The organism is Halomonas nitroreducens, from assembly GCF_003966155.1.
Taxonomy (GTDB): Bacteria; Pseudomonadota; Gammaproteobacteria; order Pseudomonadales; family Halomonadaceae; genus Halomonas; species Halomonas nitroreducens.
This window is the reverse complement of record NZ_RXNS01000022.1, coordinates 1-55,229: the sequence shown is the minus strand read 5'-3', so window position 1 is coordinate 55,229 and position 55,229 is coordinate 1. Positions and strand designations below refer to the sequence as shown.

The following is a 55,229-nucleotide window of genomic DNA, read 5'->3' as shown; positions in this document are numbered from 1 at the left end:
TTCGGCCAGGGGTCGGTGACCCTGGAGGAGTGGCAATGGCACCTGGCCGGCGCCGCCTGGCTGCTGGGCCTCGCCTACACCCTGACCACCGACGACCACGTGCGCGTCGATGTCATCCACGAGCGGCTGAGTCTGCGGGCCCAGGCCTGGATCGAGCTGCTCGGCATCCTGCTGCTGCTGCTGCCCTTCCTCGGCATCGCCCTCTACGAGATGGTGCCCTACGCCATGAGTTCCTTCGCCCAGGGCGAGACCAGCCCGGCGCCGGCCGGGCTGTCGCACCGCTGGGTGCTCAAGGCCGTGGTGGCACTGTCCTTCGCCCTGCTGATCCTGGCGGCCCTGTCGCGCCTGCTGCGCGTCACCGCCCTGCTGTTCGGCTTCCCCAAGCCCATCGCCTCCGATAACGCCAAGGGAGACGCGTCCTGATGTCACTCGAAGCCATCTACGTCATTGGCATGTTCGCCACCTTCGGCGCGCTGCTGATGACCGGTTTTCCCGTCGCCTGGGTGCTCGGCGGCACGGCCTTCGTCTGGACCGTGATCGGCGTGGTCGCCGTCGAGAGCTTCGGCGCCGACCTCTGGTTCGATTACAGCTCCTCGATGGGGCTGATCCCCGAGCGGGTGTGGGGGCTCGTCGAAAGCGAGACCCTGGTGGCCCTGCCCATGTTCATCTTCATGGGCATCATGCTGGACCAGTCCGGCATCGCCGAGCGGCTGATGAACAACATGGTCAAGCTGTTCGGCGCGATTCGCGGCGGCTATGCGGTGACGGTGATCGTCATCGGCGTGCTGCTGGCCGCCACCACCGGCATCATCGGCGCCTCGGTGGTGCTGCTCGGCATGCTGTCGCTGCCGGTGATGATGGAGAACAAGTACGACAAGGGCTTCGCCGTGGGCACCGCCTGCGCCACCGGGACCCTGGGCATCCTGATTCCGCCCTCCATCATGCTGGTGCTGATGGCCGACCGCCTGGCGGTGCCCGAGGCCTCGGTGGGGGATCTCTTCATGGGCGCCTTCTTTCCGGGGCTGCTGCTCGGCGCCATGTACGTGATCTATGCCATCGGTCGGCCGCTGCTCCAGCCGCATGTTGCGCCGGTGCCGGACGACCTGCCCGAGATCGGCCCGCGGGTGATCTGGGACGTGATCGTCGCCGTGATTCCCACCGCGGCGTTGATTCTCGGCGTGCTGGGCTCGATCTTCGCCGGGGTGGCCACGCCCACCGAGGCCTCCGGTGTCGGCGCCCTGGGCGCGCTGCTGCTGGCGCTGCTGTCCGGGCGGCTGACCCTGCCGGTGATGCGCGAGTCGCTCTTCCAGACCACCCGCACCTCGGCGTTCATCTTCGCCATCTTCCTGGGCGCGACCGCCTTCTCGGTGGTGTTGCGCGGCCTGGGCGGCGACCAGGTCATCGAGGATGCGCTGCTCGGCCTGCCCTTCGGCCCCACCGGCATCATCATCACCATCCTGTTCGCGGTCTTCCTGCTGGGCTTCTTCCTGGACTGGGTCGAGATCACCCTGATCATCCTGCCGCTGGTGGCGCCGGTGGTGGAGGGGCTCGGCTTCGACCTGGTGTGGTTCACCATCCTCTTCGCCATGTGCCTGCAGACCTCCTTCCTGACGCCGCCGGTGGGCTTCGCGCTCTTTTACATCAAGGGCGTGGCGCCGCCGGAGATCACCGCCACCGACATCTATCGCGGGGTGGTGCCCTTCATCATCATCCAGCTGGTGGCCCTGGCGCTGGTCTTCACCCTGCCGGCCATCGCCACCTGGTTGCCCAGCGTGGCCTATGGCTGAGATCCTTTGACGACATCCTGACGTCGAGGGCATGCGCCTTGGCCTCCCGACCACCTGAAGCCGTCCCCGGGGCGGCTTCAGGCCGTTCCGACACCGATCCCGACGCCATCGCCCGGCTGCTGGCCGCGGCGGACGCACTCGCGCGTCGCCGTCACCGCGCACTGCTGTGGGTGCCGGCCGCCGCCGGGCAGGCGCTGGCCCGGGGCCTGGCCCTGTGGCACGCCCGGCCCTGGGTGGCCCCCCTGTGGCTGGGGCCGGCACTGGCGCCGCTGGCAGCGGACGACGTCTGTCCGCTGCCAGCGGCCAAGGCGCGGACCCGACTCGGCGGCGAGCACGACCTGGTCATCGTCGATGCGGTCTCCCCGGAGGCGGGCTTCGATCCCGATGCCTTCGGGGCGCTGTCCGGCACTCTGCGCGCCGGGGGACTGCTGGTGCTGCTCACGCCCGACGACTGGGGCGCTCGCCCCGACGCGGACTATGCCCGCCTGGCCGAGCACCCCTGGCGAGCCGAGCAGCTGGAGGCCCGTTACCTCGCGCGCCTGGCCCGGCTGCTGGTAGCGGCGCCCGAGGCCATGCGCTGGCCCGCCGGCGGGTCGCCCGTGCTCCCGGTCTGGCCGCCGGCGCCGGCCTCCCTGCCAGTGCCGACGGATCCCGACTGCCTGACCGGCGACCAGGCCGAGGCCGTGGCGCGGCTGGTGCGGCTGCGCCGTCGCCGACCGCTGGTGCTCACCGCCGACCGGGGACGCGGCAAGACCGCCGCCCTGGGGATCGCCTGTGCCCGGCTGCTGGCCCGGGGCGAGTCGGAGCTGCTGGTCACGGCGCCACGTCCTGCAGCGGTGGCCGGGCTCTTCGAGCGGCTGGTCGCGCTCTGTCCGGGAGGGCGTCGCGAGGGCCATTGCTTTCGGGCCGGCACCGCGACGCTGACCTTCCTGGCCCCCGACGAGCTCAGTGCCCGGGTCGAGCGCGGCGACGCCGGCGGCCCGGGGACCCGCCTGCTGGTCGACGAGGCCGCGGCGATCCCCGCCGGGTTGCTTGGCCAGTGGCTGGAAGCCTTTCCGCGGATCGCCTTTTCCACCACGGTGCATGGCTACGAGGGGGCGGGGCGCGGCTTCGCACTGCGCTTCCGCGAGCGGCTGGAGCGGCTGACACCGGAATGGCGCGAGTGGCGGCTCGAGGCACCGATTCGCTGGGCCGAGCAGGATCCCCTCGAGGCGTTGACCGCGCGGCTGCTGATGCTGGATGCCGAACCCGTGGCCCCTGGCGGCGGGGCGTTACGCTGGCAGCTGGCCGACCGCGATGCCCTGGCCCGTGACGAGTCGCGCCTGCGGGCCCTGTTCGGCCTGCTGGTACAAGCCCACTACCGCACCACGCCGAGTGACCTGCGGCGCCTGCTGGACGCCCCCGGCGCGCGCATCACCACTCTCGAGGACGATCGGGGGCCCCAGGGCGTGGCGGTAACCGGTGACGAGGGGGGCTTCGAGGCGGGACTCGCCGAGCGGGTGGCGCGAGGTGAGCGCCGCCCTCGCGGTCACCTGCTGGCCCAGTCGCTGGCCGCCCATGCCGGTGAACGGGCGGCCCTGACCGGCCGGCTGCGCCGGGTGCTGCGCATCGCCGTGCATCCGGCGGCCCGCCGGCAGGGGCTGGGGGCACGACTGCTCGAGGTCGAGCGACAGCGGGCCCGGGCGGAGGGCATCGACCTGCTGGGAGCGAGCTTCGGCGCCGAGCCGGGACTGCTGGCCTTCTGGCAGGCCCAGGGCTTTTGGGCCGTGCGCCTCGGCCTGAGCCGGGAGGCTGCCACTGGCGAGCACGCCCTGATGGTGGTTCAGGCCACCAGCGTGGAGGGCGAGGGCCTGGCCCTGCGCCTGGTGAGGCGATTTCATCGGCAGCTGCCGGCCCTGCTGGCCTTCGAGCTGGCCGACCTCGATCCGGGCGTGGTTCTCGCCTTGCTGGCCGAGGGGGACGCCGAGCCGCTTTCCGACGAGGACCGCGCCGACCTGGAGGACGTGGCCCATGGCCACCGCGAGCCCGCCCTGGCACGCCCGGCGTTGCAGGCGCTGATCCGCCGGGCGGCCCCCCTCGCCGGCGGCGCCCCCGAGCTTGGCCTGCTGGCGGCCTGGGCCTTTCAGGGCCGCGACGAGACCTGGCTGGCGAACCGGCTGGGCCTGACCGGCGCTCGCCAGGTCGCGGCCTGGCGGCGGCGCACCGTGGGCGCCTGGCTGAGCGTGCCGAGGCTTTCCACAGACGAGGCCGGCCGGTAGAGTTTCCGGGTCAACCCCGATACAGAAGCGCCATGAACGCACATCTCGAGCAGCTCTCGCCACGCCCGCTATGGCGGCATTTCCGCACCCTGTGCAACACGCCGCGGCCCTCGGGGCACGAGGCGACGCTGGTGGCCAAGCTGCAGGCCTGGGCCGACGCCCGCGGCCTGGCCCACGACCGCGACGCGGCGGGCAACCTGCGCATCCGCAAGCCGGCGACGCCCGGCCACGAGGCCGCGCCCGGCCTGGTCCTGCAGGGCCACCTGGACATGGTGGCCCAGGCCAACGCCGACCATCCCCATGACTTCACCCGGGATCCCCTCGAGACCTACGTCGAGGACGGCTGGCTGCATGCTCGCCATACCACCCTGGGCGCCGATAACGGCCTCGGCGTGGCGGCGGCCCTGGCGGTGCTCGAGGCTGACGATCTGGTCCATGGGCCCCTCGAGGGCCTGTTCACCCTGGAGGAGGAATCCTCCATGGGCGGCGCCCTGAATCTCGCCGAGGACTGGCTCGGGGGACGGCTGCTGCTCAACCTCGACTCGGAGGACCGCGGCCAGGTGTATATCGGCTGCGCCGGCGGTGCCGACGTGGTGGTCGACGCCCAGCTGCCCACCGCCGTGCTCGCCGAGGACGAGAGCGCCCTGCTTCTGTCGGTGACCGGGCTGGTCGGTGGCCACTCGGGCATCGATATCCACAAGGGGCGCGGCAACGCCAATCGCCTGCTGGTGCGGGTGCTGCGCGCCCTGGAGGCTCTCGACGCGCGGCTGGTGGACTATCAGGGCGGCACCCTGCGCAATGCCCTGCCCCGGGAGGCCTTCGCCACTCTGGCCCTGCCGGCGGTGGAGGTCGAGGCCGCCCGCGAACGCCTGATGGCGCTCGAGATCGAGCTGCGCGACGAACTGGCCGGGGCCGACGATGAGCTGCAGCTGGCGTTGACCGCCGTCGGGACGCGACCCGCCGAGGCCCTGACCCGGGACGCCAGCCGGCTGCTGATCGCGGCCCTGCATGCCGCTCCCTGCGGAGTCGAGCGCATGAGCGTCGATGTGCCCGGCGTGGTCGAGACCTCAAACAACCTGGGGGTGGTCAGCCTGACGGAGGGCCGCTTCCATCTCTGCGCGCTGGTGCGCTCGCTGCGTGACAGCGCCACCGCCGACATCGCCGACCGCTTGCGGGCCCTGTTCGAGCTGATCGGGGCGCGGACCCGGGTCGAAAACGCCTATCCGGGCTGGACCCCTGACCCGGAGAGTCCGTTACTGGCGCGATTCTGCGCGCTGCATCGGGCCCGGCTGGGCGTCGACCCGGAGATCAAGGTGATCCATGCCGGCCTCGAGTGCGGGATCCTCGGCGCCAAGTACCCCGACATGGAGATGATCTCCTTCGGCCCGCTGATCCGCGGCGCCCACTCCCCGGACGAGCGGGTCGAGATCGCCTCGGTGGAGGAGTTCTGGGGCGTGCTGTGCAGCCTGATCGAGGACCTGGCGCGCCCGGCGTCCTGAGGCGGCCGGATGCGCGTCCTCAGTGATTCACCCGGATGCGCAGCAGCGGAAAATCGTCCACGGTGACCAGCGGGATGTCGCTGTGGTGGCGGTGGCCACCATGGCGATGCCGGAAGTGCCGGTGGCGCTTATGGCGGTGGCGGGGCGTCACGAAGAATACCTGGCGCTCCACCCGGTGCGAGCGGTGTCCGTAGCGCAGCGCTGCCGGGTGGTGGCGCTGTTGGTGGGCGCTCTGGCCGAAGCGGGCCGGATGATGGAAGTCGCTGCCGAAGCGGCCGGGAGAATGATGGCCGCGGTCGGCCATGGCCGGCAGGCACAGGGCCAGGATCAGGGCCGCCAGGCAGGCGGCCAGCAGGTGTCGGTTCATGGTGGGTACCTCGGAAGTCTTGACGAGCGATCGACGCCTTCACTCCTTCGTTCCCTGGCCTTGAGTATAGTGCTCCCCCGCGGCGGGGTGTTCACGCTTTCCTGATATGAGAGGGGGGGCCATATGCCTTCACAATTCACCGACTCACCGCGGAGATGACCATGCTCGACTGGCAGGAAGGGGTGCGGCAGGGCTGGCCATGGCTGGTCGGCCTGGGGGCCCTGGCCCTGCTGGCCCTCGGCTGGGGGATCGCCCAGCGACGGCGGCTGGCGGCGGCGGGGGCTCGCCTGGCCGAGCGCGAAGCCGCCGCGGTGCGCCTCGAGCAGGAGCTGACCCAGAGCGACGCCCAGCTGGATGGCTGCCGGGAGCGCCTGGCCGCTGTGGAAGCCGAGCTCCTCCAGGTCCGCGACCGGCTGGCCGAGCAGCGCGAGCGGGCGGCCCGGCTGGAGACCGAGCGGGAACAGGCGGCGCTGCGCCACCGCGAGCAGTTGGCCCTGCTCGAGGAAGCCCGCGAGCGGCTCAAGGAGGAATTCCACCAGCTCGCCAGCCGCGTCTTCGAGGAGCGCCAGCAGGCCTACAGCGCCCAGAGTCGCGAGAGCCTCGAGGCGCTGCTCAAGCCGTTTCGCGAGCAGGTCGAGCAGTTCCGTCAGCGGGTGGAGCATCTCCACGGCCAGGAACAGCGTGAGCGGGGCTCGCTGAAGGCCCAGCTCGACCAGCTGGCCGGCCTCAATGCGCGCCTCGGCGACGAGGCGGCGGGCCTGGCCAGGGCGCTGAAGGGCGACCAGAAGGCCCAGGGCAACTGGGGCGAGTTGATCCTGGAGACGGTGCTCGAGCGCAGTGGCCTGCGCCGCGACATCGAGTACCGCCGCGAGGTGTCGCTATCCGGCGAGCAGGGACGTCAGCGCCCGGATGCGATCATCTACCTGCCCGAGGACCGTCATCTGATCGTCGACGCCAAGGTGTCGCTCAGCGCCTGGACCCGGGTGGTCAATGCCGAGCAGGATGCCGAGCGCGAGTCGGCGATGCAGGCCCATCTGCAGTCGCTGCGCAGCCACGTCCAGGGGCTCTCCGCCAAGGACTACCCCGGGCTGCCGGGGTTGCGGGCGCCGGACTTCGTGTTCCTTTTCGTGCCGGTGGAGCCGGCTTTCGCCGCCGCCTTCGAGCGGGACCCGACGCTCTTCCAGGAGGCCTTCGACCGCCAGGTGGTGATGGTCACCCCGACCACCCTGCTGGCGAGCCTGCGCACGGTGGCCGGCCTGTGGAGCCTCGAGCGGCAGAACGAGAACGCCCGCCTGATCGGCGCGCGGGCCGAGCGGCTGCTGACCAAGTTCAGCGGCTTCGTCGAGAGCCTCGAGGAGGTCGGCCGTCACCTGGAGCGAGCCGGCGACAGCCATCGCCGGGCCATGAACCGGCTCGCCGAGGGCCAGGGCAGCCTGGTGGCCCAGGCCACGGCCCTCGAGCGCCTGGGAGTGCGCATGAAGAAACCGTTGCCCGTCGAGCTGGTGCGTGCCGCCGAGGGGGAGCGGGCAGGCGCTGACGAGGAGGGCGGGCGGCCATGAAAAACGCCGCCCGAGGGCGGCGTCGACATACGCTAGCGTGCCGGGTGTCAGCCCAGGTAGGCATTGAGCATCCAGACGGTCTTTTCCTGCTCGCGGATGTAGTCGCCGACCTGGGCGGCGGTGCCCTCGTCGTCGGCATCCGAGGCCAGCGAGAGGATCTCGCGCTGCAACTCGATCAGCGACTGGTAGCCCTGCAGGACGCCGCGCACGCAGGCCTCCCCGTCGTGGACGTCCTTGTCTTCCTGGATGCTGGCGATGCGGAAGTAGTCACTGTAGGCGTGCACCGGCTTGTGGCCGAGGGTGAGGACGCGCTCGGCCACCTCGTCGACCTTCATCAGCAGGTCGGTGTAGAACTCCTCGAACTTGGTGTGCAGCTGGAAGAAGTCGTGCCCCTTCACGTTCCAGTGATAGCCGCGCACGTTCATGTAGAAGATCTGGTAGTTGGCCAGCAGGACATTGAGCCGCTCGGCAAGCTGGCTGGCGCTGGACTCGTGCAGGCCGATGCTGTTGGTGTCGCTCATGCGAATGCCTCCTTGATCGCGTTGGATGCCAGTGTAGGCAGCGGGATGGCGCTGGGGTAAGCGAATTCCGTGCATCGCCATCATAGGCTCGTTGCATGACGTGCGGGCGAAGGCACGGCGCTTCAAGGGCTTGGGCGGATCCTGGCTCACTGACCTAGACTCACGAGAGGCCATGGGGGAGTGGGGCGATGCAGCGAGCGTGGTGGGCATGTCTGCTGGTGGTCCTGGCTGGCTGTCAGGCTGGGCCCGCGAGCCTGCCCGTGGCCGAGCCGCCACCCGACCCGGCCTGTCACTGGCCGGTCGATGCCGACACCCCGCCGACGACCCTGCCGCGGGTCGTCGCGGCCCTCGAGGACGAGGATTTCCTGGTGCGTCACACCGCGGTCGAGCTGGGCCTGGTCAGCGCCGAGCGCGCCAAGCGGACCATCTACCATAACGCCGTCGACCCTGGTCCCCGACTGGGTGGCTTCGTGGTGGGTGGCAGCGGGGGGCGCGTCGCCTCCGGCGTGGTGCTGGGCATGGGGGTGGGGTATGCCGCGATCGACGAGGAGGCCACCGAGATCGAGCGCGTCTCGGCGGTGGTGGGGCCGGAGCGGGTCCGGGTGACCCGGGACTACCGGTTGTTCGACTGGCGCGGCGCGATGCGGGAGTCGCGCACCGCCAGCGACGCGGCCTTCTGTCGAAAGCTGCGCCTGGCGATCCGGCGTCAGCCGGCGGAGGCGACGCCATGAGGGCCGGGGTGATGGCGCTGGGCCTGGTGGTCTGGCTGGCGGGCTGTGCGACCCCCCCGCCGCCGGCCACGCCGGCGGTGCGGGAGCTGTCGGTACCGCCCAGGACGGTGCTGGTGGAGAGCCTCGATCTGCTGATGGCGCGGGGCTACGTGATCCGCCACGCCGATGCGGCGCTGGGGCGACTGGAGGCGGTGATCGCCCGCTGGCCGGGCTACCGGGTGAAGCTGGAGGTGGCGGACAGCGGCACGGCGACCCGCATCGCCATGACGGCTTATCGGGGCAACCGCCCCCTGCCGCCGTCGCTGGTCGAGCCGCTGCTCACCGAGCTGAACTCCCGCCTCGAGATGGCCCGCTGAGCGCCCTCAGGCCTCCCGGGACCAGTCGATCCCCTCGACCTGGGCGAGCAGCCGGTCGCGCATGTCGGCCAGGGCGTCCAGGTCGTAGGCCTCGGCCTGGCCATGTCCCCAGACCGGCCCCGGCCAGGCGGCATCATTCTGACGTCGCAGGATCACGTGCAGGTGCAACTGGGGCACCATGTTGCCCAGGGTGGCGATATTGAGCTTGTCGCCGCCGAACCCTTCCTTGAGGGCCCGCCCGATCAGGGTGGCCTCGCGCCACAGCTGGCGCTGCTCGGCCTCGCCCAGCTCGAAGACCTCACTGACGCCGGTGCGACGCGGTATCAGCAGCAGCCAGGGAAAGCGGGCATCATTCATCAGCCGCAACTGGCAGAACGGCAGCTCGGTGACGGGATAGCTGTCCTCCACCAGACGGGCATCCGGCTCGAAATCCGACATGGGGCTCTCCTTCGTTTCGCAGGCTGATCCTGCCGCTATCATGGCACAGCGGGCGACGTCCCGGGAGCGAATCGCTATGCTGAACGGCCATTGCGTGTCAGGCAGCAAAGGATTCCGCCATGCCCCTTCTCGAGGCTCTGGCCCTGCTCGGTATCGGCACCCTGGCCGGGTTCATCAATGTCCTCTCGGCGGGTGGCTCGATGCTTACCCTGCCGATGCTGATGTTCCTGGGGCTGCCACCCCAGGCCGCCAACGGCACCAACCGGGTCTCCATCGCCTTGCAGAGCGTCTCGGCGGTGGTCAGCTTCCTGCGTGCCGGCGCCCGTCACATCGGTCTGAGCCTGCGCCTCGCGGTGCCGGCGGTGCTCGGCTCCCTGCTCGGCGCCTGGCTGGCCCTGCGGGTGAGCGATGCGCTGTTCGAGGCGATCCTGATCGTCGTGATGGCCGTGGCTGCAGTGCTGATGCTGCTCCCCCAGCCGCGCCTGGAGACCCGCCCGCTGACCCCCGAGCGTCTGACGCCGGCGGTCTACCTGGCGATGTTCATCATCGGTCTCTACGGCGGCTTCATCCAGGTCGGGGTGGGGATCCTGTTTATCGTGGTGCTCTACCGCCTGCTGCGCATCGATCTGGCCCAGGTGAACGTCTTCAAGGTGCTGATCGTGCTCGTCTATACCCTGCCGGCCCTGGGCATGTTCCTGTTCCAGGGGCAGGTCCGCTGGGGCTACGGACTGGTCCTGGCCGCCGGCAGCATGTCCGGGGCCTGGCTGGCGGTCCAGGTCAACATGAGCCCGCGCGGCGCGCTGTGGGTGAAATGGCTGACCATCGCCGTGATCGTCGCCATCATCCTGCGGCTGCTGCTCGCCTGAGGCGGTCCTCGCCGGTAGCGGGGGATGCCTGCTAGATTGAATAAGCTATCGCTGGTTGCTTGTTCACCGACACCAGGAGGTCGCCATGAAACGCACGCTGTTACTGGGACTGGTCGCCCTGTTCACCCTGTCGCTGCTCGCCGGCTGCAACACCATGCGCGGCATGGGGCAGGACATCGAGGAAGGCGGCGAGGCCATCCAGGAGGAGTCAACCTGAGGTCCTAAGGGGTGCCGTGCTCGAACTGGGTGCGGCGCTCTTCCTCTTCGGCCTGCTTGCGTAGCTTCTTGCGCAGGGCCGCCTTCTCGAAGCGCAGCTTCTGGAGGCGAGTCTCCAGCTTGAGCGCGGGGACCCGGGCCGGCTGGCCGTCACCGTCGACGGCGACCATGGTCAGGTAACAGCTGTTGGTGTGGCGGATCAGCTTGTTCTGGATGTCCTCGGCCACCACCTTGATGCCGATCTCCATGGAGGAGCGGCCCACGTGGTTCACGCTGGCCAGGAAGGTGACCAGCTCGCCGACGTGGATGGGCTGCTTGAACAGCACCTGGTCCACCGAGAGGGTCACCACATAGTGGCCGGCATAGCGGCTGGCGCAGGCGTAGGCCACCTCGTCGAGCTTCTTGAGGATGGCGCCGCCGTGCACCTTGCCGCTGAAGTTGGCCATGTCGGGGGTCATCAGCACGGTCATGGTGAGCTCGTGCTGGCCGGGAAGGGCTTGTTCGTCCATCGAGGGGAGATCCTTGGGTCTATGGTCCCCTCAGCATAACGCCTCGACCCCGCCGAGGGCACAAGGCGTTGTCAGACGTACAATCGATTGAAAAGCGCTGATTCATGTCGCGAGCACCGCTGGCGGGCAGGATGGCGAGGTTCGTTGCCGACGAACCCACGCACTTCCCACTTCCCTGTGGGGCGTCGAGCGCAGCAGTCAATCCGTGTGTTTAGAGCCAGGTGAGGCCGGCGGCGATGATCAGGCCGGTCAGCAGCAGCTGGACCAGGCAGAAGCCCATGATGTCCTTGGCCTTGAGCCCGGCGATGCCGAGCACCGGCAGGGCCCAGAACGGCTGTAGCAGGTTGGTCCAGGCATCGCCCCAGGCCACGGCCATGGCCACCCTGGGGACGTCCACGCCGAGGGCCTCGGCGGCCGGCAGCATCACCGGCGCCTGCACGGCCCACTGGCCACCCCCGGAGGGCACGAAGATATTGACGATGCCGGCACTGAGGAAGGTCCAGACCGGCAGGGTGGTCTCGGTGGCCAGCGAGATGAGCGCCTCCGAGAGTGTCTCGGCCAGGCCCGACTGGACCATGATCGCCATGATGCCGGCGTAGAAGGGGAACTGGATGACGATGCCGGCGCCGCCCTTGATGGCCTCGTGGAGGCTCTCGAGCAGGCTGCGGGGGGTGCGGTGCAGCACGATGGCCAGGAACAGGAACAGGAAGTTGACCACATTGAGGTTGAGGCCGCCGCCCTGCAGCACGAAGTGGTCGAGCAGAAACAGCAGCCCCGGGATGCCCACCAGCCAGGCCAGGGTCATGCTGTTCTCCAGGCGCTCGGCGGGGCGGGTGATGCGCACGCGCTGTTCCTCGCCGTCGTCGAGCAGGCTGGGGTCGACGAAGACGCTGTCCTTCTCGTCGGGCAGCATCAGGCGGTTGAACAGCGGCATCGCCACGAACAGCGCCAGCACGATGACCAGGTTGAACAGCGAGAAGATGGTCTCGCCGGTGCCGATCACGCCGATCTGCTCGGCGGTGAAGTGGCCCTCGGTGGCGATGGTCAGCGGTACCGAGCCGGCCAGGCCGCCGTGCCAGACGATGAAGCCCGAGTAGGCGCTGGCCACCAGCAGGCGATAGTCCACACGGATCTGCCGGGCGAGCTCCTTGGCGAACAGTGCCCCTACCACCAGCCCGAAGCCCCAGTTGATCCAGCTGGCGGCCAGTGATACCAGGGTCACCAGCACGATGGCGGCCCCGGCATTGTTGGCCAGGCCGGCCAGGCGCTGCAGCAGGCGCTTGACGGGGGGCGAGCTGGCCAGCATGAAGCCGGTGACCAGCACCAGCAGCATCTGCATGGAGAACGACAGCAGGTTCCAGAACCCGTCGCCCCAGAAGCGCAACACTGCCAGCGGCGTCTGGCGCTCCACGGCGATCGCCGCGGCCGCGGCGATCACCGTCAGCAGCAGCACGAAGATATAGGGGTCGGGAAGGTAGCGCTCGACCATCTTGACGGCCGGTCGTGACAGCAGCTTCAGCATGGAGATGTCCCTTTTCCGTTGAGGGCGCCTGTGGATCCACGGCCGGTTCTCGGCCAGCAGGCTGGGCAGTCACGTTGCCGCGGGGGCAAAATGTTGTCAAAGGCGACGAATGTCTAGGTTTGGGCGTTCGTCCAGCGTGTTCGTCGGTAGTGACGGTAGTAGGCGACCAGCACCGTCGAACGCACGGCGGTGAAGACGAGAAAGGCCAGCCACAGGCCGTGATTGCCCAGTCCCTGGGTGAGCCACCAGACCGGCAGGTAGACCGCCAGGCCGGCAAAGATGCTGTTGCGCATCTCGCGGATCGCCGTGGCGCCGATGAAGACGCCGTCCAGCAGGTAGCTCCACACCGCGATCAGCGGCATGACGACCATCCAGGGCAGGTACCGGCCGGCGGTGTCGCGCACGTCCGGCAGGCCGGTGAGCAGGGTGATCAACCACTCGCCGCCCAGGGCGAAGGCCAGGGCGGCCCCCCCGGCAGTGGCCAGCGAGAAGCGGGCGGCCGCGCGTACCGCGGCGGCGAACTCGTCCCAGCGCCGGCGTCCCACCGAGCGGCCGGTCAGGGCCTCGGCCGCGTGGGCGAAGCCGTCGAGGCCATAGGATGTCAGCATGATGAACTGCAGCAGCACGGCGTTGGCGGCCAGCACGGTGTCGCCCTGGGCGGCGCCCCGGGAGGTGAAGAAGGCCATGGCGAACAGCAGGCCCAGCGTGCGCACGAAGAGGTTGGCGTTGACCTGGAAGAGCTCCCGATAGGCGGCCAACCGGTACAGTCGACTGCGGCGAAACCGGCCCGCCAGGCCCCTGAGCTGGCGCGACACCAGCCACAGGCCGAAGGCCAGGGCGCTGTAGTCGGCAATCACCGTGGCCCAGGCCACGCCATCGCTGGTCATGCCGAGGCCGACCACGAACACCAGGTCGAGAACGATGTTGACGCCATTGGTCAGCACCAGCAGCCACAGCGTGACCCGGGCGTTCTGCTGACCCAGGAACCAGCCGAGGATGGCGTAGTTGGCCAGCACCGCCGGGGCCGAGAGCAGGCGGATCCGCGCATAGTCTGCGGCCAGCGCGGTGGCCTGGTCACTGCCGTCCAGCAGCCACAGCCCGAAATCCACCAGCGGGCCGCCGGCCAGCACCAGCAGGCCGCCGATGCCGCCGGCCAGCAGCAGCGACTGCCCCAGCAGGTTTTTGACCGCCTCATCGTCCTCGCGGCCGACCGCCTGGGACGTCAGGCCGGTGGTGCCCATGCGCAGGAAGCCGAATCCCCAGTAGAGGAAGCCGAACAACGTGGCGCCCAGGGTCACGGCGGCCAGGTAGCGGGAATCCGGCAGGTGGCCGACCACGGCGGTATCGACCAGGCCCAGCAACGGCACGGTGATGTTCGAGAGGATGATCGGCCAGGCCAGGGCCCAGATGCGCTGGGGGGGCTGGGCGGTGGCGGCGGTCGCGGACGAGGTCACGGTGGCTCCGGTCGGCGGACGAGCCCGGCAGCATGGCCGTTGCCGAGAGGCCCTGCAAGCATCCGGGACCAAAAGCCGTCTACGCTTGGAAGAAGGGAGAGCCTGCCTGGGGTTGGGCCATGAATGCAACTGGGGTGCGAGGAGAGCGCGATATGAGACGTATCGGTGGAGGCTGGGCAGGTGCCGCCTTGGTGATGGCGATGACGGTGGGCAGTCTGCCGGCCATGGCCCAGGACGACTACGAGCATGACGCCGCCCGGCCGAGTGGCGGGGCGATGGTGGCAGACGCACTGCTGGCCCGGCCGTTGCTGGCCGCGGCCACGGTCGGTGGCACAGCGGTCTTCCTGGTCTCGCTACCGTTCAGTGCCCTGGGGGGCAACGTGGACGCCGCCGCCGAGACCCTGATCAAGGCCCCCGCCGAGGCGACCTTCCGGCGCTGCCTGGGCTGTGAAGTCAGCCGTCGCGCCGACGAGATGTAGGCGCGTCTTTCGGCCTCACCAACGCCAGCGCCCCGCTCATCGAGCGGGGCGCTGGCGTTGGGCATCGCGGTTGGCAGTTCAGGCGGCGGTGATGGTCCGGTACTTCTCCATCAGCTCGTCACGGCCCTCCCGGCGCTCCGGGTCCAGCGGGATGCAGTCCACCGGACACACCTGCTGGCACTGGGGCTCATCGTAGTGGCCGACACACTCGGTGCACAGGCTGGGGTCGATGACATAGATCTCTTCCCCCGGCGAGATGGCGCCGTTGGGACATTCGGGTTCGCAGACGTCGCAGTTGATGCACTCGTCGGTGATCATCAGGGCCATGGGGTACCTCACGGAAGTCGCGGCCGGTCCATGCCGGCCCTTGCCCTTGGAGCAGTCGATCTCGGGCGCGAGATGCCCGAGTGCCATGGTCAGGTATTGTAATGGCTCTTCAGCGCCGCGGCGACCTCGGGATGCACGTGCTTCGACACGTCGCCGCCGAGACGGGCGATCTCGCGGACCAGGGTGGAGGAGATATAGGAGTTCTCCACCTCCGGCGTCAGGAACACCGTCTCGAGCTCCGGCATCTGGGCGCGGTTCATGTTGGCCAGCTGCAGTTCGTACTCGAAGTCCGATACCGCCCGCAGCCCGCGCAGCAGCACGCGGGCATGCTGCTGCTTCATGAACTCGGTCATCAGACCCGAGAAACCCACCACTTCGACGTTGTCGAGGCCGGCCACCACCTCCCGCGCCAGGCCGATCCGGGTGTCGAGGTCCAGCGCCGGCCCCTTGCCGGGGCTCGTGGCGATGGCCACGACCACCTTGTCGAAGAGCCGCGCAGCACGCTCGATCAGGTCGAAGTGGCCGTTGGTGATGGGGTCGAAGGTGCCGGGGTAGACGGCGACGTTCATGAGTCCTCCGTGTCGTCGAGGCGACCGAAGGGATTGTCGGCGACCAGTGAGACCGGTCGCGCATAGCCGGGAATGCGGATGGCCGCGTCGCTCACCTCGAGCTCGGGCCCCTCCAGCACTCCCTCGCCGAAACGGTAGCGGGGATGGAAGCGGCCTGAGTCGGCGTCTCGGCGGTAGCCGGCGGCGGCCTCGCGGGTCGCCTCGCGACGCGCCTGCCAGGCGGCCACCGCGGTCTCGCCGTGGCGAGCCACCAGCAGGCGCTCGGTCACCGCGGGGGAGAGCACCACGCCGGTGGCGTTGTTGCCGCCGAAACCCTTGGCGTTGATGAAGGCCGCGTCGGCCTGGAAGCGTTGCGGATCCCGGAACAGGCGCAGCCGCTCGGCGTGGACGTCATCGGCCACGGCCTCCAGGGTCGGGATGCCCGGCAGCAGTCCATGGGCGAAGCTGCCCAGGGCGCTGGCCAGCTGATCGCCGGCGGCACTGCCCTGGGAATGGCCGACGAAGGCCTTCACTGCCACCACCGGCCAGGCCTCGATGCCATGGGCCTGGGCGACCAGGTCGAAGACATGGGACTCGGTGACGCGGTTCTTGGGGGTGCTGGTGCCATGGGCATGCAAGATGGTGCGCTCGCGCAGGGCCTGGCTGCCGAGCATGTCGCGAACCAGGGCGGCCGCCTTGCCCAGGGTGATGTAGTTGCCGATGCCCGGGGCCGAGATCGAGCGCTTCCAGCCGTCGGCATTGACGAAGACGTCGGGGACGCTGCCGAGCACCTCGGCACCGACCTCCAGGGCCAGCGCATCGTCCATCAGCATCAGGAACTGGCTCGACTCGCCCATGGTGAAGCCGCAGTTACGGGCGAAGGGGCGGCAGGCGCGCTGGTAGTCGATGTCGGTGAGCAGCTCCAGGGCGTCCAGGGCCTTGAGGCTGTCGTCGTCGGCCAGGGCGCCCATGGCCCGGAACCCCTCGACGATCTCCGGGGTGATCGGGGCGTCGGCGGTGCCGACCATTACCACCCGGCGCCGTCCGGCGCGAATGTCGTCCACGCCCAGGCGCAGGTTGTAGAGGAAACTGGCGCAGGCGCCGAGCGCCGCCCCGGTGCCGCCCACGCTGCCCAGCACGTAGGCATTGAGGAAGTCGGCGGGCATCTGGCCATAGCCCAGCGGCATCTGCTTGGAGGTGGCGCGCTTGCCGGAGACGAAGCTCTTGAGCAGGCCGCCCCAGCCCTCGTCGTCGAGCTGGCCGATGGAGTTGCCGGCGTAGACCGCGACCTGGTCGGGGTCCAGGCGGTCGCGCAGGTCGTCCCAGCCCAGGCCGCTGTCGCCGAGGCAGTCACTGGCGGCGAAGATTGCCATGGACAGGCCGCGGGGGTGGTGGACGCTGCGGTACAGCCGGCTGGGCTCGAAGCCCGAGGGCAGCTGCCCGGCGGCCCGCACCTGGGCGGGACGCGTCTCGGGCAGCATCACGTCCATCTCGCCGGCGGGCACCGTCACCTCCAGGGTGCGGCGGTCGAGCTCGCGGACCTGCCAGGTGGGCGGCAGGGTCTCGGGCAGCTGGCGGCGGCGCACGCGGAAGGTCATCGGTGCCTCGAGGGCCAGGCTCGCACGACGATTGGCGGGCAGGCCCTCGGCATTGAAGCGGGGATCCTCGATGCGCCGGATCAGGGTGTGGTCCAGCACCCGCTGACGGGTCTGCTCCACGATGGCGGCGGCGTCGAGGGGCTGGCCATCGGCGTCGTGCCAGGTGTCGTCCGCCTGGGCATGGGCCAGGCGCATCATCGCCGCCAGGCCAAGCAGGGTCTGGGCCTGGTCGTCAGCGGGCAGGGCGTCGAGCACGGTGCGGCGAAACGCCTGATGGCCCGAGGTTCGGCCGGCGGGATTCACGCCGCCCATGCCCACGATCACCGGTAAATGTGACAAGCCGGGTTCCTCGTTGTGCGGTTGATGTCTGGGCTTCATTGCCGCTGTTTGGGCAAGGATCATAGCACCCGGCCCGCCACGCCGTCATGCCGGGGCATGACGGCTCTCGGCCTGCGCGGGCTGGCCGCCAGCTGCTAGAATGTCGGCCCCCGTCGTCCTCCAGCGGTTCCCGTCATGCCAGAGCGCTCGCGCAACGTCACCTCCAACCAGCCCGGTCCCCATCAGGACCTGTCGCGCCGCGTCGCCCGGGCCCTGACCCATCCACTGCGCAAGCCGCTGGCCGAGCACACCCGCGAGACCTTTGCCGCGGCTGACGCCTGGCGGGTCGAGCGCGGTGATCGGCCGCTGATCCTGGATGCCGGCTGTGGCGTGGGCCTGTCGACGCGGCAGCTGGCCGAGCGGCATCCCGAGAGCACGGTGCTGGGCATCGACCGCAGTGCGGACCGGCTGTCGCGGGATCACGGCCCGTTGCCCGACAATGCTCGGCTGGTGCGTGCCGACCTGGTGGACTTCTGGCGGCTGGCGCTGGCCGGGGGCTGGCGTCCCGTGCGCCACTACCTGCTCTATCCCAACCCCTACCCCAAGTCGGCGCATCTCAAGATGCGCTGGCAGGGCCACCCGGTGTTTCCGGTCATCCTGGCGCTCGGCGGACGCCTGGAGCTGCGTTCCAACTGGCGCCTCTACGTCGAGGAGTTCGCCCTGGCGGTCGAGCAGGTGACCGGGGACCGGGCGCCGGTGACGGGCTTCGAGCCCGGCGGCGATTTCCTCACGCCCTTCGAGCGCAAGTACCACCACAGCGGCCAGCTGCTGTGGCGGCTGGGGGTCGAGCTGCCGCATCGTCCCGATCTGGTGCCCGATGCCTGAAGGCTTGCCGGTTTCAGATCACGCAGTGTTTGCCTAGCGTTGGCGGCGGTCGCGAAAGCGCTCCCCCAGGGTCTGGCGCAGCCAGCGGGCGATCGGGCCCTGGGCGGCGTCGCGCCGCGAGACCGTCTCCACCTCGATGACCGGCGGACGGCCCAGGGCCTCGCCGGCCAGCTCGACGAGGTCCTCCCGGAAGGGCGGATACTGGGCGATGTGCTGGGGCACCAGGGCCCAGCCGAGTCCGCGGGTGGCCAGCTCGCCCATCGAGTAGAAGCTGTTGAGGCACCAGAACTGGGCGCTGAGCGTCGCCCCGGCGTCGACCTCGGTGCGCGAGGCGATCAGCAGCTGGCGGTGGTCGGCCAGGTCGCCGGCGGTGGGGGCGGGGTGCCCGGCCAGGGGGTGGTCGCGCCCCACCACCAGCACCTGTTGCAGGTGGGCGATGCGGATGCCTTCGAGCACCGGGCCCTGGCCCTGCTGGCGCAGCAGGATGCCCAGGTCGGCGGTGCGGTCCTCCACCCAGCCGGCGATGTCCCCCTGGGCGCCATAGAGCAGGGTGAGTTGCAGGGCCGGGTAGTGCCGGGCCAGAGCCTCCAGGGTCTCGTCCACCGGCGGCATCTCCACCAGGGCCTCGTCGATGGCCAGCACCAGCTGGGCCTCTTCGCCCAGGGCGATGGCCCGGGCGCGGGACTCCAGCCGTTGGCACTGGCGGATCACCGCACGGGCCTCGTGGAGCAGGGCCTTGCCCTCCTCGGTCAGCCGGGGCAGCCGGCCGGTGCGGTCGAACAGCAGGCAGCCGAGGTCGGCCTCCAGGTGGGCGATGGCGGTGCTGACGGCCGACTGCGCCCGGCCGAGGTGACGGGCCGCCGAGGAGAAGGAGCCGCGCTCGGCACAGGCGATAAGCACTTCCAGCTGGTCGAGGCTCCAGCGCATGGTCTTGACCTATCTGATTTGCTGATGGGATCCAACTCGTATCCATCGCTATCATGTCGAGAATAGGAGGCGACGTCGAGGCCATCCCGGTCCCGGCGAGCGACCGGAGGGGAGATCGACATGCGCTCCTGGAAGGAACGGCTGAGCCATACCCTGCTCTTCGAGACCGGCGGCCTGATCATGGTCACGCCCCTGGCCAGCTGGGTCAGTGGACACGGGTTCGGCGAGGTCGGCGTGCTGGCCCTGGGGCTCGCGACCATCGCCATGCTGTGGAACCTGGTCTGGAACCGACTCTTCGATGCCTGGGTGCCGACCCGGCGGCGCAGCCTGGTCCAGCGCCTCGGCCAGGCCCTGGGCTTCGAGCTGGGACTGCTGGTGACGACGTTGCCGGTGGTGGCCTGGTGGCTGTCCATCGGCCTGGTCGAGGCCTTCTGGCTCGACCTCGGCTTCATGCTGTTCTTCCTGGCCTATGCGCTGGTGTTCAATACTCTCTTCGATCACGTGATGCGCCGCTATCTGGCGTGGGGAGGTGTCTGATGGCCTATGTCTACCTGGCCCTGGCGATCATCGCCGAAGTGGTGGCCACCAGCTCCCTCAAGGCGTCCCAGGAGTTCACCCGCTTCTGGCCGAGCATGGTGGTGGTGGTCGGTTACGGCCTGGCCTTCTACACGCTCACCCTGGCCCTGCGAAGCCTACCGGTGGGCATCGCCTATGCGTTCTGGGCGGGGCTGGGCATCGTGCTGGTGACCCTGATCGGCTTCCTGGTCTACGGGGAGCGCCCCGACCTGCCCGCCGTGCTGGGCCTGGCGATGATCGTGGGGGGCGTGGTCGTCATCCAGGCCTTCTCGAGCGTAGCGGCGCACTGAGGCGGGGCCGGTCGAATCCCCGTCGGTGGGCGGGTAGACTGCGGGCTGCCGGCGCCCGGGTCGTGGCGTCGTCGTCTCACGCTGCCTGGACGCCGCTCATGCCGTACCGCCTGCTCTCGCTCTGTCTGCTCCTGATGATGCCGCTGGCTGCCCTCGGGGAGGGCTTCCCCCGCCTCTCGACCCTCGCCGATGACGGTTTCGTGATCGGCGCCGAGGCCCGGCTGCTGGGCAACGGCGAGCCGGGGGAGACCCTGGGCAGCATTGCCCCGCGGGAGAGCCTGTCGCCGGCCTCGGTGACCAAGGTCTACCTGGCCGCGGCGGCCCTCGACCGCTTCGGTCCCCAGCACCGCTTCGCCACCCGCCTGGTCAGCACCGCCGAGCCGGATGCCCAGGGTGTGCTGCACGGCGACCTGGTGCTCGAGGGGGGCGGCGATCCGGCGCTGACCACCGAGGACCTGTGGCGGCTGGTGCAGCGCCTCCATCAGGCGGGGGTGAGCGAGGTGAGCGGACGCCTGGTGGTCAGCCAGTGGCGCTTCGGCCCGGTGACCTGCATCACCACCGACCGCTGCGAGGGCGAGCGACGGGTGGACAATGCCTACAGTGCCCTGCTGTCGTCGGCCGCGGTCAACTACGGCAACTGGTGCGTGACCATCGCCCCGGCACGTACGCCCGGCGAGCCGGCGGATGTCACCAGCTGCGACAGCCAAGCGCGCCTGCCCCGCATCGACAACCGGGTGAAAACCCGGCCGGATGATAGCGGCACCGAGCTCACGGCGGAGCGCCTGACCGACGACGACGGCGATGTCATGCGGGTCAGCGGCCAGATCTCCACCAACGCCCGGCCGCGCGAGGTCTACCGCACCAGTGCCGATCCCGCCGAGCAATCCGCCGACATCCTGATGGCCATGCTCGACCAGGCCGGTATTGCGGTGCAGGGCGGGCATGCCACCAGCACCGCCCCGCCGCCGGCCTCGGCGCAGCGACTCGCCGCGGTGGATAGCGAGCCGCTGCAGGAACTGCTGCTGCGCACCCTGAACTACTCCAACAACTTCATGGCCGACACCCTGGCCCTCGACCTGGCCGAGGGCCCCCGGCCGTCGCTGTCCCAGGCGGGTGATGCCCTCGAGGCCTTCGCCGGCGCCATCCCGGGCCACGGCTCCGCCACCCTGGCGAGCGGCAGCGGCCTGACCCCGGAGAACCGGACCTCCGCGGCCGGCGTGAACGCCCTGCTCGAGCACATGTTCCGCCGCCCGTCGCTGTTCCCGAGCTTCGTTGCGGCCCTGCAGTCGCCCGGCAATGGCGTGATGCGCTTCATCCGGCGGGGCTCCGACACCTTCCAGCACCACGTCATGCTCAAGACCGGTACCCTCAACCAGCCGGTGACGGTGCGCGCCGTCACCGGCTACTTCCGCACCCTGTCGGGGCGCTGGGGGGTGTTCACGGTGCTGGTCAACGGCACCGCCGCGACCCCCTACCTGAGCTGGTCGACGGTGCTGGATCACCTCTCGCAGGACCTCGACGCGATGATCCAGGCGCACTGAGTCGCGACCCTGGCCCGGCCGGCCCGGTGTCGGCGGCGCGCCGACCGGCCGGCTCTGCTACCATCGCCGCTTACGCCGACGACTGATCGATGGACGCTCGCAGATGAAACCCGGACACACCGGCTGGCGCCACCTGGTGCACTCCACCCGCTACTCCCTCAAGGGCCTCAAGGCCGCCTTTCGCCACGAGGCGGCCTTCCGCCAGGAGCTGGGTATCTGTGTGGTCCTGTTGCCGCTGGCCGCCTGGATCGGTCGCGAGCCGGTGGAATGGATCCTGCTGGTCGGCAGCTGCCTGCTGGTGCTGATCGTCGAGTTGCTCAACAGCGCCATCGAGAGCGTGGTGGATCGCATCGGTCCCGACCGCCACGAGCTCTCCGGCCGGGCCAAGGACATTGGCTCGGCGGCGGTGATGCTGTCGCTGGTCCTCGTCGGGCTCACCTGGGGCCTGCTGGCCTGGCAGCGCTTCCTGGTCTGAATCCCGGCGCTCATCGCTCGCCCCGGCGTCAGACCGACAGGTGCCTAGTGCCGGGCGCCCCGGCTTGGGTATGCTGAAGGTATTCATCAACCGGATGCGAGATGCTCATGGCCCTGCCCGACGACTTCCTGCCGCTGGATGCCATACCCGAGCCGTTGGTGGCGCCGTTGCGACACACCTGGGAGCGCCTCGGGGCGTCCCTCGCGCAGGCCGACAATCTGGCATCGATGCAGGATCAGGAAGGCCCCGGCGAGGCCTGGTCGGCACTCTCGGCGAGGCGCCGCGAGGAGCTGGCCCGGGTGCTCGCCGTCTCCGACTTCGTCGCCGAAACGCTGATCCGCCATCCTGACTGGCTCGTCCACCTGGATGCCGCCGGCGAACTCGAGACCGCGCCGACCCCGGAGGCCCTGCGCGAGACCCTCGCCGAACGCCTGGAGGCCACCGAGGACGAGGCGGCCATGCAGGCCGCCATCCGCCGCTTTCGCCGGGCGCGCATGCTGGGCATCGTGTGGCGGGACCTGACGCGCCCGCCGGGCATCGATATGTGGGCCACGGCGGCGGCCGTCACCCAGCTGGCGGAGACCAGCCTGGAACTGGCCCTGGGCTGGCTCGAGTCCCACTTCGCGCCCCGCTGGGGGCGCCCCGCGCCCCGCGCCGATGGCAGCGAGCAGCGTCTGGTGGTGCTCGGCATGGGCAAGCTGGGGGCCGGCGAGCTGAACCTGTCCTCCGATATCGACCTGATCTTCGCCTTCCCCGAGAAGGGGGAGACCGAGGGCGGGCGCAAGTCCCTCGAACACCAGGAGTACTTCACCAAGCTGGGCCAGAAGCTGATCGCCGCCCTGGACGCGGTGACCGCCGACGGCTTCGCCTTCCGCGTCGACATGCGCCTGCGCCCGCTGGGCGACGGCGGGCCGCTGGTCGGCAGCTTTGCGTCCCTGGCCGGCTACTACCAGGATCAGGGGCGCGAATGGGAGCGCTATGCGCTGCTCAAGGCGCGGCCGGTGGCCGGCGACCTGGGGGCAGGTGCCGAGCTGCTGGCGAGCCTGCGGCCCTTCGTCTACCGCAAGTACCTCGACTTCGGGGCCATCGAGTCGCTGCGCGAGCTCAAGGCGATGATCAACCGCGAGGTGCGCCGTCGTGGCATGCAGGGCAACATCAAGCTCGGCCCGGGGGGCATCCGCGAAGTGGAGTTCGTGGTCCAGGCCTTCCAGCTGATTCGCGGCGGGCGCGATACCGAGCTGCAGGTGACTTCCCTGAAGACCGCCCTGGAGCGCCTGCCGGCGCTGGGGCTGCTGCCCGAGGAGGTGGTCGACGAGCTGACCCCCGACTACGTCTTCCTGCGCGATATCGAGCATATCCTCCAGGCCCTGGAGGACCGCCAGACCCAGAGTCTGCCGGCCGAGGAGGTGGACCGCGAGCGGGTCGCCCTGGCCCTGGACATGGAGGACTGGCCCGCGGTCATGGCGCGGCTCGACGAGGTGCGCGCCCGGGTGCGGCGCCACTTCGACGCGGTGATCGCCGAGCCCGAGGAGGAGGCCGAGGAGGCGGCCGCGTCCGCCGAGGCGGGGGAGGTCGACCTGGAGGAGTGGCGGGCCCTGTGGCGCGACGAGATTCCCGAGGAGGAGGCCGAGTCGCGGCTGGAGGAGGCCGGGTTTGACGATGCCGCGGCTAGCCGTCGCCGCCTGCGGGCCCTGCGCCACTCCCGCCAGGTGCAGGCCATGCAGCGCATCGGCTTCGAGCGGCTCGAGGCGCTGATGCCACTGCTGCTCGATGCCGCGGCGGCCAGCGAGGCGCCGGACACCGCCCTGGAGCGGGTCCTGCCGCTGGTCGAGGCCGTGCTGCGGCGGACCGCCTACCTGGCCCTGCTGCGCGAGAACCCCGATGCGCTGGAGCACCTGATGCGGCTGTGCAGTGCCAGTCCCTGGATCGCCGAGCAGCTGGCCCGCCATCCCATCCTGCTCGACGAGCTGCTGACCCCGGAGACCCTCTACACGCCGGCGGACAAGGCACGGCTGGCCGACGAGCTGCGCCAGGCCCTGGGGCGCATCCCCGAGGACGACGAGGAGGCTCAACTCGAGGCGCTGCGGGTGTTCAAGCATGCCCAGGTGCTGCACGTGGCCGCCTCCGACATCGCCGGCACCCGCCACCTGATGAAGGTCAGTGACTACCTGACCTATATCGCCGAGGTGATCCTCGAGACGGTGCTGGTCATGGCCTGGAAGCACCTCACCCGCAAGCATGGCGTCCCCGAGCGGCGCGACGGCGGCCGCTGCGGCCAGGCGCCGGAGTTTTTGATCATCGGCTATGGCAAGCTCGGCGGCATCGAGCTGGGCTACGGCTCCGACCTGGACCTGGTGTTCCTCCACGACGGCGCGGGCCAGGGCAGTACCGACGGGGCGCGGCCCATCGACAACGCGGTCTTCTTTACCCGGCTCGGCCAGCGCATCATCCACCTGCTTACCGCCGTGACCCCCGCGGGCAGCCTCTACGAGGTGGACATGCGCCTGCGCCCGTCCGGCAATGCGGGCCTGCTGGTCTCGAGCCTGGATGCCTTCGCCGACTACCAGCGCCGCGAGGCCTGGACCTGGGAGCACCAGGCGCTGGTGCGAGCCCGGGTGGTGGCGGGTCACGAGCCGCTGGCGGAGCGCTTCGCGGCCGTACGGCGCGAGATCCTCGGCCGGCAGCGCGATCTCGGGGCGCTGCGCGACGAGGTGGTGGCGATGCGCCACAAGATGCGCGACCACCTGGCCGGCAACGGCGGGGGGGATGACTTCGACCTCAAGCATGACCCCGGGGGCATGGTCGACATCGAGTTCCTGTGCCAGTTCGCGGTGCTCTCGATGGGACACGAGACCCCGGAGTTGCTGACCTACAGCGACAACATGCGCATCCTCGAGACCCTGGAGGCCAGCGGGCGCCTGCCGGCCGACGACTGCCGCCGGCTGCGCGAGGCCTATCTCGCCTGTCGCACCGCCGCCCATCGGGCGTCCCTGACCCGACAGCCCGCCCGCGGCCGCAACGCCGACTTCCGGGCCCATCGCCAGGCGGTCATCGACGTCTGGCAGCGCCTGCTCGAGCCCTCTGGCCACTGAGACGGGCGGGCCCGAAGCCCGTCCATCCCCCCCTGCAGCCCGCGCCCCGCCGCTCATCGACCGGCGGGGCGCGGCGCGTCTGGGGCGTGGTGCCTGCCTGATGACGCCGTCCTGGCAGCGCTCAGCTGCCCGAGGCAGAGCGAGGCAGAGCGAGGCAAGGAGAGGCCGGGGGAGGAGCCGTCGTGGCAGCACGGCCCCACCGAGGTGGCTGATCCTCCTGTCGCCTCTGGGGGAGGCAAAATAACCAGATTGGTCATTTCTCACCTGTGGTCGCGTTGCGCCAAATCAGGGCCCGGTCCTAATCTCTTCAAACCCTGACAGCCTTTCTTGGCGAGTCGGTGAAAGCAACTACAAAAAACAGGTGACAACCATGTTCTACAAAACAGCGCTAGCGACCAGTGTGATGATGTTGTCGGCCGGTCTTGTCCAGGCAGAAGAGACCTACCGTATCGGCATCACTCAGAACAATGTCGGCGTCGACAGCTACCAGACCACCTATGAAAGCGCCTTCGAGAATGCCGCCGATGAACTCGATAATGTCGACGTGGTGGTGCTGGATGCCGGCGGCGACGTGGCCCGCCAGATCGGTCAGGTTCGCAACCTGATCCAGCAGCGTGTCGATGCCATCATCATCTGGCCAACCAATGGCCAGGCGGTGATCCCGGCCATCCGCCAGGCCCACCGGGCAGGTATCCCCGTCGTGGTCACCAACTCCAAGATCGCCGAGGCCGGGCTTGACTACATTGCCGCCTTCTCGGGCCCGGACAATGTCCAGCAGGGTGCTTCCTCCGCCGAAATGATGTGCGAGGCGCTGGATGGCCAGGGGCAGATCGTCCAGATCGCCGGGCAGCCCGGCTATACCACTGCCATGGAACGCTCGAAGGGGTTCGAGGACCGGCTTGCCGAGGCCTGCCCCGACGTCGAGATCCTCGAGACCCAGCCCGCGGACTGGAACCGCGAGAAGGCCCAGCGGGTCATGGAGAACTTCCTCACCAAGTACGACGACATCGATGGCGTCTATGCGGGGGACGACAACATGGGCGTCGGCGCCCTGAATGCGGCGAAGAGCGCCGGCCGGGCAGAGGACATCGCCTTCATCGGCGCCACCAACTTCGCCGTGGGTTACGAGGCCATCGAGCGTGGCGAGTACTACGGCTCCATCTATCAGTCCCCGGTCGATGACGCCGAAGCGGCTCTCCAGACGGCACTCGATGTCCTGGAGGGAAAGGAAGTGCCGAAGATGAACTTCTTCGAGACCCCCAAGATCACGGCCGACAATCTCTCCGAGTTCGACAAGCCGGTGTTCTGAAGGCTCCCGCCCAGGCGCAAGAGGCCCTCGGGCCTCATGCGCCGCAGCGCTTCGTCAAAGACAGTCCGTTGGCCATGATGGATGGCCCAGCAGTGCTCTGCTCTTTCTCCGGCCTCGAAGCCATATCGGGAAAGCCAGCTCGCTGCACGGACAACCGGTGACCTTCGGAACAAGGTTGCGCCCATACAGGTGAGTGACATGGCTTCTGCAGAACACACCAAGCAAGGCTTCATGCTCAGCAAGACACACAAGGCCGGTCTCCTGAACTTCCTCTCGGCTCAGGGCATCCTGGTGTTCTTCCTGCTCTGCATGTTTGCGTTCTCGCTATTCTCCGAACAGTTTCTTTCCCAGTCGAACATCATGACGGTGGTCCGACAGGCCTCGATCATCGGTATCATCGCGGTCGGCGTGACCGTGGTGATCATCGGCGGCAACCTCGACCTCTCGGTGGGATCGATGCTGTCGTTCTCCACCGTCCTGGTGGTGGATCTCCATGACAAGATCGGGCCCGTCGGCGCCATCCTGGTGATGTTCGCCCTGACCCTGATGCTGGGGGCCGTGAACGGCTTTCTGGTGGGGTTCATGCGGCTCAATTCGCTGATCGTCACCCTGGCGATGCTCTCGGCGATCCAGGGCCTGGTGCTGATCTACAGCGGTGGCCAGAACGTCGACATCGCCAATCAGAGCGAGACATGGTTCAGCGTGTTCGGTCAGGGCTACCTGCTGGGCATCGCGGTGCCGGTCATCATCTTCGCCCTGCTGGCCATCATCGTCCAGGTGGTCATGTCCTTCACCGGCTACGGCCGGCGCATCTTCGCCATCGGGGGCAATCCCGTGGCGGCCGTCTATTCCGGCGTTCGCAAGAACTGGTGCGTGTTCAGCACCTACCTGATCTCGGCCTTCTGCGTGGCCTGTGCCGCCCTGGTGCTCGGCTCGCGGGTGATGGGCTCCCAGAACAACGTGGGGCAGGGCTACGAGCTGCTCGTGCTGGCCGGGATCATCCTCGGCGGGACCAGCCTGCTGGGCGGTGCTGGCAGTATCTGGAAGACGGTCATCGGGGTGCTGATCCTCGGCTTCATCCAGAACGGCCTGTTGCTGCTGGGCTACCCCTACTACACCCAGTGGCTCGTGACCTGGGTCATCATCATCCTCGCGGTATGGCTGGACCTTGCCAACAAGCGCAAGCGTCTGCTGACCCGCCACTCCTGACAGGGTGAACACCATGATCGATATGAAACGTTTCATGAGCGGCGGTGCGGCCATCCAGCCGATCTGGATCTTCGTCATCGCCATCACCGTCTTCTTCAGCGTCATGTCCGACTACTTCCTGTCGGTGGGCAATCTGACGAACATCCTCGTCCAGACCTCCACCATCGGGCTCATCGCCCTGGGCATGACCTACGTGATGATCAACGGCAACATCGACCTCTCCGTGGGGGCGACCCTGGGGCTGGCGGCGTCCCTCTCGGTGGGCCTGCAGGATCACGGTCTGGCGGTGGCAGTGCTCGCCGCCATCACCGCGGGCGTGGTGCTGGGCGCCCTCAACGGCCTGCTCGTCTGGAAGACCGGGGTCAACGCCTTCATCGTCACCTTGGGGGCGATGATCGGGGTGCGAGGGTTGATCTTCGTCTACACCGAGGAACAGTCCTTCTACGCCAGTAACTTCGCCTTCTCCGACTTCGGTGCCAGCACCATCGGTCCCATCCCCGTGCTGGCCATCATCTTCCTGGCCTGCACCCTGGTGATGCACCTGGTACTCAAGAAGACCGGCCATGGCCGCAACACCTTCGCCGTGGGAGGCAACCCCGAGGCGGCCCTGGATGCCGGCATCCGCATCGGCCGCAACATGATGATCAACTTCATGATCGTCGGCTTCTTCGCGGCCCTGGCCGGGGTCCTGCTGGCCACCCAGATGGGGGCCTCGACGCCCAACCTCGGCCGGGACTACGAGCTCTGGACCATCACCGCCGTCGTGCTCGGCGGTACCAAGCTCACCGGCGGCTTCGGCAGCATCACCGGCACTCTCGGGGGCGTGCTGGCCATCGGGATCCTGCGCAACGGCATGAACATGATGCAGGTGCCGGCTTTCTACGTGCTGGTCATCCTCGGGGTCATCCTCATCTCCGTGCTGATCATCGACCAGAAGATCAACGTCAAGTCTTCCAAGGGGGTGCAGGTATGAGCACCGCAGTCAGGACACAGACCCCGGGGACATCGGGTCAGGGGGAGGCGCCCATCCTGTCCCTGGTGAACATCACCAAGAAATTCCCCGGCGTGATCGCGCTCAACAAGGTCAGCTTCGATGTCCGGGCAGGCGAGGTCCATGCCCTGCTCGGCGAGAACGGGGCCGGCAAGTCCACGCTGATGAAGGTGCTGGCCGGCAAGCACAAGCCCAACGGCGGCCAGATCCTGCTCGAGGGGGAAGAGAAGGTCTTCGATACCCCCAAGCGGGCCAAGAAGAGCGGCATCGTGCTGATCCACCAGGAGCAGTCGCTGGTGCCGGAGATGTCGGTGGCCGAGAACATCTTCCTGGGTAGCCTCCCCAAGAAGTGGGGCAACCGTGTCGACTGGAAGACCCTGCACCGGGACAGTACCGAGATTCTCGATCGCTTGAAGTGCTCCTTCAGTTCGAGGGACATGGTGAGTGATCTCTCCATCGCCAAGAAGCAGATGGTCGAGATCGCCCGGGCGCTCGTCTTCACCCCCAAGATCGTGGTCTTCGATGAGCCGACCGCGTCGCTCACCGACCACGAGAAGCCGGTGCTCTACGACATCATCAATACGCTGCGGGAGCAGGGGGTGGGCATCGTCTATATCTCCCACCGCATGGACGAGATCTTTCATCTCTCCCAGAGGATCTCGGTGCTCAGGGACGGCGAATACAACGGTACGGTGAACACCGCCGATACCAACGAGGACGAGGTCACCAAGCTGATGATCGGCCGCAGCCTCGAACTCGACCATGCCAGCAAGCCGAAGGATTTCGGCGAGAACATGCTGGAGCTGCGGGGCCTCACCGTCGAGGGCGTGTTCAAGGACGTCAGCTTCAACGTCCGCAAGGGCGAGATCGTCGGCATGTACGGCCTGGTCGGGGCCGGGCGTTCCGAGGTGGCGGAAACCATCTTCGGCCTGCGCAAGCCTTCCTCGGGCGAGATCCTGCTCGACGGCCAGGTCGAACGGTTGCGGTCCTCCCATGATGCGGTCGCCGAGGGGATCGCCCTGGTGCCGGAGGATCGCAAGGACCAGGGGCTGATTCTCGGCATGAACTGTCGCGACAACATGACCCTGGCGGGCCTGCAAACCGTCTCCTGGCGGGGGTTCATGAAGAGCGCTGCCGAGAAGCGCGTCTACGACAAGTATCAGCAGGCGATGAAGATCAAGACGCCCAGTTGGCGACAGAAGGTCGGCAACCTGAGTGGTGGCAACCAGCAGAAGATCGTCATCGGCAAGTGGCTGCATACCCATCCCAAGCTGCTGATCCTCGACGAGCCCACCCGTGGCATCGATGTCGGCTCCAAGGCCGAGATCCATGCCCTGATCAAGGAACTCGCCCGCTCCGGCTATGCCGTCCTGGTGATTTCCTCGGAAATGCCGGAGGTGCTGGGCGTCAGCAATCGCATCATCGCCATGTACGACGGGCGAGTGACCGCCGAGTTCGACGGCGATGCGGTCTCCGAGGATGTGCTGGTGCAGGCCATCACCGGGCAGCCGGTGACGGCCCAGAGCGATACCGGCTCGACGGCGGGTCATCCTGCCGGCTGATCCCCGCCGTGGCGCTCACCCAACCAACGAGGACAACATCATGATGCCATTCACCTACAACGGCCTGCCGTCGCGGGTCATCTTCGGCCAGGGTACCCTGGCCCAGGTGGCCGAGGAGGTCCGGTCGCTGGGCGGTTCGCGGGTCCTGGTACTCTCCACGCCCGAGCAGGAAGGCCAGGCCCGCCAGGTGCTGGACCAGCTCGGCGAGCTGGGGGGCGACGTCTTCCCCGGGGCCAGGATGCACACCCCGGTGGAGACCACCGAAGAGGCGATGCGCGCCCTGGCCTCGCTGGGTGCCGATGGCGTCGTGGCCATCGGGGGCGGCTCCACCATCGGGCTCGCCAAGGCCATTGCCCTGCGTACCGGCCTGCCCCAGGTCGCCATCCCGACCACCTACGCCGGCTCCGAGATGACGCCGATCCTCGGGGAGACGAAGGACGGCCTCAAGACCACCCAGCGGACCCTCGAGGTACTGCCCGAGACGGTCATCTATGACGTGGACCTGACGCTCGGGCTGCCCGTCGGCATGTCGGGCACCAGCGGCATCAATGCCATCGCGCATGCCGTGGAGGCCCTCTATGCCAAGGATCGCAACCCGATCGTCTCGTTGATGGCGGAAGAGGGCATTGCGGCCCTGGCGCGCAGCCTGCCGACGATCGCCGGCACCCCTGCCGATGCCACCGCCCGCTCCGATGCGCTCTATGGCGCCTGGCTGTGCGGCGCTTGTCTGGGCTCGGTGGGGATGTCGCTGCATCACAAGCTCTGCCACACCCTGGGGGGCTCCTTCGACCTGCCCCATGCCGAGACCCACACCATCGTGCTGCCCCATGCCGTGGCCTACAACGCCGAGGCCGCACCGGACGCGATGGCGCGCATCGCCCGGGCACTGGGGGTGGAAGATGCCGCCGCTGGCCTGTTCGACCTGGCCAGTGCGGTGGGGGCGCCCACTTCACTGGGCGCGCTTGGCTTCACTGTCGAGGATATCGACCGGGCCACCGAGATCGCCACACGCAATCCCTACTGGAACCCGCGTGAGGTCGAGGCCGAGGGCATTCGTCGCCTGCTGGCCGATGCCCAGGCGGGGCAACGGCCCGCGAGCGAGGAGGCCCATCAATGAGAACCCTCTTTTCGAATGCCACCGTCCTGACGCTGGACCCCGAGTTCGGCGATCTCATGGATGGCCAGGTGCTGGTGGAAGACGACCGCATCCTGGCCGTGGGACATGACCTGGATGCAGAGGGCGCCGAGGTCATCGACTGTCAGGGCGGTATCCTGATCCCGGGGCTGGTCAATGCGCACATGCATACCTGGCAGACGGCCCTGCGCGGGGTGGCCGCCAACTGGACACTGCTCGAGTATTTCGGCCACGTGCATCGCGGCCTGGCGACGCTGTTCACCCCGGACGATATCCATATCGCGACCCGGCTGGGTGCGCTGAACCAGCTCAACTGCGGTGCCACCACCCTGGGGGACTGGTGCCACAACAACCCCACGCCGGCGCATACCGATGCCGCCGTGAAGGGGTTGCAGGAATCGGGCATCCGCGCCGTCTTCTTCCACGGTTCCCCCAAGCCGGACCCCAAGCCCGGCCAGCCGCACTTCAGCGAGATTCCCCACCCCCGCGGCGAGGTCGAGCGACTGCTGGCGGGGCCGCTGGGCGATCCGGAAGGGCACGTGACCCTGGGCCTTGCCATCCTGGGCCCGCACTACTCGACCCTCGAGGTCTCCCTGCACGACTTCGAGCTGGCCAAGGAGTTCGGCCTGGTGGCCTCCATGCACCAGGGAGGCGGCGAGGCCGTGAGTCCCGGTGGCTGGGACGTCATCGAGGAGCACGGGCTGCTGGGGCCGGACATCAACATCGTGCATGGCCAGAGCCTGGATGATGGCCAGCTGGCCCGCTTCTGTGCGCAGGGCGTGACCTTCTCCATCGCTCCCGAGAACGAGATGACCCAGGGGCACGGCTTCCCGATCACGGGTCATGTTCGTCGCCACGGCGGCGTCGTGTCGCTGGGCGTAGATCTCGAATCGGTGATCTCGGGCGACATGTTCTCGGTGGCGCGCATGGCGCTGGGCATGCAGCGCTCGCTGGACAACGACGCCTCGCGCCGGGAGCAGGGCACGATCCCCGCCACCTCCACCATCCGTACGCGCGAGGCGCTGGAGTGGATCACCCTGGACGGCGCGCGGGCCCTCGGGCTCGAGGACCGCATCGGCAGCCTCACGCCCGGCAAGCAGGCCGACCTCGTGCTGCTGGACAGTAGCCTGCTGAACATGCAGCCGGTCAGCGACCCCGTGTCGAGCGTCGTCATGCAGGCGAGCCTCGCCAATGTCGACAGCGTCATGGTGGCGGGGGAGTTTCACAAGCGACACGGCCGGCTGCTGGCCAATGTCGCGGATGGCCTGCGCGAGCTGGAGGCGTCGGGGCACCGCATCTACGCCGAGCTGCAGACACGGCAACAACACGAGGAGACAGCTCAATGACAACCACACACAAGGTGGCCTGGGTGGGCCTGGGCAAGCTCGGCCTGCCCATGGCGGCCCGCATCGCTGCGGCGGGGCATGCGGTGCAGGGATTCGACCTCAGTGCCGAGCGCATGGCCCTGGCCGAGCAGGCCGGCATCGCCCCCCACGACGACCTGGCCGCCACCGTCGAGGGTTGCTCCCTGGTGCTGGTCTCGATTCCCGATGATCGGGCCCTGCTGGGCCTCTGTCTGGAGGAGGGGGCGCTGGTCGAGCACATGGCCCCCGGTGCCACGCTGATCGAGACCAGCACCGTCAGCATCGAGGCCTCCGAGCGGGTGGCCCGGGCCGCCGAGGCTAGAGGCATCGCCTATCTGCGTTCCCCGGTGTCCGGCAATCCGGTCGCCGCCGAGGCCGGCACCCTGTCGGCCATGGTCTCCGGGCCGCGGGAGGCCCTGGAGGCAGCCGTTCCGGTCATGCAGAGCTTCACCAAGGCCCAGTACTGGCTGGGCGACGCGGAGCAGGCGCGCTACGCCAAGCTGGCGATCAACCTGATGATCGCGGTCAGCGCCGGGATGCTGGGCGAGGCCCTGACCATGGCTCGCAAGGGCAACATCGAGTGGGAGGCGATGCTGGAGCTGGTCGCCGACAGCGCGGTGGGCTCGCCGATGGTCCAGTACAAGGTGCCGCCGCTGCGCGAGCGGGACTTTACCTCGACCTTCTCCGCCGCCCAGATGGCCAAGGACCTCGACCTGATCCTCGGTTGCGCCCATGACGCCGGCGTGCCGGTGCCTCTCGCCGCCCAGATGCGCGAGGCCTACGCCTCCCTGATCGGCACCGGGCACGGCGAGGACGACTACATCGCCACGGTCCATCACACCGAGCGCCTCGCCGGGCTGTCAGCCATCGAGCACACTGCTGCCGCAAGGGGGTAACGCCATGCGCAACCTGAATGCCAACAACATCACGGATGCCGTGATCGAGGAGTTCTCCGGGTGTCGGGACGAGCGATTGAAGACGATCCTGAACAGCCTGGTCACCCACTTGCACGCCTTCCTGCGCGAGGTGGAGCCCACCGAGCAGGAGTGGACCGAGGCCATCGACTTCCTGACGCGGACCGGGCAGATGTGCGACGACCAGCGCCAGGAATTCATTCTGCTCTCCGATACCCTGGGCGTGACCATGCTGGTCGACGCCCTCAACCACCAGACCTCGGACCCGATGGTGTCGGAGAGCACGGTGCTCGGCCCCTTCTACGTCCCGGACCCGCCTCAGGCCTCCCAGGGCGAGTCGATCGACTGGAACGTCGAAGGGGAGCCCTTCTTAGTGGAGGGTCGCGTCCACGACGAACTCGGCCAGCCATTGGCCAACGTCGTCGTCGACGTCTGGCAATCGGACAGCGAAGGCTTCTATGACGTTCAGAAGGAACTCGAGAGTGCGTCGCTGCGGGCCCGGTTCACCACCGATGACCAGGGGCGCTATGCTTTCTGGACGGTGACCCCGGCGCCGTACCCGATCCCCACCGACGGCCCCGTCGGCAAGATGCTGGAAATCACCGGCCGACATCCCTACCGGCCCGCCCATGTGCACTTCATGCTGATGGCCGAGGGATTCGACACCCTGGTGACGCAGGTGTTTGCCGAGGACGACCCCTATCTCGACTCCGATGCCGTTTTTGGCGTCAAGGATTCCCTGGTCAAGGAGTACAAGCTGCTGCCGCCAGGGAGGGCACCGGATGGACGGGCAATGGAAGTTCCCTTCCGCCATCTGACATATGACTTCGGCTTGAAGGCGAGCCGCTAGTCCCATCTCGAGACATAACCCGCCAGAAAGAGGAACGCCCTATGACTATCATCGACAACCATGCGGTCGAGACCCTGTTCACCGAGGCTCGCACCCACAATGTGTGGAAGGATCAGGAGGTCAGCGAGGAGATTCTGCGCAAGCTGTATCACCTGATGCATTTTGGCCCGACCTCCATGAACTGCCAGCCTCTTCGCGTGCTCTTCCTTAAGAGCCAGGAGGCCAAGGAGCGGCTCAAGCCCGCCCTGCTGCCCGGTAACCAGGAAAAGACCATGAAGGCGCCGGTGGTCGCCGTGCTGGGCTACGACACCGAGTTCTATGAGCATCTGCCGCGCATGTTTTCCCACAACAAGGATGCCAAGTCGCTGTTCGAGGGCAAGACTGACTTCATCAACACCACGGCCTTTCGCAACAGCTCCATCCAGGGGGGCTACTTCATCCTGGCCGCTCGCGCGCTGGGCCTGAGTGCTGGGCCGATGTCCGGCTTCAACAATGCCGCCGTGGATGAGGAGTTCTTCCCCGATGGCAAGGTGAAGAGCAACTTCCTGTGCAACCTGGGGTATGGCGATGCCTCGGCGCTCTTCCCGCGTCAGGATCGCTTCGAGTTCGACGAGGTCTGCAAGGTCCTCTGACGTGGCTGACGGCCAGCCGCCGACACGGCGGCTGCCCCTTACGCCGACCTGGGCCGTGATACCACGGCCCTTTTTTAGTTCCTCCACAAGGACGAGGCGCACATGGTGTATGACGGGCAGTTCATTGTCCTGATGGTCGTGGCGGTGCTGCTAACCGGTATCTCGAAGTCGGGCTTCGCCGGTGGCGTCGGGGTGGTGGCTGTGCCCCTGATCTCACTGAAAGCCAGCCCGACTTTTGCCGTGGCCGTCATGCTGCCGCTGTTGATCGTCATGGATGTCTTCAGTCTGCGGGCCTGGTGGCGGCATCGCCTCGGCTCGCTGCTGTGGCTGATGTTCCCACCGGCCGTGCTGGGGGTGGCGATCGGCTATCTGACCTACGGGCTCTTCGATGATGACCTGCTCAAGGTGCTGCTGGGCATCTTCTCGATGCTGTTCGGCCTGTGGGGGCTGTTCAAGCCCTTCCGTGGTCGCGTGGTGCCTGCCTGGATCGGCGGGCTCTGTGGGGGGATCGCCGGCTTCACCAGTTTCATCGCCCATGCCGGGGGGCCGCCATTGAACTTCTACCTGTTGCAGTGCCGGCTTTCCAAGGAACAGTTCCTGGGAACGGCCGTGGTCTTCCTGGCCGCCATCAACCTCGTCAAGCTGGTGCCCTATGGTCTGCTTGGCCTGCTGAATGTCGCGAACCTTACCATTGCGCTGCTGCTGATCCCGGTGGCCTGGCTGGGGGTGCGCCTGGGGCTGGTCATCCAGAAGCGGCTGAGTGGTGAGCTGTTCTTCCGGATCATTCTGGGCCTGCTGATCCTGCTGGGCATTCGACTGATCGTCGACGGCTGGGGATAGCCGCGCTGAAGTACCGTTTGCTGCCGGGCGCCAGGCGGCGCTATCTTGGGGCTTGAGCGCAATTCCAGCCCGAGGCGACGATGAACGAACTCCCCGATGCGAGCCAGCCGGAGGGTCCCTATGACAGTCTGTCCCAGACCCCGAGGCCGAAGCTCTCCAACACGGAGCTCTCGCGATTCATCGACTTCATCGAGAAGTTCGAGGGGGAGACCGAGCACACTCTCTCCATAAGCCACGGTTACCGGGAGATGCGCATGATGCTCCATCTCATGCGCAACCACCTGGCCGGGCGACTGACGACGCCCACCTCGCTTGCGGATGCGTCCGGGCTTTCCTATGGCACCGCCAAACGCGGGATCGAGAGCATGATCCAGCGCGGGCTGATCCTGTCGCGACCGAGAACCAGGAGTGGCAAGACAGTATCCCTGCATCCCTCACCGGCGCTGGTCGAGGAGTGGGAGGCGTATGCCGGCAGGGTCAGGGCCTTGCTGTCTACCTATGATAGCCAGGTCTTGCGGGACGACACCTACCCCTCGGGCCGGGTGATCTCGCCGCCTGCGGTGCTGTCGACGCGCCTCGAGATGAAGGGGGGGCTGCGGGTCCTGAGCCATGCCGATCCCACCTTCATGGCGATGCACAACCTCAAGCAGCAGCTGGAGTCGATCTTCGGTCTGCCGATCAAGAACAAGGCCAGGTCGATCGACGAACTGCGCGAGGAGATCCTCGATAATGCCCGCTTGGCACACTCCCGCTATGACATTGTTGCCTGTGACCTGCCCTGGTTTGGGGAGCTGGCGTCCGGGGGCATGTTAATGCCGCTGACCTCCCTGCTGGCGCGCGACGGTTATGACCTGTCCGACTTCCATTCCGTGGCCATCCAGAGCGCGCAGTATGCTGATCAGCAGTACGGCATCCCGGTACAGACGACTCCCGAACTGCTGTGCTACCGGTCCGATATCCTCGAACGCGCCCAGCTGTCTCCTCCGACGACCACCGAGGAACTGATCAAGGTCGCCAGGCGGTTGCATGACCCCGGGAAGGGGCAGTACGGCATCGCCTGGAATGCCGCCAGGGGCACGCCGCTGGGTCATACCTTTACTTTCTTGATGGCGAAATTCGGCCAGCCGATCATCAATATGCGTCGAACCAGGGACGGGTATGACTTCCAGAACGTCTCGGGCGAAGAGTGTCGACCGATGTTCCTGTCGGATGCGGCCTTCCGCGCCTGCGAGTACATGCTGGATATCCTCAAGTATTCGCCACCGAACATTCTCGACATGGCCTGGTACGAGCGTGCCAAGTCCTATGCCTCGGGTGAATCCTGCATGGCCTACTGCTATACACTACTCGCCCCACTCATCGAGCTCGACAAGACATCCCCAGCCTGGGGCAACACTGGCTACCTACCGCATCCTGCCGGTAACCATGGCCGGCCGATCACCCCGGTCGGCGGCTATGCGCTGGCCATTCCGTCCAACCTGTCCGAGGAGCGTGTGGAGGCGGCCTGGCGTGCCCTGAAGTCGCTGACCTCTGCCAGCCTGTCGAAGCTCTATATCATGAACGGTAGCCTGGCCACACCACGCTTCAGCGTCAGTCGTGACCCGGAGGTCTCCTCCCTGTCACCGGTCATCGACGTCGTGGATCGCATGGCCAGGGAGAACATCCTGCAGGTCTGGCCACGCCCCCCGGTGCCAGGCATCACCGATATCATCGGCATCGCCGGCAACGAGGTGTTCGAGGTGCTCGACGGGCGACGCTCCATCAAGAAGGCCCTGTCCTTGGCGCAGGACAGGGCCGATCGGGTAATGCGCGACAGGGGGTTTTACTGAGCCATCGCCTGGGGTGTCGGTGGCATCACTGCATGATCATGCCGCCATCGATCATCAGCAGCTGGCCGGTCATGTAGTCCGACTCCGGACTGGCCAGGAAGCTTGCCGTGCCGACGACATCTTCCGGATAGGAGTAGCGCTTCATCAGGATCATCTTCTCGGCAAGCTCGTCCATGGACTGGCCCTGCTTGTCAAACTTGCCAATGCTGACCAGGTCCTTGTCCAGCTGTTCCCACAGTTCGGTACGTACGACCCCTGGACCGTAACCGTTGACAGTGATGTTGTGATCCACAAGCGCCTTGGCGCCGCCATTGATCATGGCCAGCACGGCATGCTTGCTGCAGGCGTAAGGCACCACGTCGTCGAAGGCCTGGCGGGAGAGAATGGAGCCGACATTGATGATCTTGTAGGGACCATTCTCCTTGCCCTGCGCGATCATCTGCTTGGCGGCCTCCTGCATGCCGATCAGACAGCCCATGGCATTGACGTCCATGATCTGGTGCCAGTTTTCTTCGGTGATGTCGAGAAACATCAGTGGCTTGTTGATGCCGGCGTTGTTGACCATCACGTTGAGGCTACCGAAGGCATCGACGGTGGCCTTCACGGCATCCCGCATCTGGTCGCGCTCGGTCACGTTGAGCTTGACGGCGATGGCCTGGCCGCCCTTTTCGGTGATCCGCTTGACGACTTCCTCGCAGCCTTCCAGGTTCAGGTCCGCGACACAGACGCTGGCTCCCTGTTCGGCATAGTGTTCCGCCACGGCGGCACCCATGCCGCGCGCTGCACCGGTGATCAGGCAGCTCTTTCCTTTCAGTCGTGTCTTATCCATCGTGTCACCTCGGGGGTCTTGTTGTGGGTCTGGGCATGCCGGCGCTGGGCGGTGATTGGCCGCGTCCACCGGGATGTGTCGTGAAACGACAAGGAGGCATGGCGTTGCTCGGGGTTTGCCCTTCGGCCTTCCTTGCTGATCGGTATTGTCGGCACGGCGCGCGACAGGCAACAGCAAGCCGGGAGGGCAATATGACCAGATTGGATGTTTTGGCGGGGAGGGGGCCGCCAACAACGGACATCGGGTAACCCGTACGGCGCATCGCCTGGACAGGAAGAGAGAGCGGTCGCTGCCCAGTCAGCGCGTCGAGAAGGTGCCGGCTCCCGCGAACGGGAACCTGCAGCAGATACGGCTCGATGCCGGCATGACGAATGGTGTCAGCCTGTGCGTCTCAGGGCGTGGACGCCCGCCGGCGGTTCTGCGAGGATGCCGCTAAGTGTGCCGCGGCCAACGAGCTGGCCGATATGGTGTTCTCCCACTGCCGGCGGGAACTGCTGAAGGAGATTTCGCGATGAGCAAGGTCCTGGTCCTGCACGGCCCCAATCTCAACCTGCTGGGTACTCGCCAGCCGGAGATCTATGGTCGCGAGACTCTGGAGGACATCGACAACGCCCTGCGCGAGCAGGCCGCCCGCGGGGGCTGGGAGATGCTCTGCCGGCAGAGCAATCACGAGGGCGAGCTGATCGACGCCATCCATGCGGCACGGCTCGATGGCACCACGGCGATCATCATCAACCCCGCCGCCTATACCCATACCTCGGTGGCGATCCTCGACGCCCTCAATGCCTTCGACGGCAAGGTGATCGAGGTGCATCTCTCCAACGTCCACCAGCGCGAGGCCTTCCGCCACCACTCCTACGTTTCGCTGCGCGCCGATGGCGTGATCGCCGGCCTCGGCAGCCAGGGCTATCGCCTGGCGCTGGAGGCAGTGATGGCCGGCTAGCGTACCTGCTCGCGGATCTCTGCGGCCTTGCGCTGCAGTAGCGGCAGGTAGTCGCCGATCAGGGTGTCCAGATCGACCCGAGCGGCGTTGGTGCTGATGTTGATGGCGCCCATTAGCCGTCCGGTGGCATCGAAGGCCGGCACGGCCAGGGAACGCAGGCCGGAGTCCAGTTCCTGGTCGGCCACCGCATAGCCCTGGCGGCGCACCTCCAGAATGCGCTCGCGCAGTACCGCCTTGTCGGTCACGGTCTTGTCCGTATGGCGCTCCAGGGTCACCCGCTCGAGAAAGGCCACCAGCGCGTCGTCGGGCAGCTGGGAGAGCAGGACTCGGCCCATGGAGGTGTGGGCGGCGGGCAGCCGGGTGCCCACCGCGAGACTGATGGCCATCAGCCGGTGCTTGGCGGCCGAGCGTGCCACATAGGTCACCTCGTCGCCGTCCAGCACCCCCAGCGATGAGGATTCGCCGCACTCGGCGGTGATGTCCTCGAGCACCTGCTGGATGACGCTCTGGTAGCCATTGGCGGACAGGAAGGCATAGCCCAGTTGCAGCACCCGAGGCGCCAGCTCGAAGTGGCGCTGGGTCTTGCGCACATACCCCAGCGAATGCAGCGTCAGCAGGAAGCGCCGTGCCCGGGCCCGGTTCATGCCGGTGCGTGCCGCCACCTCGCTCAGCGTCATCCTCGTGTGTTCCTCGTCGAAGGCGAGGATCACCTCCAGGCCGCTGGCCAGGGCCGTGACGAAGTCCCGGTCGTCCGGGTTCAACACCTCTTCCCGCATCCTGTCTCCTCCCTGCCTGATGGTGGCGCCGGACGTCGCCGACACTCGTCCAATCTATCACGACTGTTCGATAGCCGAACATGATGACCGCTACCTGCCCGGAGGATGAGAAGGCTCATCTGCCTGATAGACCTTAGTCGTAGCCCAAGGCCCCGGTCGGTAAAGAGAAACGCCATACGGACCGGTGGTTAGGGGAGAGGAGGCCGCCCTGGACCGGGGACAGCGGGAGCTCGGGGTTTGACGTTCCCCGAGGGTGAGGCTAAATTGTTCGCATAATGAATTAATGATCGCATAGCGAACACATTGGCCGTCGCCTCCCCGGTGCGGCTACAGAGCCTACTTCCCAACACAGGTGTCCCCTCATGGCCGAGTTCCTCAGCTTGCATGACGCGGTGGCCCGCTATGTCGAAGACGGCACCACCGTATGCATGGAAGGCTTTACCCACCTGATCCCCTTCGCGGCGGGCCACGAGGTCATCCGTCAGGGCCGGCGTGACCTGACCCTGATCCGCATGACGCCGGACCTGGTCTACGATCAGTTGATCGGTGCCGGCTGCGTCAAAAAGCTGATCTTCTCCTGGGGTGGTAACCCCGGGGTGGGCTCCCTGCATCGCCTGCGCGACGCGGTGGAGAAGGGCTGGCCGCAGCGGGTCGAGATCCTCGAACACAGCCACGCCGCCATGGCCTGCGCCTTCGAGGCCGGCGCCGCCGGGCTGCCGCTGGCCGTGCTGCGCGGCTACGTCGGCAGCGACCTGCCCAAGGTCAACGATCAGATCAAGTTCATCGAGTGCCCCTTCACCGGGGAGCGCCTGGCCGCAGTGCCCTCGATCCGTCCCGACGTCTCGCTGGTGCATGCCCAGAAGGCCGATCGCCAGGGCAATGTCCTGGTGGAAGGCATCGTCGGCGTGCAGAAGGAGGCCGTGCTGGCCGCCAGGCGCAGCATCGTCACCGTCGAGGAGATCGTCGACGACCTCGACGTCGAGCCCAACGCCTGCGTGCTCCCCGGCTGGGCGATCAGCGCCATCGCCGTGGCCGAGAAGGGCGCCTATCCCTCCTATGCCCACGGTTACTACGACCGCGACAACCGCTTCTACAAGGAGTGGGACGCCATCGCCCGGGATCGAGACGCTTTCACCGCCTGGCTCGACGACAACGTCCATAATGCAGGAGGACAGTCCTGATGAGCACCGAATACACCTCATCGGAGATGATGACCGTGACCGCCGCCCGGGCGCTCGAGAACGGCATGACCTGCTTCGTGGGCATCGGCCTGCCCTCCGAGGCCGCCAACCTGGCGCGCCTGACCCATGCCCCCGGCGTGGTGCTGATCTACGAGTCCGGCACCCTGCAGACCAGACCGGACGTGCTGCCGCTGTCGATCGGCGACGGCGAGCTGTGCGAGTCGGCGCTGACTACCGTCTCGGTGCCGGAGATGTTCCGCTACTGGCTGCAGGGCGGCCATGTCGACGTGGGCTTTCTGGGCACCGCCCAGATCGACCGCTACTGCAACCTCAACACCACCCTCATCGGCGACTACCACGATCCCAAGGTGCGCCTGCCGGGCGGCGGCGGCGCTCCCGAGATCGCCACGAACGCCGGGGAGGTGTTCATCACCCTCAAGCATTCCAAGCGCACCTTCGTGAAGGACGTCGACTTCGTCACCACCCTGGGCTTCGGCCGCGACGGCAAGGGCCGCGACGGCGTGCCCAACATCGGCCGTGGCCCGACCCGGGTGATCACCGACCTGTGCGTGATGAAGCCCGACCCCGAGACCAGGGAGCTGGTGGTGGTGTCGCTGCACCCCGGCGTGACCCGCGAGGACGTGCGTGATGCCACCGGCTGGGAGATCCGCTTCGCCGAGGCGCTCGAGAGCACCCCGGAGCCTTCGGCCCGCGAGCTGGCGGTCCTGCGCGAGCTGAAGGAGAAGACCAACCGCAAGCATGCCGGCGACGCCTGAGGAGAGACTTTTCCATGAGCAACATCTACCTGTGTCATCCGCGGCGCACCGCCGTGGGCCGCTTCGGCGGCACCCTGGCCGCGGTGCGTCCCGACGACTTCGCCGCCAGCCTCTTCCAGGCGGTGCTCGCCGAGGCACCGGATCTCGACCCGGCCGCCATCGACGAGGTGATCATGGGCTGTGCCAACCAGGCCGGCGAGGACAACCGCAACGTGGCACGCATGGCGTCGCTGCTGGCGGGTCTGCCAACCTCGGTGCCCGGCACCACCATGAACCGCCTGTGCGGCTCGGGCATGGACGCGGTAGGCACCGCCTTCCGCGCCATCAAGGCAGGCGAGTTCGCGCTGGCGCTGGCCGGCGGCGTGGAATCCATGTCGCGGGCGCCCTTCGTGATGGGCAAGGCCGAGAGCGCCTTCTCGCGCACCCAGGCAATCGAGGACACCACCATCGGCTGGCGCTTCATCAACCCGCTGATGAAGCAGCAGTACGGCGTCGACTCCATGCCGGAGACCGCCGAGAATGTCGCCGAGACGTACCGGGTCTCCCGGGAGGACCAGGATGCCTTCTCCCTGCGCTCCCAGCAGAAGGCCGAGCGCGCCCAGCAGGAAGGCCGCTTCGCCCGCGAGATCACCGCCATCGAGATCCCGCGGCGCAAGCGGGAGCCGCTGATCTTCGCCCAGGACGAGCACCTGCGTCCGGGCACCACCCTGGAGAAGCTGGCCAAGCTGCCGACGCCGTTCCGTGACGGTGGCAGTGTCACCGCTGGCAACGCCTCCGGGGTCAACGACGGTGCCGCGGCGATGCTGGTGGCCAGCGAGGCCGCGGTGCAGCAGCACGGCCTCACGCCCATGGCGCGCATCCTGGGCATGGCCACCGCCGGGGTGGAGCCGGCCACCATGGGCATCGGCCCGGTGCCGGCGGTGCGCAAGCTGCTCGCCCGCCAGGGCGTGTCCCTCGACGAGATCGACATCATCGAGCTCAACGAGGCCTTCGCCTCCCAGGCCCTGGCCTGCCTGCGCGAGCTGGGCATCGACGACCACGACCCCCGAGTCAACCCCAACGGCGGCGGCATCGCCCTGGGCCACCCGCTGGGCATGTCCGGCGCCCGTCTACTGATGACCGCAGCCTTCGAACTGCAGAAGACCGGCAAGCGCTACGCGCTGTGCACCATGTGCGTCGGCGTGGGGCAGGGTATCGCCACGCTGATCGAGCGAGCCTAGGCGCTTGCACTTCCACAGGATGCCGCGCCCTTGAAACGCATCCTTTCCTCTTGAACGACGCCCTGGGCGTCACGCGAGGTTCCCATGTCAAATCCCTGTATCATCTGCGTTGCCATCACCGGCAGCCTGCCGCGCAAGGAAAACAACCCTGCCGTTCCCGTGTCCATCGACGAGCAGGTCGAGAGCACCCAGGCGGCCTTCGAGGCCGGGGCGAGCATCGTCCATTGCCATGTCCGCAACGACGACCAGTCGCCGACCTCGGACCCCGATCAGTTTGCCAGGCTGATGGAAGGCCTGAGGAAGCACTGCCCGGGGATGATCATCCAGCTCTCCACCGGCGGGCGCTCGGGTGCGGGTGAAGAACGTGGCGCCATGCTGCCGCTGAAGCCCGACATGGCGAGCCTCGCGGTGGGCTCCAACAACTTCCCCACCCGGGTCTACGAGAACTCGCCGCAGCTGGTGGAGTGGCTCGCCGACGAGATGCTGAAGTACGACATCAAGCCCGAGATCGAGGCGTTCGACCTGTCGCATATCCACCAGGCGGTGAATCTCTCCAAGCAGGGCAGGATCAAGGCCCCGCTCTACGTCCAGTTCGTGATGGGGGTCAAGAACGCCATGCCGGTGGACAAGCCGACCTTCGATTTCTATATCGAGACCCTCGAGCGCCTGGCGCCGGGCTCCCAGTGGTGCGGTGCCGGCATCGGCGCCAACCAGCTGGTCCTCAACGAGTGGTCCATCGCCGCGGGCGGCCATACCCGCACCGGGCTCGAGGACAACGTTCGCTGGGACAAGGAAAGCCTTGCCCCCTCCAATGCTGCGCTGGTCGAGCGGGTGGCGAGGCTGTGCGAGCAATACGAGCGCCCGGTGGCCACCTGGCAACAGGCGCGCGAGATCCTCGGGCTCAAGGCGGGCTGACGACTCTCCCCGGCGTTTGCTCCTGCCTGCCCATGAGCTGCGAGGGGGCGTGCCGACATCGTGGAGCCGGCCCCGCCAGACCTCTGACGGGCATCACGGCCCGGATCACATGGGCAGGCGACTCGCTGTCACCCGGCGGGCCGGCGCCAGGGATCGTGGCGAGGGCATTGCCCAAGCGCCGCATGAATTGCTTTAGTTTTGACGTTAGGCTTCAGGAGCGACTCCATGGCATTTCTCGACATCGACGGCCGCAGCGTGGCCTATCGCCTGCTGGGCGCCGAGAGCAATCCGCTGGTGGTACTGGCCCATCCGCTGGGCATGAGCCAGGCGGTATGGGACGACCTGCTGCCGACATTGCTGCCGCGCTATCGCGTGCTGACCTGGGACCTGCCCGGGCATGGCGCCAGCCAGGCCTGGCCAGCCGACGGCGGCGACATCCCCCCCGCGGCGCTCGCCGCCGAGGCCCTGGCCCTGGCCGACCATGCCGGAGCGGCGCACTTCCATTTCGTCGGCACCTCCATCGGCGGCGTGGTGGGGCAGCAGCTGGTGGCCGAGCATGCCGGCCGGCTGCTGTCGGCGACCCTGACCAACACCGGCGTGGTGATCGGCAACACCGAGCTGTGGACCACCCGGGCCGGGCGGGTCCGCGAGGAAGGCTTGGCGGCCATGGCCGACGAGATCGTGCCGCGCTGGTTCGCCCCGGCCTGCTTCGAGGATGAGCCGGCCCTGAAAACCGGCTGGTGTACCCAGATGGGCCGCGGCGACGACGACTCCTATGCCCGACTCTGCGAGATGCTCGGCCGCACCGACTTCACCGGCAAGCTCGCCGGGAAGGACGTGAAAGTGCAGCTGCTGGGCGGCAGCGAGGACCTGGCGACTCCGCCGGCCAGCCTCGAGGCCCTGGCCGCGGAGCTCGACGGTGCGCCGCTCGAGATTCTCGAGGGTGTCGGCCACGTGCCCTCCGTGGAGCGACCCGATGCCGTGGCCGAACGCCTGAAGGGGATCCTAGCCGGATAATGCATCGGCGCACGGCGTTGCGCGACCCGGTGCACGGGGTATGCTGGCGGCCTGATCCCTTCAAGGAGTGCTTGCGTGATGCGCCTGGTCCTGCTGCTAAGCGCGCTGCTGGCCCTGGCCGGCTGCGAGAAGACCCCCACCGGTCGCACCCAGCTGGCGCTGGTGCCCGATGCCCTGATGGCCCGGTTGGGCGCGGACACCTTCGGCGAGATGCGCGAGCGTCAGCCCGTCACGCAAGACGCCTCCCTCAACCGGCAGGTGCAGTGCGTGGCCCGGGCGGTGGTGGCGGCGGCGCGGCGTCACTACCCCGGGGTGGCCATGCCCCAGGACTGGGAGGTGGTGGTGTTCGACGATCCGTCCCCCAATGCCTTCGCGTTGCCCGGCGGCAGGATCGGCGTCAATGCCGGTCTGCTGGGGGTAGCCGAGTCGCCCTCCCAGCTGGCGGCGGTGATCGGCCACGAAGTCGCCCACGTGCTGGCCGACCATGGCAACGAGCGGCTCACTCAGCAACTCGGCATCAAGGCGGTGCTGCTGGTGGTCGGGCTGTTCAGTGAGGGGGAGGTGGGCCAGGCATCGTTGCTCCAGGCCCTCGGGATCGGCGCCCGACTGGGCATTGCCCTGCCGTTCAGCCGCACCCACGAGGAGGAGGCCGACCTGATGGGCCTCGAGATCATGGCCGAGGCCGGTTTCGACGCGCGGCAGAGTGTGAGCCTGTGGCGCAACATGGCCAAGGCGGGCGGCGAGCAGTCGCCGGAATTCCTCTCCACTCATCCCGCCCACGACTCCCGCATCGAGGCGCTTCAGGGCCACCTGGAGACAGCCCGGCGCCTGGGCCGGGATGCCGCGCCGCCGGCCTGCGGCTGAGGCGTCATCGGGCGTTGGGTGCTCCGCAACCGTGCCAAGGCCGAGGGCGGCTTCAGAGAACGCCCTTGGCCTTGGCGGTGTGAGTCGCGATGGCATCCATCAGCGGAGGGGAGAGACAGTCGTAGGGCGTCAGCCCAAGCGCCTCGAGCCTTGCTCGCACCGCCCCCATGTGCTGAGGGTCGGTGCCCGACTCGATGATCGAGGAGGTGAAGGCGGCGAACCCGGGGGCCGCCCATCCCGTCTCGTCGGACAGTTCGGGATGGATGAAATCCAGGCCGTGGAAGGGATGGTCGGGATTCTCGATGCGTCCGAACATGTGCACTCCACAGTCACGGCAGGCGTGCCGCTGGATCGCCGCGGCGGCATCGACGATTTCCAGCTTGTCCTCGTTGGCAGTGACGCTAACGGCATCTCGTGGCACCACGGCGACCATGGAGAACAGCGCGCCTTGCGGTTTCCAGCACCTGGTGCAGCCGCACACGTGGTTGTGCGCGCACTGGGCATTGATGGTCACCTCCACCGACCTCTCCGTGCAGTGGCAGTGCAGCGTGCCGCCGGTGAAATCGTCGCTGCCGGGGCGTACGCCGCCGTCGACGGCGGGATGGATGCAGAATTCATCGTTCATGGCGTGTCCCCCTTGAGTGGCGCGAAGATGGTCCGCAGGGGCAATGGAGTTGTCATGAGCTGCGGCGGGAGCCGATCCCATAGCCAGAGTATAGGAGGCGAGCGGCCCATCGGGGATAAGCACTCGTCAGGGGGCTGAGGTGTCGACTCGCACGGCAAGGGGCGTGCGTTGGGCGAGCAGGTGAGGGCACGGGAAGCTGGCCGGTCCCGAGGAGCAGGCCGGCAGGGTGGAGAACCGGCAGTGACGCTCAGCGCCACTCGTCGTCGCGGTCGGCGTTCTTGACCTCGTAGTCCCCCTCCAGGACCTGCTGGTCGCGGTGGCGGGCCCCGCCGCTACGGGTCTCGCGATAGCGGGTTTCCCGGTAATGGAAGCTGCCCCCGACATCCTCGGCCTGGTCGGCGCGCATGCGCTCCATGCGCTTCTTCATGCGGTAGCGCAGGATGGGCAGCATGGCCCACCCGACCAGCAGGAAGAACAGGCCCAGCACCACGCCGACGACCATCAGGGCGCCGAAGACCAGCCAGGTGAAGAGCAACCGCAGGCCGCCGATGTTGCCGCCGGGCCGAGCCTGGTGGGCACGTTCCTGCCACTGCTGCGCCGCCCGCCAGGCGGCGTTGTGGCGCGGATCCTTGGGGTCGGGCATGGGGATCTCCTGGGTAGGCGAGCCACGGCTCGCCGTGAATGGCTGCCTGTTGGAAAGCGCCGGGAGGGAAACGTTCCTGCCCCGCCGGGCGCCGACCCGTCGTCAGGCGCCTGACTGCCAGAGGTCAGCGACGATCGCGTAGCTGCGCAGGCGATCCTCCAGGGCGAAGACATCAGTATGCAGCATCAGCTCGTCTGCCCCGGTCGCCGCGAGGCAGGCCTCGAGGCCCTCGCGCACGGTGTCCGGCCCGCCGATCACCGCCGCCCCCAGGAACTGCTCGACCTGGGCCTGCTCGAGGGGCGTCCAGTCGAGGTGTTCCACCGGCGGCTTGGCCAGGGTACGCCGGCCCCGGACCATGCCCAGGAACTTCTGGCGCGCCGTGGAGGCCAGGTACTCGGCTTGGGTATCGCTGTCGGCAGCGATCACCGGCAGGCCGACCATGGCATGGGGCGCCTCGAGCACGGCCGAGGGGCGGAAGTTGTCGCGATACAGCCGCAGCGCCTCGTGGAGCCGGGTCGGGGCGAACTGGGCGGCGAAGGCGAAGGGCAGGCCCTCCCGGGCCGCCAGGCGTGCGCTGTAGTCGCTGGAGCCCAGCAGCCACAGCGGCACCCGGGTGCCCTGGCCGGGCACGGCGCGGACCCGCTGGCCGGGCCGGGCCTCATCGAGGAAGCCTCGCAGCTCCTCGAGGCGCGCGGGGAAGTCGTCCACGCCGGCCCGTGGATCCCGGCGCAGGGCCGCCATGGTCGCCCCGTCCGAGCCCGGGGCGCGGCCCAGGCCGAGGTCAATGCGGCCCGGGTAGAGGGTCTCCAGGGTGCCGAACTGCTCGGCCACCACCAGCGGCGGGTGGTTGGGCAGCATGATCCCGCCGCTGCCGATCCGGATGCGCGAGGTCTGCTCCGCGACGTGGCCGATCAGCACCGCCGTGGCGGCACTGGCGATGCCCTCGATGCCGTGGTGTTCGGCCAGCCAGAAGCGCGTGAAGCCGTGCCGTTCGGCGAGCCGGGCCAGGGCGACGCTGTCGCGGAAGCTGTCGGCGGCGTTGCCGCCCTGGCGGATCGGTGCGAGGTCCAGCACCGACAGCGGGGTATCCTTGAGACGGGGCATGCGAGGCTCCATAGATTAGCGTGCTTATTATCAGGGTGGGGGCAAGGGCGCACGGAAACAATGGGGCGGCAGGTAGGCGGCAAACACTAGCGGGGCGCGTCGCCAGCCCCTAAGCTAAGGATACTTGGAGAACAACGGGGACCCGACCATGATCTTGATGCGTTCCGGCCGGCGGGTCCCGCGGCGGGGAGCCACCCGCCGTCGCCGGAAGCGACGATTCGACTGGGCCGTCTTCGATCGCTGGCTGGATCGGCTGGTGGTGGTGGCGGTCGTGACCGCCCTGTTGGTCGGGGGGGCGGCCCTGTTGATCAGCCTGGTGCTATGAGGGAGTGGAGGGCACCGGCGGGGTGCCGGTGCCATGCCTCGACCGGGAATTACCGGTAGCGATTGAGGTCGATGTCGTCCGAATCCGTGGCGGCCCCGGTGGCGGCCCCGACGCCCCCGCCGATCACCGCTCCCCGGGTGACGCTGCCGCCGGTCACGGCGGCCGCCCCGGCGCCCACCGCGGCGCCCACGCCGGCCCCGCTCAGGGCCCGTTCGCTGGTTGTCGTGCCGCAGCCGGCGAGTCCCAGCGCGAGCGTCAGGCAGACCAGTCCCGTTGTCACGATACGCTTCATAGCCTTCATCCATTGAGGGGTATGGTCGTTAGAGTAGCGACTTCGCGGACAAGTTTCAAAACGGTGTTTTTTTACCCTCCCCGTCGGCGGCGATCACCGGCAGCGCGGCTGCTGCTGGGTGATGCAGTGGATGTTGCCGCCGCCGAGCAGGATCTCCCGGGCCGGCACGCCGACCACCCGGCGGGTCGGGAAGAGTCCCTGAAGCATTTCCCGGGCCTGGTCATCACGCTGAGGATCGAGCAGCGGCATCACCACCACCTCGTTGCCGATGTAGAAGTTGACGTAGGAGCCGGCCATGCGGTCGCCGGGCTGGCGGGGGTGCGAGTGACTGAGGCGGTCGATACCGCTGGCCTCGTCCTCGGCGATATACAGCGGCCCCGGTTGCGGCAACTTGTGGACCTTGAGTGACCGGCCGCGGGCATCGATGGCGCTCTCCAGTACGTCCAGCGCCTCGCGGGAAATGGCGTACTGGGGGTCATCCGGGGCGTCACACCAGGTCAGCACCACCTCGCCGGGAGCCACGAAGCAGGCCAGGTTGTCGACATGGCCGTCGGTCTCGTCCCGGTAGCAGCCCCGGGGGATCCAGATGATGGTCTCCACACCCAGGCTCTCGCGCAGCACCCGCTCCATCTGGGCCTTGGTCAGGTCGGGGTTGCGGTTGGCGTTGAGCAGGCACTCCTCGGTGGTGATCAGCGTGCCCTCGCCGTCCACGTGGATGGCCCCGCCCTCGAGCATCACCGGTACCGTGAAGCGTGCCACGCCGAGCATCTCGGCGATCTTGGTGCGGATGCGCCGATCCTTGTCCCAGGGAAAGTAGAGGCCGCCGTCCAGGCCGCCCCAGGCATTGAACTCCCAGTCCACCATGGCCAGGCGGCCGTCCGGGTGGGTCAGGAAGGTGGGGCCGACATCGCGCATCCAGGCATCGTTGCTCGACAGCTCCACCACGCGGATGTGGTCGGGCAACTGGACGCGGGCGTTCTCGTACTGGTCGTCGTTGACCCCGACGAACACCGTCTCGCTCTCGGCGATGGCCGTGGCCACCTCGATGAACGCCTGCTGGGCGGGCTTGGCGCCGTAGCGCCAGTTGTCGGGACGCTGCGGCCACAGCATCCAGCAGGCGTCGTGGGGAGCGAACTCCGCGGGCATGGCGAAGCCCTGGGCCGCCGGGGTGTCGTGGCAGGCGCCCGCCGGGGCGCCCTCTTGGTTGCGTGTCGTCATGGCAGGTCTCACAGGTGGCCGACCATCAGGAATACACCGGTGGCGATGGTCGCGGCAATCAGCACGTAGGGCAGCTGGGTCAGGGCGTGGGCCATCGGCGTGCAGCCGCTGCCCTGGGCGGAGAGCACGGTGGAGTCGCCGTAGAAGCAGGCGTGGCTGCCGAAGGCGCTGGCCGAGATGAGCGCGCCCACCACCAGCGGCATGCTGGCATCGACGCTGGCCGCCAGCGGCAGCACGATGGGCATGGCCACGGCGAACAGCCCCCAGAAGGAGCCGGTGGCGAAGGCCAGGAAGGCCATGGTGACGAAGACCACCGCCGGCAGCATGCCGGAGGTCATCAGTGGCTGCACGGTGGCGATCACGAAGTCGGTCAGCCCCAGGACGTCATTGACTTCCTTTAGGGTGAAGCCGGCAACCAGGGTGCCGAGCGGCATGATCATCGCCTTGAAGCCCTCCAGCGCCGTGTCGAAGGTCTCGTGAAAGCTCAGCAGTCGCTGGGCGCCGATCAGTACCAGCATCACGGCCAGCGCCACGATGACGCCGCGCAGGATGTCGATCTCGAAGTACCAGGTGAAGAAGATCAGGGTGGCGATCGGCAACAGGAAGTTCAGCAGGTGCGGCCGCGGCTTGCTCTCGTCCACTTCCAGGGTGGTGTCGTCGACGCCCTCAGGCATCATCTGGCCGCCGGCGGCGCGGGCCTCGGCGGCCTTCATGGGACCGATGTCGGGCATCCAGCCGAGCGCCACCAGGGGCACGATGGCCGCGGCCACCCAGGCATAGAACATGTAGGGAATGGCCTCGATGTACAGGCCCATGCCGTTGCCGGTCACGTCGTTCTCCTCCAGCAGGCCGGCGAAGAACACCGCCCAGGTGGAGAAGGGCACGAGGATGCACACCGGGGCCGCCGTGGAATCGACGATGTAGGCCAGCTTTTCCCGGGAAATGCCGAAGCGGTCGGTGATCTTCTTCATCGAGGCGCTGATGGTCAGGGCGTTCAGGTAGTCGTCGACGAAGATGATCAGGCCCAAAAACCAGGTGGTCAGCAGGCTCTGGTGCTTGGTGTGGATGCGGCGGGTCACGGTGTCACCGAAGCTGAGCACGCCGCCGGTCTTGACCAGCAGGGCGATCAGGCTGCCGAACAGGCCACAGACCAGGATGATCCAGGTGACGGTGTCGTTGCCCAGCACGCCGAGCAGGATGTCCGAGCCCTGGGTGACCACGGAGGTCGGGTCGACCATCAGCAGGCCGACCAGGGTGCCGGCCAGCAGCGATTCGATGGTGCGCCGAGTGAGGATGGCCATGCCCAGTACCACTGCGGTTGGTAGCAGGCTGTAGAGTCCATACTCGTCGCCGTCGACGAGTGCGAAGTTGCTGAGGCTGGCAATCAGCACGACAACGAGAAATATCAGGCCACCCTTAGTGGCGCTGCCGAAGCCTATGGGGTGGGTCTTCGAGCCCGAAGGAGAGTGTGACATGGTCATTAACCTTTGTTGTTGAATTGTTGTGGTTGATCATTGCGCCGTGGCTCGTCCCGCCGTGACATGCCGAGTGATACATGCGGCGGTTGCCGGCGGGTTACAGGTAACCGTCCTTGCGTAGCGATGCCGTGGTGGCGGTGAAGGCCTCATCGAGGATGGCCACCACCCGGTCCACGGTGTCGCGGGACCAGACCAGGGGCGGCGAGACGATGTTCAGGTGACCCACCGGGCGGATGATCAGGCCGCGCCTCTGGGCCTCGAAGGCGACCCGGTCGCCCACCCGCGCCTCCACCGGCAGCAGCTCCTTGGTCGCCTTGTCGGCCACATTCTCGAGGCACATCATGAAGTGGCTCCCCCGGACATCCCCCACGGTGGCGTGATGGGAGAGCGTCCTCAGCCGCTCCTCCAGGTAGGGCCCCACCTCGCGGACGTTCTCGCAGATGCGCTCCCGCTCGATGATCTCGATGTTCTTGAGCGCCGCAGCGCAGCTCACCGGGTGCCCGGAGTAGGTGAAGCCGGAGCTCAGCACGCCGCCCTTGCGCTGCGGGGTGCCCAGCACCTCGTAGAGCTCGTCGGAGATCAGGGTCGCGCCCAGCGGCGCATAGCCCGAGGAGAGCCCCTTGGCGCAGTTGATGATGTCCGGCCGGGTGTCGAACACCGCCTCGGAGGCGAAGAAGTGGCCCAGGCGGCCGAAGCCGGTGACCACCTCGTCGGCGATGAAGAGGATATCGTTGGCGCGACACACCGCCTGCATGCGGGCATGGTAGCCCTGAGGCGCCACCAGCACGCCGCCGGCCCCCATGATCGGCTCGGCGATGAACGCGGCGATGTTGTCGGCGCCGATCTCGGCGATGGTGTCCTCGAACTCCTGCACCAGGTGATCGCAGTACTCGGCCTCGCTCATGCCCTCGGGGCGACGGTAGCAGTTGGCCTCGCCGAGGTGGGTGACCAGGTGGTCGAGGGTGTCGAAGTCCCAGTTGTTGCTCTCGATGCCGGTCAGCGTGGCGGCCAGGTAGGTGGTCCCGTGGTAGGCGTTGTTGCGCGAGAGGATGCGCTTCTTGGCCGGCTTGCCCAGGCGGTTGAAGTAGTAGTGCACCAGGCGGATGGTGGCGTCGTTGGCTGCCGAGCCGCCGCAGCTGTAGAAGACGTGGTTGAGGTGGGCGGGGGCGAGATCGGCGAGCTTGGCGGCGAGTTCCGCGGCCGGGGCGTTGGACAGGTTGTTGAAGGTCGAGAAGTAGGCCATGCGGGTGGCCTGGTCGGCCATGGCCTGGCCGATCTCGGCGCGGCCGTGCCCGACGTTGACGCACCACAGCCCGGCGATGCCGTCGATGAAGCGATTTCCGCGGGCGTCTTCGACATAGATACCGTCACTGTCGGTGATCAGGTCGCAGCCTTGCTCGTGGAAGACGCTGAAGTCGGTGAAGGGGTGGATGAAGTGATCCTTGTCCTTCTGCCACAGCGATTCGGCATCGAGGACGGGATGGTCGGGTGTCGGGTGGATGGTTGTTGTGGTCATGGCAATACCTCCTGTCGAGTGGAGGCCAGCCTAGCCAGGCCCGGCAAGCGCGCGACATATCCTGATTGGGGTATATCGCGGCTTCGTGCCGCCCTCGTAAGGTGAGCTCACGGCACACAATGCCCCTAACACCAGGACTGCCGTTTGCGTTGTCGCTCGGGGCTGGTCCGTCGACAGGTCTGCGAGGAGGCGCTGTGAACCCTTCCATGGGCGCTACCGACGCCATCCATGGCGTAGGACCTCCTCTCCGACCTGTCCCCGGCGCCCCTCGACACCTGCAACGGTGGTCGCCCTGCCCGAACAACGACCAAAGAGGCGCACCATGACGATTTCCATCGACGGCCAGCGGCTGTGGGATACGCTGATGGCCATGGCCGAGATCGGCCCCTCCGCGAACGGCGGCAGCTGCCGTCTGGCCCTGACTCCCGAGGACGCCGCCGGCCGGCGCCTGCTGCTCGACTGGTGCGAGGCGATCGGCTGCACCTGGCGGGTCGACCGGGTCGGCAATCTCTTTATCCGCCGAGAGGGGCGGCGCCAGGATCTCGATCCGGTAGCCACCGGTAGCCATCTGGACACCCAGCCCAAGGGCGGCCGCTTCGACGGCATTCTCGGCGTGTTGGCCTGTCTCGAGGTGTTCCGCACCCTGCACGAGGCGGGCCTCGTCACCGAGCGACCCCTCGAGTTGGTGGTCTGGACCAACGAGGAGGGCAGCCGCTTCGCCCCGGCCATGGTCGCCTCCGGCACCTATGCCGGCGAGTTCTCCGTCGACGACACCCTGAACCGCCGCGATGCCGATGGCGTGACCCTCGGCGAGGCTCTGGCGATCAGTGGCTACGCCGGCGACCTGCCGGTGGGCGAGCCGCGGCTGGACAGTTTCCTGGAACTGCATATCGAGCAGGGCCCGGTCCTCGAGGATGCGGGCGAGGCCATCGGCGTGGTCACCGGCGTGCAGGGCATGCGCTGGTTCGACGTCACCTTCACCGGCCAGCCGGCCCATGCCGGCCCCACCCCCATGCGGCTGCGCCGCGACGCCCTGGCCGCGGCGGCGCGGCTGATCGACCGCCTGCAGACCCACGCCCTGGCCGATGACAGCGGCGACACCAAGGTCACCTGCGGCTGCCTGGAGATCGAGGCGGCCTCGCGCAACGTCATCCCCGGCGAGGTGCGCCTCACCGTCGATCTGCGCCACGTGGTGGAGGCCGAGCTCGATGCCCTGGAGGCGCGCTTCGAGCAGGAACTCGCCGCCGCCGGCCAGACCTTCGGCGTGGCCACCCGGGTCGAGCGGATCTGGGTCTCGCCGGTGGTGGAGTTCGCCCCCGAGTGCATCGCCGCCGTCGAGCAGGCGACCCAGGCCCAGGGCGTGCCCTATCGGCGGATGATGAGCGGCGCCGGCCACGATGCCGTCTACGTCTCGCGGGTAGCCCCCACGTCGATGATCTTCATCCCCTGCCGCGACGGCATCAGCCACAACGAGGCCGAGTACGCCACGCCGGAGCACTGCGCCCTGGGTGCCCAGGTGCTGTGCAACGCCATGCTGTCTCGCGCCAACCGTCCGGCCTGATCAAGGGAGTTTCGCCATGACCGACACGATCCACCACCCCCGGACCCACGCCGACTGGCAGGCGCTGGCCGCCTCGCTGTCCGTCGAGACCCGCGCCTATATCGACGGCGCCTTCGTCGAGGCCCAGGGCGGCGCGATCCTGACCACCACCAACCCGGCCACCGGCGAGGTC

At 68.0% G+C, this 55,229-nt stretch carries 55 protein-coding genes (1 of these 55 running past the window's edge); 36 read left to right on the top strand and 19 right to left on the bottom strand.

Translation table 11 applies throughout. The features are described 5' to 3' along the window. The 4 genes in view from EKG36_RS18525 to EKG36_RS18510 are tightly spaced (at most 38 nt apart) and all read left to right on the top strand, a layout consistent with a single transcriptional unit that may run on beyond the window. Positions 1-423 carry the 3' portion of a TRAP transporter small permease subunit gene (locus tag EKG36_RS18525; RefSeq protein ID WP_126486703.1) on the top strand. It extends 207 nt beyond the left edge of the window, so only the last 423 of its 630 coding nucleotides appear in the window; its start codon lies beyond the left edge, outside the window; it ends in the stop codon at positions 421-423. Next, entirely contained in the window at positions 423-1,787 is a 1,365-nt protein-coding gene (locus tag EKG36_RS18520) for a TRAP transporter large permease (protein WP_126486701.1), read from the top strand. The genes EKG36_RS18525 and EKG36_RS18520 overlap by 1 nt, the downstream gene beginning before the upstream one ends. A 38-nt stretch (positions 1,788-1,825) precedes the next feature. Then, positions 1,826-4,045, top strand: a complete 2,220-nt coding sequence (locus EKG36_RS18515) for a tRNA(Met) cytidine acetyltransferase TmcA (protein WP_246007565.1) — start codon at positions 1,826-1,828, stop codon at positions 4,043-4,045. A gap of 32 nt (positions 4,046-4,077) precedes the next feature. Beyond that, positions 4,078-5,544, top strand: a complete 1,467-nt coding sequence (locus EKG36_RS18510) for an aminoacyl-histidine dipeptidase (RefSeq protein WP_126486699.1) — start codon at positions 4,078-4,080, stop codon at positions 5,542-5,544. Positions 5,545-5,563: 19 nt separating this feature from the next. On the opposite strand, the gene EKG36_RS18505 is transcribed toward EKG36_RS18510, so the two are convergent. Beyond that, the gene (locus tag EKG36_RS18505) at positions 5,564-5,911 is read right to left on the bottom strand and encodes a hypothetical protein (RefSeq protein WP_126486697.1); all 348 of its coding nucleotides are present in this window, start codon (positions 5,909-5,911) and stop codon (positions 5,564-5,566) included. A gap of 161 nt (positions 5,912-6,072) precedes the next feature. Between EKG36_RS18505 and EKG36_RS18500 the strand changes: the two genes are divergently transcribed. Continuing rightward, a complete protein-coding gene (locus EKG36_RS18500; protein WP_126486696.1) occupies positions 6,073-7,470 on the top strand; it encodes a DNA recombination protein RmuC in 1,398 nt (465 codons plus the stop codon). A gap of 47 nt (positions 7,471-7,517) precedes the next feature. On the opposite strand, the gene EKG36_RS18495 is transcribed toward EKG36_RS18500, so the two are convergent. Further along, positions 7,518-7,991: a Dps family protein gene (locus EKG36_RS18495; RefSeq protein WP_126486695.1), complete on the bottom strand. Its 474-nt coding sequence runs from the start codon at positions 7,989-7,991 to the stop codon at positions 7,518-7,520. A gap of 188 nt (positions 7,992-8,179) precedes the next feature. Between EKG36_RS18495 and EKG36_RS18490 the strand changes: the two genes are divergently transcribed. Beyond that, positions 8,180-8,722: a hypothetical protein gene (locus EKG36_RS18490; RefSeq protein ID WP_126486694.1), complete on the top strand. Its 543-nt coding sequence runs from the start codon at positions 8,180-8,182 to the stop codon at positions 8,720-8,722. Further along, the gene (locus tag EKG36_RS18485; protein ID WP_126486693.1) at positions 8,719-9,078 is read left to right on the top strand and encodes a hypothetical protein; all 360 of its coding nucleotides are present in this window, start codon (positions 8,719-8,721) and stop codon (positions 9,076-9,078) included. The genes EKG36_RS18490 and EKG36_RS18485 overlap by 4 nt, the downstream gene beginning before the upstream one ends. A gap of 6 nt (positions 9,079-9,084) precedes the next feature. Here EKG36_RS18485 and EKG36_RS18480 read toward each other — a convergent pair whose 3' ends face one another. Beyond that, complete coding sequence (locus EKG36_RS18480; RefSeq protein ID WP_126486692.1) at positions 9,085-9,516, bottom strand: HIT domain-containing protein; 432 nt, start codon at positions 9,514-9,516, stop codon at positions 9,085-9,087. 119 nt (positions 9,517-9,635) lie between these two features. Between EKG36_RS18480 and EKG36_RS18475 the strand changes: the two genes are divergently transcribed. Together EKG36_RS18475 and EKG36_RS18470 are read left to right on the top strand one after the other, a co-directional pair. After that, positions 9,636-10,382, top strand: coding sequence for a sulfite exporter TauE/SafE family protein (locus EKG36_RS18475; protein WP_126486691.1), 747 nt, complete (start codon positions 9,636-9,638; stop codon positions 10,380-10,382). Between the two features lie 85 nt (positions 10,383-10,467). Beyond that, complete coding sequence (locus EKG36_RS18470) at positions 10,468-10,599, top strand: entericidin A/B family lipoprotein (RefSeq protein ID WP_126486690.1); 132 nt, start codon at positions 10,468-10,470, stop codon at positions 10,597-10,599. A 4-nt stretch (positions 10,600-10,603) separates the two neighbouring features. Here the strand turns inward: EKG36_RS18470 and EKG36_RS18465 are convergent, their stop codons facing one another. The 3 genes from EKG36_RS18465 to EKG36_RS18455 form a co-directional block, all read right to left on the bottom strand. After that, positions 10,604-11,107 (bottom strand): acyl-CoA thioesterase, encoded by a 504-nt coding sequence (locus EKG36_RS18465; protein WP_126486689.1) that lies wholly within the window; start codon positions 11,105-11,107, stop codon positions 10,604-10,606. Between the two features lie 211 nt (positions 11,108-11,318). Next, positions 11,319-12,629, bottom strand: coding sequence for a short-chain fatty acid transporter (locus EKG36_RS18460; protein ID WP_126486688.1), 1,311 nt, complete (start codon positions 12,627-12,629; stop codon positions 11,319-11,321). Between the two features lie 113 nt (positions 12,630-12,742). Beyond that, positions 12,743-14,083, bottom strand: a complete 1,341-nt coding sequence (locus tag EKG36_RS18455) for an MATE family efflux transporter (protein WP_126486687.1) — start codon at positions 14,081-14,083, stop codon at positions 12,743-12,745. 152 nt (positions 14,084-14,235) lie between these two features. Here EKG36_RS18455 and EKG36_RS18450 point away from each other — a divergent pair, with 152 nt between their 5' ends. Continuing rightward, positions 14,236-14,562, top strand: a complete 327-nt coding sequence (locus EKG36_RS18450) for a hypothetical protein (protein WP_126486686.1) — start codon at positions 14,236-14,238, stop codon at positions 14,560-14,562. A 78-nt stretch (positions 14,563-14,640) separates the two neighbouring features. Here EKG36_RS18450 and EKG36_RS18445 read toward each other — a convergent pair whose 3' ends face one another. The 3 genes from EKG36_RS18445 to EKG36_RS18435 all read right to left on the bottom strand — a co-directional run bounded on the left by EKG36_RS18445 (position 14,641) and on the right by EKG36_RS18435 (position 17,347). Continuing rightward, on the bottom strand, positions 14,641-14,889 hold the full coding sequence (locus EKG36_RS18445; RefSeq protein WP_126486685.1) for a YfhL family 4Fe-4S dicluster ferredoxin: 249 nt from the start codon (positions 14,887-14,889) through the stop codon (positions 14,641-14,643). An 89-nt stretch (positions 14,890-14,978) separates the two neighbouring features. Next, positions 14,979-15,458, bottom strand: a complete 480-nt coding sequence (gene coaD / locus EKG36_RS18440; RefSeq protein ID WP_126486684.1) for a pantetheine-phosphate adenylyltransferase — start codon at positions 15,456-15,458, stop codon at positions 14,979-14,981. After that, positions 15,455-17,347: a beta-ketoacyl synthase gene (locus EKG36_RS18435; RefSeq protein ID WP_126486722.1), complete on the bottom strand. Its 1,893-nt coding sequence runs from the start codon at positions 17,345-17,347 to the stop codon at positions 15,455-15,457. The genes coaD and EKG36_RS18435 overlap by 4 nt, the downstream gene beginning before the upstream one ends. A gap of 201 nt (positions 17,348-17,548) precedes the next feature. On the opposite strand from EKG36_RS18435, the gene trmB reads away from it, so the two are divergent. After that, positions 17,549-18,238, top strand: coding sequence for a tRNA (guanine(46)-N(7))-methyltransferase TrmB (gene trmB, locus EKG36_RS18430; protein WP_126486683.1), 690 nt, complete (start codon positions 17,549-17,551; stop codon positions 18,236-18,238). Between the two features lie 33 nt (positions 18,239-18,271). Here trmB and EKG36_RS20995 read toward each other — a convergent pair whose 3' ends face one another. Beyond that, on the bottom strand, positions 18,272-19,165 hold the full coding sequence (locus EKG36_RS20995; protein WP_126486682.1) for a LysR family transcriptional regulator: 894 nt from the start codon (positions 19,163-19,165) through the stop codon (positions 18,272-18,274). A 120-nt stretch (positions 19,166-19,285) separates the two neighbouring features. Between EKG36_RS20995 and EKG36_RS18420 the strand changes: the two genes are divergently transcribed. The 16 genes from EKG36_RS18420 to EKG36_RS18345 all read left to right on the top strand — a co-directional run bounded on the left by EKG36_RS18420 (position 19,286) and on the right by EKG36_RS18345 (position 37,774). Continuing rightward, positions 19,286-19,702: a PACE efflux transporter gene (locus EKG36_RS18420; RefSeq protein WP_126486681.1), complete on the top strand. Its 417-nt coding sequence runs from the start codon at positions 19,286-19,288 to the stop codon at positions 19,700-19,702. Continuing rightward, entirely contained in the window at positions 19,699-20,031 is a 333-nt protein-coding gene (locus tag EKG36_RS18415; protein ID WP_185827614.1) for a DMT family transporter, read from the top strand. Before EKG36_RS18420 ends, EKG36_RS18415 begins: the two co-directional genes overlap by 4 nt. Positions 20,032-20,129: 98 nt before the next feature. Further along, the gene (dacB, locus tag EKG36_RS18410; protein ID WP_425459611.1) at positions 20,130-21,572 is read left to right on the top strand and encodes a D-alanyl-D-alanine carboxypeptidase/D-alanyl-D-alanine endopeptidase; all 1,443 of its coding nucleotides are present in this window, start codon (positions 20,130-20,132) and stop codon (positions 21,570-21,572) included. Between the two features lie 103 nt (positions 21,573-21,675). Beyond that, complete coding sequence (locus tag EKG36_RS18405; RefSeq protein ID WP_126486679.1) at positions 21,676-22,047, top strand: diacylglycerol kinase; 372 nt, start codon at positions 21,676-21,678, stop codon at positions 22,045-22,047. A gap of 107 nt (positions 22,048-22,154) precedes the next feature. Beyond that, on the top strand, positions 22,155-25,139 hold the full coding sequence (gene glnE, locus EKG36_RS18400) for a bifunctional [glutamate--ammonia ligase]-adenylyl-L-tyrosine phosphorylase/[glutamate--ammonia-ligase] adenylyltransferase (RefSeq protein WP_126486678.1): 2,985 nt from the start codon (positions 22,155-22,157) through the stop codon (positions 25,137-25,139). A gap of 370 nt (positions 25,140-25,509) precedes the next feature. Then, a complete protein-coding gene (locus EKG36_RS18395; protein WP_126486677.1) occupies positions 25,510-26,448 on the top strand; it encodes a sugar ABC transporter substrate-binding protein in 939 nt (312 codons plus the stop codon). A gap of 198 nt (positions 26,449-26,646) precedes the next feature. Then, entirely contained in the window at positions 26,647-27,657 is a 1,011-nt protein-coding gene (locus EKG36_RS18390; protein ID WP_246007564.1) for an ABC transporter permease, read from the top strand. Positions 27,658-27,670: 13 nt separating this feature from the next. Further along, positions 27,671-28,630 carry an ABC transporter permease gene (locus tag EKG36_RS18385; RefSeq protein WP_126486676.1) on the top strand — a complete coding sequence of 320 codons (960 nt, stop codon included), beginning with the start codon at positions 27,671-27,673 and terminating at the stop codon, positions 28,628-28,630. Beyond that, on the top strand, positions 28,627-30,210 hold the full coding sequence (locus EKG36_RS18380; protein ID WP_126486675.1) for a sugar ABC transporter ATP-binding protein: 1,584 nt from the start codon (positions 28,627-28,629) through the stop codon (positions 30,208-30,210). The genes EKG36_RS18385 and EKG36_RS18380 overlap by 4 nt, the downstream gene beginning before the upstream one ends. 40 nt (positions 30,211-30,250) lie before the next feature. Next, positions 30,251-31,327 (top strand): maleylacetate reductase, encoded by a 1,077-nt coding sequence (locus tag EKG36_RS18375; RefSeq protein ID WP_126486674.1) that lies wholly within the window; start codon positions 30,251-30,253, stop codon positions 31,325-31,327. Continuing rightward, complete coding sequence (locus tag EKG36_RS18370) at positions 31,324-32,691, top strand: amidohydrolase family protein (RefSeq protein ID WP_126486673.1); 1,368 nt, start codon at positions 31,324-31,326, stop codon at positions 32,689-32,691. Before EKG36_RS18375 ends, EKG36_RS18370 begins: the two co-directional genes overlap by 4 nt. Next, positions 32,688-33,605, top strand: coding sequence for an NAD(P)-dependent oxidoreductase (locus EKG36_RS18365; RefSeq protein WP_126486672.1), 918 nt, complete (start codon positions 32,688-32,690; stop codon positions 33,603-33,605). Before EKG36_RS18370 ends, EKG36_RS18365 begins: the two co-directional genes overlap by 4 nt. Before the next feature lie 4 nt (positions 33,606-33,609). Next, positions 33,610-34,473, top strand: a complete 864-nt coding sequence (locus EKG36_RS18360; protein WP_126486671.1) for an intradiol ring-cleavage dioxygenase — start codon at positions 33,610-33,612, stop codon at positions 34,471-34,473. Positions 34,474-34,514: 41 nt separating this feature from the next. After that, a complete protein-coding gene (locus EKG36_RS18355) occupies positions 34,515-35,105 on the top strand; it encodes a malonic semialdehyde reductase (RefSeq protein WP_126486670.1) in 591 nt (196 codons plus the stop codon). Positions 35,106-35,207: 102 nt separating this feature from the next. Then, the gene (locus EKG36_RS18350) at positions 35,208-35,945 is read left to right on the top strand and encodes a sulfite exporter TauE/SafE family protein (RefSeq protein WP_126486669.1); all 738 of its coding nucleotides are present in this window, start codon (positions 35,208-35,210) and stop codon (positions 35,943-35,945) included. 80 nt (positions 35,946-36,025) lie between these two features. Beyond that, the gene (locus tag EKG36_RS18345; RefSeq protein ID WP_126486668.1) at positions 36,026-37,774 is read left to right on the top strand and encodes an ABC transporter substrate-binding protein; all 1,749 of its coding nucleotides are present in this window, start codon (positions 36,026-36,028) and stop codon (positions 37,772-37,774) included. A 25-nt stretch (positions 37,775-37,799) separates the two neighbouring features. On the opposite strand, the gene EKG36_RS18340 is transcribed toward EKG36_RS18345, so the two are convergent. Further along, positions 37,800-38,603 (bottom strand): SDR family NAD(P)-dependent oxidoreductase, encoded by an 804-nt coding sequence (locus tag EKG36_RS18340; protein ID WP_126486667.1) that lies wholly within the window; start codon positions 38,601-38,603, stop codon positions 37,800-37,802. 511 nt (positions 38,604-39,114) lie between these two features. Here EKG36_RS18340 and aroQ point away from each other — a divergent pair. Continuing rightward, complete coding sequence (gene aroQ / locus EKG36_RS18335) at positions 39,115-39,546, top strand: type II 3-dehydroquinate dehydratase (protein ID WP_126486666.1); 432 nt, start codon at positions 39,115-39,117, stop codon at positions 39,544-39,546. On the opposite strand, the gene EKG36_RS18330 is transcribed toward aroQ, so the two are convergent. Beyond that, positions 39,543-40,322: an IclR family transcriptional regulator domain-containing protein gene (locus EKG36_RS18330; protein WP_126486665.1), complete on the bottom strand. Its 780-nt coding sequence runs from the start codon at positions 40,320-40,322 to the stop codon at positions 39,543-39,545. The genes aroQ and EKG36_RS18330 overlap by 4 nt on opposite strands. 362 nt (positions 40,323-40,684) lie before the next feature. Between EKG36_RS18330 and EKG36_RS18325 the strand changes: the two genes are divergently transcribed. The 6 genes from EKG36_RS18325 to EKG36_RS18300 all read left to right on the top strand — a co-directional run bounded on the left by EKG36_RS18325 (position 40,685) and on the right by EKG36_RS18300 (position 46,295). Further along, complete coding sequence (locus EKG36_RS18325; protein ID WP_126486664.1) at positions 40,685-41,503, top strand: CoA transferase subunit A; 819 nt, start codon at positions 40,685-40,687, stop codon at positions 41,501-41,503. Next, positions 41,503-42,279 carry a CoA-transferase subunit beta gene (locus EKG36_RS18320; RefSeq protein WP_126486663.1) on the top strand — a complete coding sequence of 259 codons (777 nt, stop codon included), beginning with the start codon at positions 41,503-41,505 and terminating at the stop codon, positions 42,277-42,279. The genes EKG36_RS18325 and EKG36_RS18320 overlap by 1 nt, the downstream gene beginning before the upstream one ends. Positions 42,280-42,293: 14 nt before the next feature. Further along, positions 42,294-43,499: a 3-oxoadipyl-CoA thiolase gene (gene pcaF, locus EKG36_RS18315; RefSeq protein WP_126486662.1), complete on the top strand. Its 1,206-nt coding sequence runs from the start codon at positions 42,294-42,296 to the stop codon at positions 43,497-43,499. An 84-nt stretch (positions 43,500-43,583) separates the two neighbouring features. After that, entirely contained in the window at positions 43,584-44,414 is an 831-nt protein-coding gene (locus tag EKG36_RS18310; RefSeq protein ID WP_126486661.1) for a 3-oxoadipate:acetyl-CoA acetyltransferase, read from the top strand. Between the two features lie 225 nt (positions 44,415-44,639). Next, positions 44,640-45,431 (top strand): alpha/beta fold hydrolase, encoded by a 792-nt coding sequence (locus EKG36_RS18305; protein WP_126486660.1) that lies wholly within the window; start codon positions 44,640-44,642, stop codon positions 45,429-45,431. A gap of 78 nt (positions 45,432-45,509) precedes the next feature. After that, positions 45,510-46,295 carry a M48 family metallopeptidase gene (locus EKG36_RS18300; protein WP_126486716.1) on the top strand — a complete coding sequence of 262 codons (786 nt, stop codon included), beginning with the start codon at positions 45,510-45,512 and terminating at the stop codon, positions 46,293-46,295. 52 nt (positions 46,296-46,347) lie between these two features. Here the strand turns inward: EKG36_RS18300 and gfa are convergent, their stop codons facing one another. From gfa to EKG36_RS18285, 3 genes are all read right to left on the bottom strand, one after another. Further along, a complete protein-coding gene (gfa, locus tag EKG36_RS18295) occupies positions 46,348-46,920 on the bottom strand; it encodes an S-(hydroxymethyl)glutathione synthase (RefSeq protein ID WP_126486659.1) in 573 nt (190 codons plus the stop codon). Positions 46,921-47,167: 247 nt separating this feature from the next. After that, on the bottom strand, positions 47,168-47,563 hold the full coding sequence (locus EKG36_RS18290; protein ID WP_126486658.1) for a hypothetical protein: 396 nt from the start codon (positions 47,561-47,563) through the stop codon (positions 47,168-47,170). A 102-nt stretch (positions 47,564-47,665) separates the two neighbouring features. Next, positions 47,666-48,667 (bottom strand): LLM class flavin-dependent oxidoreductase, encoded by a 1,002-nt coding sequence (locus tag EKG36_RS18285; protein WP_126486657.1) that lies wholly within the window; start codon positions 48,665-48,667, stop codon positions 47,666-47,668. Positions 48,668-48,815: 148 nt separating this feature from the next. On the opposite strand from EKG36_RS18285, the gene EKG36_RS20555 reads away from it, so the two are divergent. Then, on the top strand, positions 48,816-48,992 hold the full coding sequence (locus EKG36_RS20555) for a hypothetical protein (protein WP_185827612.1): 177 nt from the start codon (positions 48,816-48,818) through the stop codon (positions 48,990-48,992). A gap of 49 nt (positions 48,993-49,041) precedes the next feature. Here EKG36_RS20555 and EKG36_RS18280 read toward each other — a convergent pair whose 3' ends face one another. The 4 genes from EKG36_RS18280 to EKG36_RS18265 form a co-directional block, all read right to left on the bottom strand. Then, positions 49,042-49,284: a hypothetical protein gene (locus tag EKG36_RS18280; RefSeq protein ID WP_126486656.1), complete on the bottom strand. Its 243-nt coding sequence runs from the start codon at positions 49,282-49,284 to the stop codon at positions 49,042-49,044. A 93-nt stretch (positions 49,285-49,377) separates the two neighbouring features. Next, positions 49,378-50,502 (bottom strand): agmatine deiminase, encoded by a 1,125-nt coding sequence (aguA, locus tag EKG36_RS18275; protein WP_126486655.1) that lies wholly within the window; start codon positions 50,500-50,502, stop codon positions 49,378-49,380. Positions 50,503-50,510: 8 nt separating this feature from the next. Then, positions 50,511-51,977 (bottom strand): Na+/H+ antiporter NhaC family protein, encoded by a 1,467-nt coding sequence (locus EKG36_RS18270; RefSeq protein ID WP_126486654.1) that lies wholly within the window; start codon positions 51,975-51,977, stop codon positions 50,511-50,513. Positions 51,978-52,077: 100 nt separating this feature from the next. Further along, positions 52,078-53,496: an aminotransferase gene (locus tag EKG36_RS18265; protein WP_126486653.1), complete on the bottom strand. Its 1,419-nt coding sequence runs from the start codon at positions 53,494-53,496 to the stop codon at positions 52,078-52,080. Positions 53,497-53,818: 322 nt separating this feature from the next. On the opposite strand from EKG36_RS18265, the gene EKG36_RS18260 reads away from it, so the two are divergent. After that, positions 53,819-55,057, top strand: coding sequence for a M20 family metallo-hydrolase (locus EKG36_RS18260; protein WP_126486652.1), 1,239 nt, complete (start codon positions 53,819-53,821; stop codon positions 55,055-55,057). The last annotated feature ends 172 nt before the right edge of the window (positions 55,058-55,229 follow it).

Bases quoted from the DNA above. Each gene is read 5' to 3' on its own strand.
- EKG36_RS18350 (WP_126486669.1), top strand. From the start codon at position 35,208: ATGGTGTATGACGGGCAGTTCATTGTCCTGATGGTCGTGGCGGTGCTG.
- EKG36_RS18370 (WP_126486673.1), top strand. From the start codon at position 31,324: ATGAGAACCCTCTTTTCGAATGCCACCGTCCTGACGCTGGACCCCGAG.
- EKG36_RS18345 (WP_126486668.1), top strand. From the start codon at position 36,026: ATGAACGAACTCCCCGATGCGAGCCAGCCGGAGGGTCCCTATGACAGT.
- EKG36_RS18475 (WP_126486691.1), top strand. From the start codon at position 9,636: ATGCCCCTTCTCGAGGCTCTGGCCCTGCTCGGTATCGGCACCCTGGCC.
- EKG36_RS18470 (WP_126486690.1), top strand. From the start codon at position 10,468: ATGAAACGCACGCTGTTACTGGGACTGGTCGCCCTGTTCACCCTGTCG.
- EKG36_RS20995 (WP_126486682.1), bottom strand. From the start codon at position 19,165: ATGCGCTGGAGCCTCGACCAGCTGGAAGTGCTTATCGCCTGTGCCGAG.
- EKG36_RS18300 (WP_126486716.1), top strand. From the start codon at position 45,510: ATGCGCCTGGTCCTGCTGCTAAGCGCGCTGCTGGCCCTGGCCGGCTGC.
- EKG36_RS18310 (WP_126486661.1), top strand. From the start codon at position 43,584: ATGTCAAATCCCTGTATCATCTGCGTTGCCATCACCGGCAGCCTGCCG.
- EKG36_RS18320 (WP_126486663.1), top strand. From the start codon at position 41,503: ATGAGCACCGAATACACCTCATCGGAGATGATGACCGTGACCGCCGCC.
- EKG36_RS18510 (WP_126486699.1), top strand. From the start codon at position 4,078: ATGAACGCACATCTCGAGCAGCTCTCGCCACGCCCGCTATGGCGGCAT.
- EKG36_RS18460 (WP_126486688.1), bottom strand. From the start codon at position 12,629: ATGCTGAAGCTGCTGTCACGACCGGCCGTCAAGATGGTCGAGCGCTAC.
- EKG36_RS18270 (WP_126486654.1), bottom strand. From the start codon at position 51,977: ATGTCACACTCTCCTTCGGGCTCGAAGACCCACCCCATAGGCTTCGGC.
- EKG36_RS18490 (WP_126486694.1), top strand. From the start codon at position 8,180: ATGCAGCGAGCGTGGTGGGCATGTCTGCTGGTGGTCCTGGCTGGCTGT.
- EKG36_RS18285 (WP_126486657.1), bottom strand. From the start codon at position 48,667: ATGCCCCGTCTCAAGGATACCCCGCTGTCGGTGCTGGACCTCGCACCG.
- EKG36_RS18480 (WP_126486692.1), bottom strand. From the start codon at position 9,516: ATGTCGGATTTCGAGCCGGATGCCCGTCTGGTGGAGGACAGCTATCCC.
- gfa (WP_126486659.1), bottom strand. From the start codon at position 46,920: ATGAACGATGAATTCTGCATCCATCCCGCCGTCGACGGCGGCGTACGC.
- coaD (WP_126486684.1), bottom strand. From the start codon at position 15,458: ATGAACGTCGCCGTCTACCCCGGCACCTTCGACCCCATCACCAACGGC.
- EKG36_RS18305 (WP_126486660.1), top strand. From the start codon at position 44,640: ATGGCATTTCTCGACATCGACGGCCGCAGCGTGGCCTATCGCCTGCTG.
- pcaF (WP_126486662.1), top strand. From the start codon at position 42,294: ATGAGCAACATCTACCTGTGTCATCCGCGGCGCACCGCCGTGGGCCGC.
- EKG36_RS18505 (WP_126486697.1), bottom strand. From the start codon at position 5,911: ATGAACCGACACCTGCTGGCCGCCTGCCTGGCGGCCCTGATCCTGGCC.
- EKG36_RS18485 (WP_126486693.1), top strand. From the start codon at position 8,719: ATGAGGGCCGGGGTGATGGCGCTGGGCCTGGTGGTCTGGCTGGCGGGC.
- EKG36_RS18390 (WP_246007564.1), top strand. From the start codon at position 26,647: ATGGCTTCTGCAGAACACACCAAGCAAGGCTTCATGCTCAGCAAGACA.
- EKG36_RS18290 (WP_126486658.1), bottom strand. From the start codon at position 47,563: ATGCCCGACCCCAAGGATCCGCGCCACAACGCCGCCTGGCGGGCGGCG.
- EKG36_RS18355 (WP_126486670.1), top strand. From the start codon at position 34,515: ATGACTATCATCGACAACCATGCGGTCGAGACCCTGTTCACCGAGGCT.
- EKG36_RS18265 (WP_126486653.1), bottom strand. From the start codon at position 53,496: ATGACCACAACAACCATCCACCCGACACCCGACCATCCCGTCCTCGAT.
- EKG36_RS18340 (WP_126486667.1), bottom strand. From the start codon at position 38,603: ATGGATAAGACACGACTGAAAGGAAAGAGCTGCCTGATCACCGGTGCA.
- EKG36_RS18280 (WP_126486656.1), bottom strand. From the start codon at position 49,284: ATGAAGCGTATCGTGACAACGGGACTGGTCTGCCTGACGCTCGCGCTG.
- dacB (WP_425459611.1), top strand. From the start codon at position 20,130: ATGCCGTACCGCCTGCTCTCGCTCTGTCTGCTCCTGATGATGCCGCTG.
- EKG36_RS18325 (WP_126486664.1), top strand. From the start codon at position 40,685: ATGGCCGAGTTCCTCAGCTTGCATGACGCGGTGGCCCGCTATGTCGAA.
- EKG36_RS18330 (WP_126486665.1), bottom strand. From the start codon at position 40,322: ATGCGGGAAGAGGTGTTGAACCCGGACGACCGGGACTTCGTCACGGCC.
- EKG36_RS18360 (WP_126486671.1), top strand. From the start codon at position 33,610: ATGCGCAACCTGAATGCCAACAACATCACGGATGCCGTGATCGAGGAG.
- EKG36_RS18260 (WP_126486652.1), top strand. From the start codon at position 53,819: ATGACGATTTCCATCGACGGCCAGCGGCTGTGGGATACGCTGATGGCC.
- EKG36_RS18385 (WP_126486676.1), top strand. From the start codon at position 27,671: ATGATCGATATGAAACGTTTCATGAGCGGCGGTGCGGCCATCCAGCCG.
- EKG36_RS18445 (WP_126486685.1), bottom strand. From the start codon at position 14,889: ATGGCCCTGATGATCACCGACGAGTGCATCAACTGCGACGTCTGCGAA.
- aguA (WP_126486655.1), bottom strand. From the start codon at position 50,502: ATGACGACACGCAACCAAGAGGGCGCCCCGGCGGGCGCCTGCCACGAC.
- EKG36_RS18375 (WP_126486674.1), top strand. From the start codon at position 30,251: ATGATGCCATTCACCTACAACGGCCTGCCGTCGCGGGTCATCTTCGGC.
- EKG36_RS18435 (WP_126486722.1), bottom strand. From the start codon at position 17,347: ATGGGCGGCGTGAATCCCGCCGGCCGAACCTCGGGCCATCAGGCGTTT.
- EKG36_RS18365 (WP_126486672.1), top strand. From the start codon at position 32,688: ATGACAACCACACACAAGGTGGCCTGGGTGGGCCTGGGCAAGCTCGGC.
- EKG36_RS18495 (WP_126486695.1), bottom strand. From the start codon at position 7,991: ATGAGCGACACCAACAGCATCGGCCTGCACGAGTCCAGCGCCAGCCAG.
- EKG36_RS18405 (WP_126486679.1), top strand. From the start codon at position 21,676: ATGAAACCCGGACACACCGGCTGGCGCCACCTGGTGCACTCCACCCGC.
- aroQ (WP_126486666.1), top strand. From the start codon at position 39,115: ATGAGCAAGGTCCTGGTCCTGCACGGCCCCAATCTCAACCTGCTGGGT.
- EKG36_RS18500 (WP_126486696.1), top strand. From the start codon at position 6,073: ATGCTCGACTGGCAGGAAGGGGTGCGGCAGGGCTGGCCATGGCTGGTC.
- EKG36_RS18465 (WP_126486689.1), bottom strand. From the start codon at position 11,107: ATGGACGAACAAGCCCTTCCCGGCCAGCACGAGCTCACCATGACCGTG.
- EKG36_RS18420 (WP_126486681.1), top strand. From the start codon at position 19,286: ATGCGCTCCTGGAAGGAACGGCTGAGCCATACCCTGCTCTTCGAGACC.
- EKG36_RS18450 (WP_126486686.1), top strand. From the start codon at position 14,236: ATGAGACGTATCGGTGGAGGCTGGGCAGGTGCCGCCTTGGTGATGGCG.
- trmB (WP_126486683.1), top strand. From the start codon at position 17,549: ATGCCAGAGCGCTCGCGCAACGTCACCTCCAACCAGCCCGGTCCCCAT.
- EKG36_RS18520 (WP_126486701.1), top strand. From the start codon at position 423: ATGTCACTCGAAGCCATCTACGTCATTGGCATGTTCGCCACCTTCGGC.
- EKG36_RS18395 (WP_126486677.1), top strand. From the start codon at position 25,510: ATGTTCTACAAAACAGCGCTAGCGACCAGTGTGATGATGTTGTCGGCC.
- EKG36_RS18380 (WP_126486675.1), top strand. From the start codon at position 28,627: ATGAGCACCGCAGTCAGGACACAGACCCCGGGGACATCGGGTCAGGGG.
- glnE (WP_126486678.1), top strand. From the start codon at position 22,155: ATGGCCCTGCCCGACGACTTCCTGCCGCTGGATGCCATACCCGAGCCG.
- EKG36_RS20555 (WP_185827612.1), top strand. From the start codon at position 48,816: ATGATCTTGATGCGTTCCGGCCGGCGGGTCCCGCGGCGGGGAGCCACC.